57 protein-coding genes, 1 tRNA gene, 2 rRNA genes and 1 pseudogene (2 of these 61 running past the window's edge) are annotated in these 55,785 nt (G+C 64.8%); 50 read left to right on the forward strand and 11 right to left on the reverse strand.

Translation table 11 applies throughout. From position 1 onward, the window contains the following. The 3 genes from IT40_RS00120 to IT40_RS00130 all read left to right on the forward strand — a co-directional run. A 23S ribosomal RNA gene (locus tag IT40_RS00120) occupies positions 1-1,087 on the forward strand (it extends 1,760 nt beyond the left edge of the window). A gap of 139 nt (positions 1,088-1,226) precedes the next feature. Continuing rightward, a 5S ribosomal RNA gene (rrf, locus tag IT40_RS00125) occupies positions 1,227-1,341 on the forward strand. Positions 1,342-1,402: 61 nt separating this feature from the next. Next, positions 1,403-1,479 (forward strand) — tRNA-Met (locus IT40_RS00130). Here the strand turns inward: IT40_RS00130 and IT40_RS27120 are convergent. Continuing rightward, positions 1,436-3,088, reverse strand: coding sequence for a recombinase family protein (locus IT40_RS27120; RefSeq protein WP_084196769.1), 1,653 nt, complete (start codon positions 3,086-3,088; stop codon positions 1,436-1,438). The two genes, IT40_RS00130 and IT40_RS27120, sit on opposite strands and share 44 nt — an antisense overlap. 513 nt (positions 3,089-3,601) lie before the next feature. On the opposite strand from IT40_RS27120, the gene IT40_RS00145 reads away from it, so the two are divergent. The 6 genes from IT40_RS00145 to IT40_RS00170 all read left to right on the forward strand — a co-directional run bounded on the left by IT40_RS00145 (position 3,602) and on the right by IT40_RS00170 (position 11,019). Beyond that, a complete protein-coding gene (locus tag IT40_RS00145) occupies positions 3,602-3,901 on the forward strand; it encodes a type II toxin-antitoxin system TacA family antitoxin (RefSeq protein ID WP_012092580.1) in 300 nt (99 codons plus the stop codon). 46 nt (positions 3,902-3,947) lie between these two features. Beyond that, complete coding sequence (locus IT40_RS00150; protein WP_223850374.1) at positions 3,948-4,415, forward strand: GNAT family N-acetyltransferase; 468 nt, start codon at positions 3,948-3,950, stop codon at positions 4,413-4,415. A 68-nt stretch (positions 4,416-4,483) separates the two neighbouring features. Next, positions 4,484-4,960: a thermonuclease family protein gene (locus IT40_RS00155; protein WP_012092582.1), complete on the forward strand. Its 477-nt coding sequence runs from the start codon at positions 4,484-4,486 to the stop codon at positions 4,958-4,960. Between the two features lie 228 nt (positions 4,961-5,188). Next, positions 5,189-7,234 (forward strand): ATP-dependent nuclease, encoded by a 2,046-nt coding sequence (locus tag IT40_RS00160; RefSeq protein WP_036749043.1) that lies wholly within the window; start codon positions 5,189-5,191, stop codon positions 7,232-7,234. A 33-nt stretch (positions 7,235-7,267) separates the two neighbouring features. Continuing rightward, positions 7,268-8,395: a metallophosphoesterase family protein gene (locus tag IT40_RS00165; RefSeq protein WP_012092584.1), complete on the forward strand. Its 1,128-nt coding sequence runs from the start codon at positions 7,268-7,270 to the stop codon at positions 8,393-8,395. Further along, complete coding sequence (locus IT40_RS00170; protein WP_012092585.1) at positions 8,392-11,019, forward strand: AAA family ATPase; 2,628 nt, start codon at positions 8,392-8,394, stop codon at positions 11,017-11,019. Before IT40_RS00165 ends, IT40_RS00170 begins: the two co-directional genes overlap by 4 nt. Before the next feature lie 283 nt (positions 11,020-11,302). Here IT40_RS00170 and IT40_RS00175 read toward each other — a convergent pair whose 3' ends face one another. Then, the gene (locus tag IT40_RS00175; RefSeq protein WP_012092586.1) at positions 11,303-11,665 is read right to left on the reverse strand and encodes a hypothetical protein; all 363 of its coding nucleotides are present in this window, start codon (positions 11,663-11,665) and stop codon (positions 11,303-11,305) included. Positions 11,666-11,685: 20 nt separating this feature from the next. Continuing rightward, entirely contained in the window at positions 11,686-12,375 is a 690-nt protein-coding gene (locus IT40_RS00180) for an SOS response-associated peptidase (protein WP_028034378.1), read from the reverse strand. Positions 12,376-12,538: 163 nt separating this feature from the next. Between IT40_RS00180 and IT40_RS00185 the strand changes: the two genes are divergently transcribed. Genes IT40_RS00185 through IT40_RS00195 form a run of 3 tightly spaced genes read left to right on the forward strand, consistent with a single transcriptional unit; the run spans position 12,539 to position 17,914 of the window. Continuing rightward, positions 12,539-13,300, forward strand: coding sequence for an ImuA family protein (locus IT40_RS00185; protein ID WP_012092588.1), 762 nt, complete (start codon positions 12,539-12,541; stop codon positions 13,298-13,300). Continuing rightward, positions 13,215-14,738 (forward strand): Y-family DNA polymerase, encoded by a 1,524-nt coding sequence (locus IT40_RS00190; RefSeq protein ID WP_012092589.1) that lies wholly within the window; start codon positions 13,215-13,217, stop codon positions 14,736-14,738. The genes IT40_RS00185 and IT40_RS00190 overlap by 86 nt, the downstream gene beginning before the upstream one ends. Further along, positions 14,735-17,914: an error-prone DNA polymerase gene (locus tag IT40_RS00195; RefSeq protein WP_012092590.1), complete on the forward strand. Its 3,180-nt coding sequence runs from the start codon at positions 14,735-14,737 to the stop codon at positions 17,912-17,914. The genes IT40_RS00190 and IT40_RS00195 overlap by 4 nt, the downstream gene beginning before the upstream one ends. A 64-nt stretch (positions 17,915-17,978) precedes the next feature. Here the strand turns inward: IT40_RS00195 and IT40_RS27125 are convergent, their stop codons facing one another. After that, positions 17,979-18,953, reverse strand: coding sequence for an AbiU2 domain-containing protein (locus IT40_RS27125; RefSeq protein WP_012092591.1), 975 nt, complete (start codon positions 18,951-18,953; stop codon positions 17,979-17,981). A 221-nt stretch (positions 18,954-19,174) separates the two neighbouring features. Between IT40_RS27125 and IT40_RS00210 the strand changes: the two genes are divergently transcribed. The 7 genes from IT40_RS00210 to IT40_RS29115 all read left to right on the forward strand — a co-directional run bounded on the left by IT40_RS00210 (position 19,175) and on the right by IT40_RS29115 (position 24,565). Continuing rightward, entirely contained in the window at positions 19,175-20,131 is a 957-nt protein-coding gene (locus IT40_RS00210) for an ArdC family protein (RefSeq protein WP_036749324.1), read from the forward strand. Further along, entirely contained in the window at positions 20,128-20,523 is a 396-nt protein-coding gene (locus IT40_RS00215) for a DUF2958 domain-containing protein (RefSeq protein ID WP_012092593.1), read from the forward strand. The genes IT40_RS00210 and IT40_RS00215 overlap by 4 nt, the downstream gene beginning before the upstream one ends. A gap of 123 nt (positions 20,524-20,646) precedes the next feature. Then, the gene (locus tag IT40_RS00220) at positions 20,647-22,797 is read left to right on the forward strand and encodes a ParB/RepB/Spo0J family partition protein (protein ID WP_012092594.1); all 2,151 of its coding nucleotides are present in this window, start codon (positions 20,647-20,649) and stop codon (positions 22,795-22,797) included. A gap of 98 nt (positions 22,798-22,895) precedes the next feature. Beyond that, positions 22,896-23,372 carry a hypothetical protein gene (locus IT40_RS00225; RefSeq protein WP_036749051.1) on the forward strand — a complete coding sequence of 159 codons (477 nt, stop codon included), beginning with the start codon at positions 22,896-22,898 and terminating at the stop codon, positions 23,370-23,372. A gap of 71 nt (positions 23,373-23,443) precedes the next feature. Continuing rightward, positions 23,444-23,710 (forward strand): DUF6117 family protein, encoded by a 267-nt coding sequence (locus tag IT40_RS00230; RefSeq protein ID WP_012092596.1) that lies wholly within the window; start codon positions 23,444-23,446, stop codon positions 23,708-23,710. Then, complete coding sequence (locus IT40_RS00235; RefSeq protein WP_012092597.1) at positions 23,707-24,003, forward strand: hypothetical protein; 297 nt, start codon at positions 23,707-23,709, stop codon at positions 24,001-24,003. Before IT40_RS00230 ends, IT40_RS00235 begins: the two co-directional genes overlap by 4 nt. 424 nt (positions 24,004-24,427) lie before the next feature. Beyond that, complete coding sequence (locus tag IT40_RS29115) at positions 24,428-24,565, forward strand: hypothetical protein (RefSeq protein WP_166436082.1); 138 nt, start codon at positions 24,428-24,430, stop codon at positions 24,563-24,565. Here the strand turns inward: IT40_RS29115 and IT40_RS00240 are convergent. Continuing rightward, on the reverse strand, positions 24,548-24,988 hold the full coding sequence (locus tag IT40_RS00240; RefSeq protein WP_012092599.1) for a MerR family transcriptional regulator: 441 nt from the start codon (positions 24,986-24,988) through the stop codon (positions 24,548-24,550). The two genes, IT40_RS29115 and IT40_RS00240, sit on opposite strands and share 18 nt — an antisense overlap. A gap of 85 nt (positions 24,989-25,073) precedes the next feature. On the opposite strand from IT40_RS00240, the gene IT40_RS00245 reads away from it, so the two are divergent. The 5 genes and pseudogenes from IT40_RS00245 (at position 25,074) to merA (ending at position 28,296) form a co-directional block, all read left to right on the forward strand. Further along, positions 25,074-25,499 (forward strand): mercuric transporter MerT family protein, encoded by a 426-nt coding sequence (locus tag IT40_RS00245; RefSeq protein ID WP_012092600.1) that lies wholly within the window; start codon positions 25,074-25,076, stop codon positions 25,497-25,499. Positions 25,500-25,519: 20 nt separating this feature from the next. Then, positions 25,520-25,813 (forward strand): heavy-metal-associated domain-containing protein, encoded by a 294-nt coding sequence (locus tag IT40_RS00250; protein ID WP_012092601.1) that lies wholly within the window; start codon positions 25,520-25,522, stop codon positions 25,811-25,813. Next, positions 25,814-26,062, forward strand: a complete 249-nt coding sequence (locus tag IT40_RS00255) for a hypothetical protein (protein ID WP_012092602.1) — start codon at positions 25,814-25,816, stop codon at positions 26,060-26,062. A 290-nt stretch (positions 26,063-26,352) separates the two neighbouring features. Beyond that, a pseudogene (locus IT40_RS30395) lies at positions 26,353-26,808 on the forward strand (alkylmercury lyase family protein); the annotation flags it as partial. A 69-nt stretch (positions 26,809-26,877) separates the two neighbouring features. Further along, the gene (merA, locus tag IT40_RS30400) at positions 26,878-28,296 is read left to right on the forward strand and encodes a mercury(II) reductase (RefSeq protein WP_269451129.1); all 1,419 of its coding nucleotides are present in this window, start codon (positions 26,878-26,880) and stop codon (positions 28,294-28,296) included. A gap of 12 nt (positions 28,297-28,308) precedes the next feature. Here the strand turns inward: merA and IT40_RS00265 are convergent, their stop codons facing one another. The 4 genes from IT40_RS00265 to IT40_RS00280 are packed head-to-tail and all read right to left on the reverse strand — an operon-like array spanning position 28,309 to position 34,068. After that, positions 28,309-28,683 (reverse strand): hypothetical protein, encoded by a 375-nt coding sequence (locus IT40_RS00265; RefSeq protein WP_012092604.1) that lies wholly within the window; start codon positions 28,681-28,683, stop codon positions 28,309-28,311. Beyond that, on the reverse strand, positions 28,680-30,824 hold the full coding sequence (locus IT40_RS29830) for a hypothetical protein (protein ID WP_015647726.1): 2,145 nt from the start codon (positions 30,822-30,824) through the stop codon (positions 28,680-28,682). Before IT40_RS29830 ends, IT40_RS00265 begins: the two co-directional genes overlap by 4 nt. Continuing rightward, on the reverse strand, positions 30,821-32,629 hold the full coding sequence (locus IT40_RS00275) for a hypothetical protein (RefSeq protein WP_036749055.1): 1,809 nt from the start codon (positions 32,627-32,629) through the stop codon (positions 30,821-30,823). The genes IT40_RS29830 and IT40_RS00275 overlap by 4 nt, the downstream gene beginning before the upstream one ends. Further along, on the reverse strand, positions 32,629-34,068 hold the full coding sequence (locus IT40_RS00280) for a tyrosine-type recombinase/integrase (RefSeq protein ID WP_012092607.1): 1,440 nt from the start codon (positions 34,066-34,068) through the stop codon (positions 32,629-32,631). The genes IT40_RS00275 and IT40_RS00280 overlap by 1 nt, the downstream gene beginning before the upstream one ends. A 441-nt stretch (positions 34,069-34,509) precedes the next feature. Here IT40_RS00280 and IT40_RS00290 point away from each other — a divergent pair, with 441 nt between their 5' ends. From IT40_RS00290 to IT40_RS00315, 6 genes are all read left to right on the forward strand, one after another. Further along, positions 34,510-34,998 (forward strand): DUF6878 family protein, encoded by a 489-nt coding sequence (locus IT40_RS00290; RefSeq protein ID WP_012092608.1) that lies wholly within the window; start codon positions 34,510-34,512, stop codon positions 34,996-34,998. 10 nt (positions 34,999-35,008) lie between these two features. After that, the gene (locus tag IT40_RS00295) at positions 35,009-35,389 is read left to right on the forward strand and encodes a DUF6915 family protein (protein ID WP_012092609.1); all 381 of its coding nucleotides are present in this window, start codon (positions 35,009-35,011) and stop codon (positions 35,387-35,389) included. Positions 35,390-35,428: 39 nt separating this feature from the next. After that, positions 35,429-35,797: a thermonuclease family protein gene (locus IT40_RS00300; protein WP_012092610.1), complete on the forward strand. Its 369-nt coding sequence runs from the start codon at positions 35,429-35,431 to the stop codon at positions 35,795-35,797. Between the two features lie 131 nt (positions 35,798-35,928). Further along, on the forward strand, positions 35,929-36,486 hold the full coding sequence (locus tag IT40_RS00305) for a hypothetical protein (protein WP_012092611.1): 558 nt from the start codon (positions 35,929-35,931) through the stop codon (positions 36,484-36,486). 66 nt (positions 36,487-36,552) lie between these two features. Beyond that, on the forward strand, positions 36,553-36,969 hold the full coding sequence (locus IT40_RS00310) for a hypothetical protein (RefSeq protein WP_012092612.1): 417 nt from the start codon (positions 36,553-36,555) through the stop codon (positions 36,967-36,969). Continuing rightward, entirely contained in the window at positions 36,962-37,606 is a 645-nt protein-coding gene (locus IT40_RS00315) for a hypothetical protein (protein ID WP_012092613.1), read from the forward strand. Before IT40_RS00310 ends, IT40_RS00315 begins: the two co-directional genes overlap by 8 nt. Positions 37,607-37,623: 17 nt before the next feature. On the opposite strand, the gene IT40_RS00320 is transcribed toward IT40_RS00315, so the two are convergent. Together IT40_RS00320 and IT40_RS00325 are read right to left on the reverse strand one after the other, a co-directional pair. Continuing rightward, positions 37,624-38,007 carry a type II toxin-antitoxin system VapC family toxin gene (locus IT40_RS00320; RefSeq protein WP_012092614.1) on the reverse strand — a complete coding sequence of 128 codons (384 nt, stop codon included), beginning with the start codon at positions 38,005-38,007 and terminating at the stop codon, positions 37,624-37,626. Further along, on the reverse strand, positions 38,004-38,261 hold the full coding sequence (locus IT40_RS00325; RefSeq protein ID WP_028034381.1) for a type II toxin-antitoxin system Phd/YefM family antitoxin: 258 nt from the start codon (positions 38,259-38,261) through the stop codon (positions 38,004-38,006). Before IT40_RS00325 ends, IT40_RS00320 begins: the two co-directional genes overlap by 4 nt. Before the next feature lie 161 nt (positions 38,262-38,422). On the opposite strand from IT40_RS00325, the gene IT40_RS00330 reads away from it, so the two are divergent. The 20 genes from IT40_RS00330 to IT40_RS00420 all read left to right on the forward strand — a co-directional run. Next, positions 38,423-38,845 (forward strand): antirestriction protein, encoded by a 423-nt coding sequence (locus IT40_RS00330; RefSeq protein WP_012092616.1) that lies wholly within the window; start codon positions 38,423-38,425, stop codon positions 38,843-38,845. Positions 38,846-39,003: 158 nt separating this feature from the next. Further along, positions 39,004-43,359 (forward strand): strawberry notch-like NTP hydrolase domain-containing protein, encoded by a 4,356-nt coding sequence (locus IT40_RS00335; protein WP_012092617.1) that lies wholly within the window; start codon positions 39,004-39,006, stop codon positions 43,357-43,359. Then, positions 43,359-44,402: a DUF7146 domain-containing protein gene (locus tag IT40_RS00340; protein WP_036749060.1), complete on the forward strand. Its 1,044-nt coding sequence runs from the start codon at positions 43,359-43,361 to the stop codon at positions 44,400-44,402. Before IT40_RS00335 ends, IT40_RS00340 begins: the two co-directional genes overlap by 1 nt. 338 nt (positions 44,403-44,740) lie before the next feature. Then, complete coding sequence (locus IT40_RS00345; protein ID WP_012092619.1) at positions 44,741-45,676, forward strand: DUF2493 domain-containing protein; 936 nt, start codon at positions 44,741-44,743, stop codon at positions 45,674-45,676. Positions 45,677-45,836: 160 nt separating this feature from the next. Continuing rightward, positions 45,837-46,253, forward strand: a complete 417-nt coding sequence (locus tag IT40_RS00350; protein WP_012092620.1) for a hypothetical protein — start codon at positions 45,837-45,839, stop codon at positions 46,251-46,253. Positions 46,254-46,956: 703 nt separating this feature from the next. Next, complete coding sequence (locus tag IT40_RS00355; protein ID WP_012092621.1) at positions 46,957-47,358, forward strand: single-stranded DNA-binding protein; 402 nt, start codon at positions 46,957-46,959, stop codon at positions 47,356-47,358. 232 nt (positions 47,359-47,590) lie between these two features. Next, positions 47,591-47,842 carry a helix-turn-helix domain-containing protein gene (locus IT40_RS00360; protein ID WP_012092622.1) on the forward strand — a complete coding sequence of 84 codons (252 nt, stop codon included), beginning with the start codon at positions 47,591-47,593 and terminating at the stop codon, positions 47,840-47,842. A 93-nt stretch (positions 47,843-47,935) separates the two neighbouring features. Further along, positions 47,936-48,214, forward strand: a complete 279-nt coding sequence (locus IT40_RS27130; protein ID WP_012092623.1) for a DNA -binding domain-containing protein — start codon at positions 47,936-47,938, stop codon at positions 48,212-48,214. A 112-nt stretch (positions 48,215-48,326) separates the two neighbouring features. Then, positions 48,327-48,623: a transcriptional regulator domain-containing protein gene (locus tag IT40_RS29835; protein ID WP_012092624.1), complete on the forward strand. Its 297-nt coding sequence runs from the start codon at positions 48,327-48,329 to the stop codon at positions 48,621-48,623. After that, positions 48,589-49,098 (forward strand): DUF2285 domain-containing protein, encoded by a 510-nt coding sequence (locus tag IT40_RS27140; protein WP_036749067.1) that lies wholly within the window; start codon positions 48,589-48,591, stop codon positions 49,096-49,098. Before IT40_RS29835 ends, IT40_RS27140 begins: the two co-directional genes overlap by 35 nt. A 139-nt stretch (positions 49,099-49,237) precedes the next feature. After that, entirely contained in the window at positions 49,238-49,519 is a 282-nt protein-coding gene (locus IT40_RS00375) for a helix-turn-helix transcriptional regulator (RefSeq protein WP_012092626.1), read from the forward strand. An 18-nt stretch (positions 49,520-49,537) separates the two neighbouring features. Beyond that, entirely contained in the window at positions 49,538-50,713 is a 1,176-nt protein-coding gene (locus IT40_RS00380; protein WP_012092627.1) for a replication initiator protein A, read from the forward strand. Beyond that, complete coding sequence (gene parA / locus IT40_RS00385; protein ID WP_012092628.1) at positions 50,710-51,363, forward strand: ParA family partition ATPase; 654 nt, start codon at positions 50,710-50,712, stop codon at positions 51,361-51,363. Before IT40_RS00380 ends, parA begins: the two co-directional genes overlap by 4 nt. Beyond that, complete coding sequence (locus IT40_RS00390) at positions 51,360-52,103, forward strand: DNA-methyltransferase (protein WP_012092629.1); 744 nt, start codon at positions 51,360-51,362, stop codon at positions 52,101-52,103. The genes parA and IT40_RS00390 overlap by 4 nt, the downstream gene beginning before the upstream one ends. Then, positions 52,100-52,354: a hypothetical protein gene (locus IT40_RS00395; RefSeq protein ID WP_012092630.1), complete on the forward strand. Its 255-nt coding sequence runs from the start codon at positions 52,100-52,102 to the stop codon at positions 52,352-52,354. Before IT40_RS00390 ends, IT40_RS00395 begins: the two co-directional genes overlap by 4 nt. After that, the gene (locus IT40_RS00400; RefSeq protein ID WP_012092631.1) at positions 52,351-52,836 is read left to right on the forward strand and encodes a DUF2840 domain-containing protein; all 486 of its coding nucleotides are present in this window, start codon (positions 52,351-52,353) and stop codon (positions 52,834-52,836) included. Before IT40_RS00395 ends, IT40_RS00400 begins: the two co-directional genes overlap by 4 nt. Continuing rightward, positions 52,833-53,378: a S26 family signal peptidase gene (locus tag IT40_RS00405; protein WP_012092632.1), complete on the forward strand. Its 546-nt coding sequence runs from the start codon at positions 52,833-52,835 to the stop codon at positions 53,376-53,378. Before IT40_RS00400 ends, IT40_RS00405 begins: the two co-directional genes overlap by 4 nt. Before the next feature lie 68 nt (positions 53,379-53,446). Next, the gene (locus IT40_RS00410) at positions 53,447-53,782 is read left to right on the forward strand and encodes a DUF736 domain-containing protein (protein WP_012092633.1); all 336 of its coding nucleotides are present in this window, start codon (positions 53,447-53,449) and stop codon (positions 53,780-53,782) included. A 2-nt stretch (positions 53,783-53,784) separates the two neighbouring features. Continuing rightward, complete coding sequence (locus tag IT40_RS00415) at positions 53,785-54,549, forward strand: lytic transglycosylase domain-containing protein (protein ID WP_012092634.1); 765 nt, start codon at positions 53,785-53,787, stop codon at positions 54,547-54,549. A gap of 243 nt (positions 54,550-54,792) precedes the next feature. Further along, on the forward strand, positions 54,793-55,785 hold the 5' portion of the coding sequence (locus IT40_RS00420) for a relaxase/mobilization nuclease domain-containing protein (protein ID WP_012092635.1). It continues 747 nt past the right edge of the window; 993 of the gene's 1,740 nt are visible here — the first part of the coding sequence; its start codon is at positions 54,793-54,795; its stop codon lies off the right edge, out of view.

The raw sequence follows: 55,785 nt of genomic DNA on the forward strand, positions 1-55,785 counted from the left end.
GGGCTCTGCGAAGCCGTAAGGCGACGTATAGGGTCTGACGCCTGCCCGGTGCCGGAAGGTTAAAAGGAGAGGTGCAAGCCTTGAATTGAAGCCCCGGTAAACGGCGGCCGTAACTATAACGGTCCTAAGGTAGCGAAATTCCTTGTCGGGTAAGTTCCGACCTGCACGAATGGCGTAACGACTTCCCCGCTGTCTCAAATGTGGACTCAGCGAAATTGAATTGTCTGTGAAGATGCAGACTTCCCGCGGTTAGACGGAAAGACCCCATGCACCTTTACTATAGCTTCGCACTGGCATCAGGATTGCGATGTGCAGGATAGGTGGTAGGCATTGAGCCCGGGACGCCAGTTCCGGTGGAGCCATCCTTGAGATACCACCCTTCGCACTCTTGATGTCTAACCGCGGCCCGTTATCCGGGTCCGGGACCCTGCGTGGTGGGTAGTTTGACTGGGGCGGTCGCCTCCCAAAGAGTAACGGAGGCGCGCGAAGGTTGGCTCAGAGCGGTCGGAAATCGCTCGTCGAGTGCAATGGCAGAAGCCAGCCTGACTGCAAGACTGACAAGTCGAGCAGAGACGAAAGTCGGCCATAGTGATCCGGTGGTCCCGAGTGGAAGGGCCATCGCTCAACGGATAAAAGGTACGCTGGGGATAACAGGCTGATGATGCCCAAGAGTCCATATCGACGGCATCGTTTGGCACCTCGATGTCGGCTCATCTCATCCTGGGGCTGGAGCAGGTCCCAAGGGTATGGCTGTTCGCCATTTAAAGAGGTACGTGAGCTGGGTTTAGAACGTCGTGAGACAGTTCGGTCCCTATCTGCCGTGGGTGTAGGATACTTGAGAGGAGTTGCCCCTAGTACGAGAGGACCGGGGTGAACGTTCCACTGGTGGACCAGTTATCGTGCCAACGGTAGTGCTGGGTAGCTATGAACGGACAGGATAAACGCTGAAGGCATCTAAGCGTGAAGCCCCCCTCAAAACAAGGTATCCCTTGAGAGCCGTGGAAGACCACCACGTCGATAGGCCGGAGATGTAAGCGCAGCAATGCGTTCAGTTGACCGGTACTAATCGCTCGATAGGCTTGATTTGATCCGGAAGAAGACAGACCAGCTTGTCAAGGACAAGCAGCCCGCCTTCTTCCAAAAGCATCCTTGGACAATGTCTTCCCGATCCTGAAGCGGCGAAAGCCAAGAAGGAAACGGAAACGCCGATCTCGCTTCTTTTCCGGTCTGGTGGCTTTAGCACGAGCAAAACACCCGATCCCATCCCGAACTCGGCCGTTAAGTGCCGTCGCGCCAATGGTACTGCGTCAAAAGACGTGGGAGAGTAGGTCACCGCCAGACCTGAAAAGAAGCGAAAATCTCTCGGAACGAAAAAGCACCGCAAACCACGCGATGCAAATGGCGCGGGGTAGAGCAGCCCGGTAGCTCGTCAGGCTCATAACCTGAAGGTCGCAGGTTCAAATCCTGCCCCCGCAACCATCTTTACTTGCGACCCCGTAGCGCCCGCTGCGGGGTTTTTGCTTTGCGTGGAAATCGTAAGGATTCCAGCAAGATCGCCCTGAACGTCGATCTCCACCTTGCCCTCGACCGGCGTCAGCACGATCTGATCCACGAGCGAGCGCAGCGTGTCGGCGACCTCGATCCGCTTCCCCTCGTCTTCGTCCTGCAGGGCGTCGTAGAGCTGTTGGACCCGCTTGCGGTATTGCAGTGCCATGCTCGGGTGCAGCAGGGGTGGAGGCTCGTCGGCTTCGGCCAGGAACAGTTCAAGTTCCTTCTTGCGTTTCTCAATCGTTACCATCTTCGCGTTGAGCGCGTCAGCGGCCCCACCCTTCAGAATCAGATTGAGAAGGGTCTCGAGTTCCCGATCGATCTTCGCAATCTCTGCCTCGGCCGACGCGATCTCGGCGCGGCCTTCCATGCGCAGCCGGTTCATCTCCTGCGTGAAGACCTCGCAGAAATGGGCGAAGAGCTTCGGATCGACGAGTTTGGTACGCAGTGCGTTCAGCACACGCGATTCCAGCTCGTCGCGGCGGATGTTGATCCGGTTGTCGCAGGTTCCCTTGTTGCGGGCCGTTGCACATCCGATCAGCGTCGCCGAGATCGCGGAATAGCCGCCACCACAGCAGGAACATTTGGTCAGCCCCGAGAAGAGGTATTTGGGGCGGCGGCGGGTATTGATCCGGGAGAGATCGGCCTCGCCGTTCTCCTTCCGGGCGATCTTGTTCTTCTCCTGCCGCGCCTTCACCGCGTTCCAGAGATCGTCATCGAGGATGCGCAGCTCCGGCGTTTCCTGGATGACCCAGTCCTCTTCCGGGTTGGGGCGGGCCTGCCGCTTGCCGGTCTCCGGATCCTTGACGAAGCGCTGGCGGTTCCAGACAATCTTGCCGACATACATCTCGTTGTTGAGGATGCCGTTGCCGCGCTTCGGGTTGCCGTTGATCGTGCTGAACCCCCAGTCGCCGCCTGACGGAGCGGGAATGCCTTCCTTGTTCAGGGCGAAAGCAATGGTCTTGGCCGATTTGCCGGCGGCGTAGTCGCGGAAGATGCGGCGGACCACCTCGGCCTGGAACTCGTTGATGGTGCGATCGCCGCGGATCGGCTCGCCGTTCGCATCGAACTTCTTGACCACATCGTAGCCATAGGCATTGCCGCCGCCCGATTTGCCGGCCTCGACGCGGCCGCGCTGTCCGCGGCGGGTCTTGTCGGCCAGATCCTTCAGGAACAGCGCATTCATCGTACCCTTGAGGCCGACATGCAGGTGCGTCACCTCGCCTTCCGACAGGGTGAACATCTTCACGTCGGCATAGGACATGCGCTTGAAGATGCCCGCGATGTCTTCCTGGTCGCGGGAGAGGCGGTCCATCGCTTCGGCCAGGATCAGATCGAAGCGGCCGCCCATAGCGTCGGCCATGAGCGCCTGAATGCCCGGCCGGATCAGCGAGGCGCCGGAGATCGCGTGGTCCGAATACTCCTCGACGATGTGCCAGCCCTGTTTCTCGGCATGGAGGCGGCACATACGAAACTGGTCGGCGATGGAAGCGTCGCGTTGATTGTCGGAAGAATAGCGGGCGTAGATTGCGACTTTCAAACCATGGCTCCCATCCGTATCAGGAGGAGCGCTTCCTCCTTTGCCGTGACATCTTCACTTCCTCTGCATAGCACTCCTGCGCCGCCTGCCTCGCCAGGATGCCGACCAGACGCAGAAGGCGAGGGTCGGGATTGCCACGCGGCGTAAACGTCAGCTCCGGCGCGTCCAGCAGCAAGGATTCGATCAGCGCTTCGCGCTCTCCTCCTGTCATCTTTGCCGGGTTTCCTGGGGCTCGCAAGGTCATAACTTGCAGCATTCGCCCCGAGGGAAGCATAAGCAACGGAAATTGAAGGCGAATATTCGGCGGCAATTGGCGCGGGTGAGCGTGCTATCGCGTAGCTCAGCGTGTCCTGGCGAGCCATGGCGTAGCAAAATAACCTATCGGAATCCCTCGCTGGCCCGGTCATCATTGGCCTCGTCGCCTCTCCTCATGAGGTCATTGACTGTAGGCGCAACCTTATCGTATTGTAATTCGCGATACAAGGCGCTATATGCCGACCAAGGAGATTCGCCATGGCCACGACCGCCGAACGCAAGGAATACCCGATCTCGATGCGCTTGCCCGAGGCGGATGTCGCAATGATCGATCGCGCCGCCAGCTTGCGCGGCCGCTCGCGCACCGATTTCGTGCGCGACGCCGCTGTGCGCGCGGCCGAGGAGGTCGTCATGGAGCAGGGCCTGATCCGGATGAGCCCGGAGGGCTTCGCCGAGTTCATGGATGTGCTGGCGCGTCCGGCCGCTCCCGTTCCGGAGATGGTAGACGTTCTGAAGCGGCCCGCGCCATGGGAGCCCGGCTACGTGGCGAAGCGGTAAGCTCTTGCACCTTTCGGGTCCTGAACCGCTCTCTGCCGAACACGATGTGTCCGAGTTCACCTGTGGCAAGCCCACGCTTGACCACTGGCTGAAATCACGCGCCCTCTCCAATCAGCAGAAGGGCTTCACCGCCGTCCTCGTCGTGCATGAGGCTGGGCGCGTGGTCGGCTTCTACGGCCTCGCGCCTACCGGTGTGGTGCCTTCGGTTCTGCCGCGTTCGATCAGGACGGGGCAGCCGCCCAACCCGGTCCCCTGTATGCTGCTCGGCCAACTCGCAACCGACACCGGATGGGCAGGGCTGGGCATCGGGACCGGTCTTGTGAAGCATGCTCTCCAGCGCTGCGTTCAGGCCGCATCGCTGATCGGCGGGCGGGCCTTGCTGGTCAACGCCGTCGACGGGGAGGCGGCCAAGTTCTGGAGGCGGCGTGGCTTCGAGCCTTCCAGGGATGATCCCCTGGTTCTGCTCCGCTCGATCAGCGACATCGCTGCCTCGCTCGGCGAGGGCGGTGGGTGAAAGCTTGGCTGGCCTCCAACCGTAGCGATCCGCCCCTTCAGTCAGATTGAAGTAGATCAGATCCGCCCATGCAAATTCGTCCTCCCCCATTGCCCACATTCCACTGGCAGATGTTCGTGCTTTCCTTCGCGCTATTCTGGGCGGTCGGCGGCATGCCCGAACCTGCCAAGGCTCAGCCTCGGCCGCAGATTGCGAAGTGCGTTCCCGGCCAGGCCCGTACCGCCGACGAATATTGCCTCGTTGATGGCGACACGATCTGGATCGACGGGGAAAAGCTGCGCATGGAAGGCTACGACACCCCGGAACCGCAAACCCACATCTGTGGTGGCGACGCCGAAATCGCGCTGGCACACCGAGCCAGTGATCGGGTGATCGAGCTGCTGAACTCGCACGACTGGACCGTCGAATATGGAGAGCCGGACAACACCGGCACGCGGACGCTCGTGACGATCAGAATCGGTGGTCGCGACATCGGTGACATCCTGATTGCCGAAAGGCTGGCCAGACCCTGGCCCGATGGCGAAGAATGGTGGTGCAACCCGTAGACGTTAGTTCCACGCCGTCGACCGCCTGGCGAGATCAAACTAACTCACTGTGCGCCCCTTCTCTGTCGTTTCGACGATGATCCGCTGATCCTGGAAGCAGCTTTTCAGCGCCCAGTGTGACCAAGGCTTTGCCGTGCGAGGTAGGCGCGACTTGATGGAGTAGCTGTTCATCGCACTTGCATTCCCGCCGCTCGGATTCGACAACTGGTGTACTCGGGGGAAAATGCCATGCAGCTTGAGCGTGCTCGCATCAGAAATTTCCGTTCACTTCGCGATGTCGAAGTCGTTTTTGGCGCACACACCGCATTGATCGGCGGCAATGGCGCAGGAAAGTCTTCAATCTTGAAGGCTATCGAGAAGTTCTACTCGACTACGAAAAACTGCGACGCTGACGATTTCTTTGGACGCGATCAAGGGCAGCCGATCGAGATTGAACTAACCTTTCACCAGCTTAGCGAGCAAGAAGCCGCAGCGTTCGAGGATCGGGTGCGGGATGGTAGGTTGGTCGTCACCCGCATTTTTGACGGAGGTCCATCAAGTGGACGCTATCATGGTGTCGTTCCACAGATTCCCGACTTCGTCGCTGTTCGGGCTCATTCCGCAGCCACACCCAAGCGCGCTGCTTATAATGCCCTGCGCGAGAATAACCCACTCTACGCCGACCTTCCCACTGCTGGCAGTGCGGCAGCGGTCGACCAGGCGATGCTAACCTGGGAGGCTGAGCATCCCGATCAGTTGGTGCTGCTGCCCGACGATGGTCAGTTTTTCGGATTCCAGAACAACAGCCGAGGCAAGCTCCAGCAGCACACGAGCTTCGTGTTCATTCCGGCGGTTCGCGACGCATCAGCGGACGCGGCGGACGGCAAGACGAGCGTCATCGGCAAACTACTCGAACTGCTAGTGCGCAGTCAGATCCTTCAGCGGCCGGACGTTCAAGCGTTCAAGGCGCAGTTGACCGAGGCCTACCAGGCCTTGGTATCCGCCGAAAATATGCCTGAACTCTGTGCGCTCGCTGGGACCCTCACCGCCGACCTGCGGGGTTTGTATCAAGATGCTGAAGTTTCGTTGGCCTGGCGCGAGGTCGGCGAGATGCCAGTCCCGTTGCCAATGGCGGATGTGTTTCTCAAGGACGAAGGCTTCGGTGGACCGGTGGACAGGCAAGGTCACGGCCTCCAGCGTGCCTTCATCTTTACACTTCTCCAGCATCTTGCGCGAACTGCCGTGCCGGAGGGCGACGAGGCACCCCCTGATAGTGACGTTGACGGCAGTGATGACGCGCCCGCTGCGGCTGCGGCTGCGGTCATGGCGCAGGCACCGACGCTTATCCTCGCAATTGAAGAACCCGAACTGTATCAGCATCCGACCAAACAGCGGCACTTCGCGGAAGTGCTGCGGGGCTTGAGTAGCGGTACGCTCCCTGGCGCGCAGGGCCACACACAGGTTATCTTCGGTTCGCACTCGCCAATGTTCATTTCGATGGGGAAGGCCGACGAGATCAGGCTTACCCGGCGCTCGCATTGTGACGACAGTGAATTCAAGCAATGCAGCCTGCAAGCGCTGGATCTCGGCACCGTTGCGCAGAAGCTCGAACGCGGCTGGAATAAGCCCGCTGGCACTTTCAGTGCACAGACTTTGATGCCGCGGTTGCACATTCTCGGTGCTGAATTGGCCGAAGGCTTTTTCGCCACCGGTGTGATTCTGGTTGAGGGCCGAAGCGATAAAGCGGCGCTCACCGCGACGGCGCGGATGCTCGGCGTGAATTTCGAGGCGGCCGGCATCGCCATCCTGTCAACCGAAGGCAAAGCCAATCTCGATCGTCCCTATGTGATTTTTCGCGAGCTGGGTATTCCAACCTTCATGCTATGGGATTGCGACCAGCAGTTACCCGAGGCTAAACGAACGCCGGCAACCGATCTTGCTTTGAGCAAGCTCGCTAAGCCGAACGATCAGATCGACGCCGCGCCCACTAGCGACCTCATCAGCGATTGTTACGCGCATTTCGAAAAGACATTGGAGCACAAGCTCAAGGAGGATCTCACGCCTGAAGTACACACGGCGTGCCTTGCTGCTGCCTGCGAACCCTTTGGTGTGCATCCGAGCAACGATGCGCAGAAGATACCGGAAATCGTCTATCAGACACTTCTCCGTGCTAAAGAACAGGGCCACGAGAGCGAGATGCTGAAGAGCCTCGTCCGTGCCATGTGGCGTTTCTTCCGCGATGAGGAAATCCCGGACCCGACGGAGGCGCAAGCTCCGGTAGCAGTGGGTGCGTGATCCATGTGTGGCACTGTAACGAGGAACTGATTCGTGGCGACGCTCAAGATCATCCATACGGCTGACTGGCAGCTCGGAAAGCCGTTCGGGCGCTTTCCGCAGGAGGTGCGTAGTGCGTTGGCTGAGGCTCGCCTCGATGCCATCGATCGCCTCGGTGCTGCGGCAATATCCAGCGGTGCCACGCACATCGTCGTCGCCGGTGATGTGTTCGACAACGTCGAACCCGGCGACCGCATCGTCACGCAGATGCTGTCACGTATGCAGCGGGCGTCGGTCACCTGGTGGCTGATGCCGGGCAACCACGATCATGCGCGAGCCGGTGGACTCTGGAGCAGGCTGCGCGGGCGTGCGCCTGCCTCAGTCCGGATCGTGGACACTCCCGAGCCTATTGAGATGGAGCAGGGTGCTTGGCTTCTGCCGGCGCCCCTGGAGCACCGGAAGACGGTGTCCGATCCTTCCGCGGCGATGGTCGATATGACGACGCCGCCGGGGGCACTCCGCATCGGTCTCGCACATGGCTCCATCACAGAGTTTGGCGCCACCGGAGAGAGCTCCAATCTGATCCCGCCGGATCGCGCCAAGTCCGCGGGCCTTGACTACCTCGCGCTCGGGGACTGGCATGGCTTTTTGACGGTTGGCGACCGGACCGCTTACAGCGGGACCCCTGAAATTGACCGGTTCGGGCGCGATGAGCCGGGCGGCTGCATCGGCGTGAGCCTGCGATCCAACGAAACGCCCGAGCTGCAGCGGATCGAGACCGGTCGATATCGCTGGATGTCGCGCCGCTGGAGTATGGAGAACATGGAAGACTTGGACCGTGAACTCGCCGCGCTCCGCAGCGAGGCGCGTTTGTCGGACGTGCTCCTTTCGCTCCATCTCGTCGGTGTGGTGAGTCTCGCCGACCGCGTCACGATGACGTCGGCCGTCCAGGACTGTCTGGCGCACGAACTGCGGCATTTGGAACTCGACGCGGATGGCCTGACCGCGCGTCCGACGGCAGAGGACGTCGCCCAAATCGATGTCCAAGGTGCGCTCGCCGGGGCGACTGCTACCCTACAGGCCAGGGCTACCGGATCGGGTTCCGATGCCCAGATCGCCGCCGCGGCGCTGGAGCGTCTCTATGTCGAGGCGATGCGATTCGATGCGGAGGTTGCGCGATGATCCTCAAATCCCTGGAGGTCGAGAACTTCCGCAAGTTCCGCGAACCGCTACGCATCGACGGCTTCACCGACGGTTTGAACATCGTAGTCGAGCCGAACGAGACGGGCAAATCTACCCTATTGGAGGCCCTGCGTGCGGCCTTCTTCATCCGCTACTCCGCCAAGACCGAACTCGTCCGTTCCTATGTCCCGACTGGTGATGACGTGGCGCCCCGTGTCACTGTCGGCTTCGGCCTCAACGGGCAGACTTGGAGGCTCGAGAAGCAGTTCATGAAGTCTCCCTCCGTGCGACTTACCGGCGCGAGCGGGCGACGAGAGAGCGATGCGGCCGAAGAAGCGCTGCAGGAGCTGCTCGGATTCGAGCGGGGCAACAACCGGGGCAGCGATCCCGAAACGCGCGGGCCCCTTGGCATGCTCTGGGTCGAGCAGGCGACGGCACTCTCCGTGGAGAGTCCAAACCGCATCGTGCGCGATACCGTTCGGGGAGTGCTCGAGGCGGAAGTCGGCGCGGTGACGGGTGGTCGACGCTTTGACGCGATCCGGGCCAGCATCGAAGCGGCATATTCAGCGCTGCGCACATCGGCGACGGGCAAGTCGCGCGGCGACTTAGCGGTGGCAGAGGCTCGCGTGTCCACGGCGACGGCTGCCCGCCAGGCGGCCGAGACCAACTTCCATGAATACGAGAACACTCTCACCGAGTTGGACGCGGCGAGGTCACGGCTTAGGATTATCGAGCGTGATCTCGTCGACCCAGAGGCGGCGGAGCAGCGAAAAAAGCTCGAGGCGGACCAGAAGGTCGCGGAGACCGCCTCTCTGCGGTCGACTGCGGCGGAGGCGCAATTCGGACGCGCCGACGAGGTCGCGAAGACGGCTTCGTCGAGGATCGAGCGATTGGACGCAGCCGAGGCTCGCGTCGGATCCGCCGGCACATACCTCGAAGAGAAGGCTCGTCTGCGGGACGAAGCCAAGGCTGAGGCTGCTCGTGCCGGTGAGGAGGAAAAATCACTCCGCGCCGCGCTCGACGAGGCTCGCGCGGAAAGGGAGAAACACGAGGAGGCACTGTCCTCCGCACGCGCGCGATTGCGCGGGTTCGCTAATGCCGCGGGCGCTCGTCGCGCGATCGATGCGCGAAAAGCTCTAGCCGAGCTAGAGGAGCGTGAGCGTGCGCTGGTTGATGACTCCGCCGGGGCCGTCGATAGTGACGACCTTGAGGAGATTACCGAACTCGAGCTTGCCGCCATCCAGGCACGCGCCCGGTTCGAAGCAGGCGCTGTGAAGGTAGAAGTCGAACTCGGGGCGGGCGCATCTTTGAGGATTGACGGGTTGACGACCGACGTCACCAGCGTTGACGTCCTCAAGACCACCAAGTTCGAGTTGGGTGATGCGGGCAGCCTAGTCGTGCGCCCGCCGCAGGGTTCGGGTCAGTCCATTGAGGCCGATCTTGCAGCGGCGACGGAAGAACTCGCTTCCGCCTTGCGGTCGCTCGGCATCAAGTCGCATGCGGAGGGCGTGGCCCGGAACGAACGGGCCTCCGCTGCCAAGCGCGAGTTGAAGGCGCTCCGGACACAGATCGCCTCGGCATGTCCTGGAGATCCGACAATCGGGTTGGCGCCCGGGGCAGATGCCCTGCGCGCCTTCGTGGCCGAGCTGGGCGACATCGCCGACGTTGTCGCCCCAACCGACAATGTCGACACGCTGGAGAAGGCGGTGGTCGACGCCAAGCTCGCCGAGGCTGCCGCATCCGGAAAGCGCGAAGACGGGAGGACGGCTCTGTCGAAGGCGGAGAGTACGCTCGCAACGGCCGAAGCCGATTATTCCGCAGCCATCCGCGAATCCGAGGCTGCGGCTGAAGATCTCCGGAACCTCCTAGAGATCGGGGATCGGGAAACGCTCGAAGCGGCGCGCGGTGAGGCTCAGCGGGAGCGTGCCGCGAAGTTCGAAGCTCTCGAGAAGGCGCGCGAAAGCGCCACGTCTTTCGACGCCGACGCTATCCGACGCCGCATTGTGAACCTCGATCGTGCCGCCAGCCGGGCCGGCGAGGAACGACTTGAACTGACCGCCCGGATCGCGTCGCTCGAATCCACGATCGTTAGGGAAGGGACAAACGGGCCTGCCGGTCGCCTTGCCGAAACGCGGGAGGAAGAGGAGGCCGCGATCGCCGCTTGCGATCGTTTGCGGCATGAGGCCGACATGCTTGAGGTGCTCCGCGAGGCGCTGTCGGATGCCGCGAATGAAGCGTCGAGGACATTCCTCGCACCCGTCACGGCTCGGGCTAGTCGATACATCCAGCAGCTTCTTCCCGGATGTGATCTGTCATTCAACGAGGAGCTCGGGCTGACCGGCCTCACGAGGGCGGGGATCGATGAATCCTGTGGTGATCTCAGTCGAGGCACGCAGGAGCAGTTGGCGATATTGACTCGGCTCGCGTTTGCGGACCTCCTGCTCGAGGATGGAGCGCCGATCTCTCTGATCCTCGACGACCCTCTCGTCTATTCCGATGATGCCCGCTTGGAGACGATGACCGACATCCTGCAGGACGCTTCGAAGCGGATGCAGGTGATACTTCTCACGTGCCGGTCGAAGGCTTTTCGTCACGTCGAAGCCAATAGGATCACGCTGAGATGAGCAAACGGATGGATGCGGCGAACCGCTACAGGCTCGCCTTCACTGAAGCGGAGGAGGCGCTGGTCGCACGGATCGATTTGCGTTGATCGCATGCCAACCATGCCGAGGCCCGTGCTGCCTACCTCGCGAACCAAGCCGATCTTGGATATGTTGAGATCGCTGAGAGAGCGGGACGCCGTGCCTGCTCAACGGATCAGCTATTGGACCCAGATTATCAGCCTGGACGCTTGAAGGGCTCATATGAGCAGCCGTTCGAGCGCAATGATTGCCGGAGCGAGGAAATCTATACTGGCCTTCCCGCGAGGCGCTCGTCGAGAACCGGCTCGTCCCAGGTGCGCGTCACCCCGAGCCACTTGTCGATCACCGCCTGAAACTGGGGCTCTGCGAAACAGGTCTGGAACGTGTAGAGGCGATTGACCACTTGCCGCATCAGGTCGCGCATCTCCTCATCGTCGAACCGCGACACGCTTCCCCAGGGGATGTGGTTGCCGTCGGCGTCGATGACGAAGACATCGGAATAGTCACCGGTCTTCGTGACCGGGACCGGCCCCGCATGCAGGTCCTCCAGCATGCTGTTGCGGACGCAGATCATCGCCATCGCCTTGGCGAGCGTCGCCGCTAACTGTTCTTCTTCCTTCCGGCCCATTTTCGTCCTCCGGATCATTGTCAGAGGCCCGGCAACATGCCATCGGCGGCTGCGCTCGCTGGCGTCTCCGCGATCACCAGCCGCTCGTCGGGCAGCGGCCGTTGCAGGTCCTTCGCTTCCTTCCAGTCGGCGGTTAGCCAGGTCTCGACTTCGTCACGGCCCGTCAGGATGACGGGCATGGCCTTCGGATGGATCGGTTTCACCACGCCATTGGCCTCGGTCGTCAGGAAGGCGAACAGCTGATGATCGCCCGGACGCGGGGTCCGGTTCGATCCGCGGGTTCCGCGCCATGGCGTCCAGATTCCCGCGAAGAAGAACAGGGGCTGGGTCTCATCGAGGGCGAACCAGTGCAGCGGTTTGCGCTTCGTGACCGGATCGGGCTTTTGCCCATATTCGGAAAAGGCGGTGGCCGGGACCACGCTGCGATGCTCAACTCCGAGCCATTTGCGCCAATGGGGGCTGGCCGTGTTGCGGATATTGGTGACGCCGGTGTCCGGTGCATCGCGGGACTTCAGATATTCGATGGGCGTCGGCATGCCCCAGGTCAGCGAAGCCAGTTCCCGTCCGCCATCGGTGTTGCGCACCACCGGAGCCGGCCGGTCGGGATAGACGTCGATCGAAGGTTCGAGATTGCCGATGCTGTCATGGGTGGCGGCCACGAAATCCCTGATCGCCTGCTGATTGGTCGTAATGCGATACAGGTTGCACATCGCCCCACTACTCTCCTTGCGAATACTTTACGCCACCATAGGGCATCGCGCGCCGTCGATCACTTCCGGGATGGCCGAGATTGACTCTCGACCCACAAGAGAACAAATAAAGAACATAGCAACAGAATCGACCAGTGCAAAGCCCCGGAGACGCCATCCTCATATGCCCAGCCGTGCCGACAGCCCAGCCATTGCCGAACTTCGGGCGCGCATCGCGCGGCTCGAAGGCGATGGCGTGCGTCCGCACGAGGTGCTGCCCTTCGGGATCGCGCCGCTGGATCGCAAGCTGCCCGGTGGCGGACTGGCGCTCGGATGCCTCCATGAAGTCGCCGGAGGCGGCAACGGGGCGGTGGATGGCGCGGCTGCCGCCTGTTTCACCGCCGGGATCGCCGCCCGCACCGCCGGCCAGGTGCTCTGGTGCGTGGCGCTCCAGGATCTCTTCGCACCGGGGCTGGAGCAGGCCGGATTGCCGCCCGGCCGGGTGATCTTCGTCGAAGCCGGGGACGACAAGGCGACTCTCGCCTGTATGGAGGAAGGGCTGCGGCATGGCGGGCTGGGGGCGGTCGTCGGTGACGTCGCGCGCCTGCCGATGCCCGCCTCGCGGCGGCTGCATCTGGCCGCGAAAGGTTCGGCGACGATCTGCATCGCGTTGCGCCGCTGGCGGCGGCAGGCGGAGGCGAGCGATTTCGGGCAGCCGACGGCGGCGATGACCCGCTGGCGGATCTCGGCGCTGCCGTCCGCGCCCCTTCCGGTTCCCGGTGTTGGACGGCCGCGCTGGCTCGTTGAGTTGATCCGGGCGCGGGCGGGCGAATGTCTCGATATCGAACTGGAGGCGTGCGATGGCTCGGGTCATCTCTGTCTTCCTGCCGAACTGGCCGACAGACCGGTTGCGGCGGAAGGCGGGCGACGCAGCGCCGCCCGGTGAGGCGCCGCTGGTCATCGCCGGAAAGGAGAAGAACCGCCGGGTGGTGACGGCGGCCGATCCGGCCGCGCAGGCGCTCGGCCTGCGCGCCGGAATGCCTGTCACCAAGGCCCAGGCGATGGTGCCCGGCCTCCACATCGAGCCCGCCGACCCGCGGGCCGACCTGGACAGCCTCGAACGCCTCGCGCTCTGGGTGCTGCAACGCTTCTCACCTATCGTCGCCGCCGACGCGCCGGACGGGATCGTCATCGACGCGACCGGCGCCGACCATCTGCATGGCGGTGAGGCGGCCATGCTGGAGGTGCTGACCGGTCGGCTTGTCATGTCCGGCGTCACCGCCCGTGCCGCCATTGCCGATAGCTGGGGCGCGGCCCATGCGCTGGCGCGCTACGCGGCCGATCCGCTGTTTGTCGCCCCTCCCGGCGAAACCGTCCCGGTCCTCGCGCCGCTGCCGCTGCAAGCACTGCGCCTGCCGCCCGCGATCGCGGTGGGGTTGAATGACCTGGGCTTTGTCCGCATCGGCGACCTGATCGGGCAGCCCCGTGCGCCCCTGACCCGGCGCTTCGGCCCGGAGCTCTGCCGGCGTCTCGATCAGGCCCTGGGTGCGGTCGCCGAACCCATCGAGCCGATCCGACTGGAGGAGCTGGTCTCCGTCCGCCGCGTCTTCGCCGAACCCATAGGCGCCGCCGAGACCATCGCGCGCTATATTCGCAAGCTGGTCATGGCGCTCTGCGAGGCGCTCGAAGGGCGGGGTCTTGGCGCGCGCCGTCTCGACCTGCTCTGCTACCGCGTCGACAACCGGGTCGAGACGGTGCGCATCGGTCTGGCCATGCCGGTGCGGAATCCCGCGCGCCTGACCCGGCTTCTCTGCGACAAGATCGAGACGATCGCGCCAGGCTTCGGCGTCGAGATCATGTCGCTGACCGCCACCCTGGCCGAACCGCTGGCCCTGAAACAGGCGGCCAGCAGCCTGATCGAAGAGGGGGCGCCGGATCTCTCCGGCCTGATCGACACGCTGGCGAACCGGGTCGGCGCGCGGGCGGTCTATCGCTTCGCCCCGGTGGCGAGCGATGTGCCCGAACGCTCGGTCCGCCGCCTGCCGGCGCTTGCCGAGGATACGGGCGCAGGCTGGCCGGACCATTGGCCGCGCCCCTCGCGGCTGCTCTCCCAGCCGGAGCCGATCGAGACCATGGCGCTGCTGCCGGACCATCCTCCGAACTGGTTCTCCTGGAAGGGCGTGCGCCGCCGTGTTCGCCGGGCCGACGGCCCCGAGCGCATCTTCGGGGAATGGTGGAAACGCGATGCCGAGCTCATCGCTGTGCGGGACTATTTCCGGGTCGAGGACGATGCCGGCGAACGCTTCTGGATCTTCCGCTCCGGCGATGGCGAGGATGCGGCCACCGGCTCGCATCGCTGGTTCCTGCACGGGATATTCGGATGAGCGCGCCCGCTTACGCCGAATTGCAGGTGACGTCGCATTTCTCCTTCCTGCGCGGCGCGTCCTCGGCCGAGGAGCTGTTCGCCGCGGCGGCCGCGATGGGGATCGAGGCGCTCGCCGTGACCGATCGCAACACGCTGGCCGGCATCGTGCGCGCCCATGAGGCGGCGAAGGAGGCGGGGGTGCGGCTGATCGTCGGCTGCCGCCTCGATCTTGCCTGCGGCATGTCGGTGCTGGTCTATCCGACCGACCGGGCGGCCTATTCACGGCTTTGCCGATTGCTGTCGCTGGGCAAGGGGAGGGCGGGCAAGGCGCGCTGTCATCTCGAATGGGACGATCTGGTCGCCTATGGCGAGGGGTTGATCGTGGTCCTGGCGCCGGACCTCGCCGACGAGACCTGCGGTCTGCGGCTGCGGCGCCTGCGCGATGCCTTTGGCGATCGCGCCTATCTCGGCCTGACGCTGCGCCGGCGGCCCAATGACCAGATGCGCCTCTGGGAGCTGTCGACGCTCGCTGCGGGCCTAGGTGTGCCCACCGTCGTGACCAATGACGTGCTCTTCCATGAGCCCGGACGCCGCATCCTGCAGGATGTCGTCACCGCGATCCGGCACAATCTCACCGTCGATGCGCTCGGCACCCGGCGCGATCGCCATGCCGACCGCTATCTGAAGCCGCCTGCCGAAATGCACCGGCTCTTCGCGCGCTGGCCCGAGGCTTTGGCCCGGACGCGTGAGATCGCGGATCGCTGCCGCTTCTCGCTCGACGAGCTGCGCTATCAATATCCCGAAGAGCGCGACGATCCGGCGCTGACCCCGCAGGAGACCCTGGAGCGGCTGACCTGGGAGGGCGCGGCGAGCCGCTATCCCGAGGGTGTCCCCGACGAGGTGACAGCGGCGCTGAAGCATGAGCTGGCCCTGATCGGCAAGCTCGACTACGCGCCCTACTTCCTGACGGTGAACAGCATTGTCCGCTTCGCCCGGTCGCGCGGCATCCTCTGCCAGGGGCGCGGATCGGCCGCGAACTCGGCCGTCTGCTATGTGCTCGGTATCACCGCGATCGATCCCGGCCGCAACGATCTCCTCTTCGAGCGTTTCGTCTCCGAGGAGCGCCGGGAGCCGCCGGACATCGACGTGGATTTCGAGCATGAGCGGCGCGAGGAGGTGATCCAGTGGGTCTATGAGCATTACGGCCGCGAGCGCGCCGCGCTAACCGCCACCGTCATCCGCTACCGCTCCAAGGGCGCGCTGCGGGACGTCGGCAAGGCCCTGGGGCTTCCCGAAGACCTGATCCAGACGCTGTCCGGCCAGCTCTGGGGCTGGTCCGAGGCCGGTGTGACCGAGCAGCAGCTCCGCGATCTCAATCTCAACCCGCAAGATCGCCGATTGCGCCTGACGCTCGAACTGGCCGCCCAGCTTCGCGGCGCGCCGCGGCATCTGTCGCAGCATCCGGGCGGTTTCGTGCTGACCCACGACCGGCTCGACGATCTCGTCCCCATCGAGCCCGCGGCGATGGAGGGGCGCCAGATCATCGAATGGGACAAGGACGATATCGACGCGCTGCGCTTCATGAAGGTCGATGTCCTGGCGCTCGGCATGCTGAGCTGCATGCGCCGGGGGCTGGACCTGCTGGCCGAGCACAAGGATATCCGCCTCGATCTGGCGTCGATCCCGGCCGAGGATCCGCGCACCTATGCGATGATCCGCAAGGCCGACACACTCGGCACCTTCCAGATCGAGAGCCGGGCGCAGATGTCCATGCTGCCGCGCCTGAAGCCCCGGACCTATTACGACCTGGTGGTGCAGGTCGCGATCGTGCGGCCGGGGCCGATCCAGGGCGATATGGTTCATCCCTATCTGCGCCGGCGCGAGGGTCTGGAAGAGGTCGACTATCCCCGGCCCGAGCTGGAGAAGGTGCTGGGCAAGACGCTCGGCGTGCCGCTGTTCCAGGAACAGGCGATGCGCGTTGCCATCGAATGCGCGGGCTTCACCGCTGGCGAGGCCGATCTCCTGCGCAAGAGCATGGCGACCTTCAAGCATACCGGCGGGGTCTCGAAGTTCCGCGACCGGCTGATCTCGGGGATGATCGAGCGTGGCTACGAGCAGGACTTCGCGGAGCGGACCTTCCAGCAGCTCGAAGGCTTCGGCTCCTATGGTTTTCCGGAAAGCCATGCGGCGAGCTTTGCGCTGATCGCCTATGCCTCGGCCTGGCTCAAATGCTGGCACCCGGATGTCTTCTGCGCTGCGCTCCTCAACGCCCAGCCCATGGGCTTTTATGCGCCGGCCCAGATTGTGCGCGACGCGCGCGAGCATGAAGTGGAGGTCCGCCCGGTCTGCATCAATGCCTCCCGCTGGGACTGCACGCTGGAGCCGACCGGAGACGAAAGCCGATTCGCCGTCCGCCTCGGGCTGCGGATGGTCAAGGGTCTCGCCAATGCCCATGCCGCCGCCATCGTCGCGGCCCAGGGCGATGAGATGTTCACCTCGGTCGACGATCTCTGGCGGCGGGCGGGTGTACCCGTGGCGGCGCTCGATCAGATCGCGGCGGCCGACGGATTCCGCCCGGCGTTCGGTCTGGCCCGGCGCGAGGCGCAATGGGCCATCAAGGGGCTGCGCGACGAGGAACTGCCGCTCTTCGCCGCCGCCTCGGAGCGCGAGGGACGGACCGTTCCGGAACTCGACGAGCCGGCGATCGCGCTCAGAGCGATGCCTGCTGGCCGCGAGGTGGTCGAGGATTATGGGCATATCGGCCTGTCGCTGCGTCGCCATCCGGTCTCCTTCCTGCGCGAGGACCTGGCGAGGCGCCGGATCGTCACCTGCGCCGAGGCGATGGCGGCCCGTGATCAGCGCTGGCTGGAGGCTGCCGGGATCGTGCTGGTGCGCCAACGCCCCGGTTCGGCCAATGGCGTCATGTTCATCACGCTCGAGGACGAGACCGGCATCGCCAATCTCGTCGTCTGGCAGAAGATTTTCGAGCGCTATCGCCGGGTCATTCTCTCATCGAGCATGATCGCCGTGCGGGGCCGCGTTCAGCGCGAGGGCGAGGTCGTGCATCTCGTCGCCCATCGGATCGTCGATCTGTCGCGGGATCTGGCGACTGTCGTGCAGCGCGAGGTGGCGACGGACGGGCAGCAGGGGCCGGGGGCCGGCGGTATCAGGGTGAAGGCGCGGGATTTTCGGTAAAGCCGGTGGCTTTGACAGAAGGCGGTATCGGTTCGAACCAACGAATCGGCCTGCCTCTCGGGGGTCACAAATCTTCTGGCCGGATCGACCATTCTGCGATTTCTCTATCGATCAATCGCCATTGCTCTAAAAGGTCGGCAAGGTCGGCGCTGTCTACGACCGCATGATCGAGGCCCTCGAATTGGTCACCGAGATATGTGGCGAGGCCCGCACCGCCTTCGTTGGCGAACCACACTCCGACCAGATCCGCGATTTCCTTCAACTGCCTGAGAGTCTTTTCGGCATCGCGAATGTCGAAATCACCAAGCTCCCTGTCCTGCCGACTTTGCTTGTTCCCGGCATGAGCAACATGCGAGTTAACGTGCTCGGCAATTCGATCAAGGCTGGCGAGCCGAGTTTCGATCTTCTCCAATACCGTGGCTGAGATCAGATCGCTCGGGTTACGCCCTGATGGAGACACGCCGCTCAAAACATCGAAATGCCGATGCGCGGCCTGACTTTTCATGAGCTCTGGATCACCCCACACCGGACGCCCATTCGCGGCGACGAGGTGGTCATGTTGTTCTTGATGCAGGCGATCGAGATCGTATTGCGCGTCAAGCACTTTCTCGACGTAGATTCTCCTGGTCAACCAGTTTTGGCTCGCTTTCACGTCGTTGACGACAGATCGGATCGAGTAAACTCCCTTGGGGCCATTGATCGGGGCCTTATCGAGAAGTCGGCGAGTGCCGAGAAGCAGGCTTGACCAGTATCCCTCGGAAACGAGATTGAACATCATCTGGTTAAGCGGGGGTCTCGAGCCTCTCTTCTCATTTGCAAGACGGACGATCCGAACCGTCGTGCGAAAGGCGGCGTAGTTCCAGAGCAGATCCTGAATGGTTCTGTGGATGCCCGTTGTCTCGTCGCGAAAAGCATCCCGCCACGTGGCGATGTGCTGGTCATGCTGCGTCATTAGTTTTCCAAGCCTGAGCGCCAAACTCACCTCATCATACCGGCAGACGCCAACACCGGCGACGGCTATTCGCTTCTGATTCTTCATTCGCGCGGGCTCTTTTTATTGTTCCCGCGAATAAACGCGCATCTTGCCGTGGGCCTGACGGGGGAAGGCCTTCCCCCTGGCCGGCACTATCGTTGCCGGCGCACCCCCTTCAGCGGGGAGACCCCGCAACGCCCCCTGAGAGGGAGAGTGCGGACGGGTTTTCCGTGACGGGTTGAGTGCTGGAGGAGTGGCCTCCGGCGCCCGTCGCGGAGATCATCCCGATGGCCAGACAGGACCGCGCTCGCCCAGGCGGCGCCCGCAGCAATCTCTATGACGACATCACCGACAAGATCATCGCCGAGCTGGAGGAAGGACGGCTTCCCTGGGTCCAGCCTTGGGGGACTGCGGCGAAAGCGCCGCTTGCCATGCCGCGAAACGCCGCGACCTCGCGGCAGTATTCCGGGATCAATGTGCTGATCCTCTGGGGTGCCGTGGTCCAGAACGGCTATCCGACCCAGCATTGGCTCACCTATCGCCAGGCGGCAGCCCTCGGCGGCAATGTCCGTAAGGGCGAGCACGGCACGACGGTCGTCTATGCCGACCGCTTCACCCCGGAAGACGAGAAGCGCCGAGCCCGCGAGACCGGTGAAGAACCGGGACGCGTCCCGTTCCTGAAGCGTTTCACCGTGTTCAACGCGGCGCAATGCGAAGGCTTGCCCGAGGACATCGCTGTCGAGGCACCACCACCACCGCCAGGCATGATCGAGCCGAGGGTCGAGGCGCTGATCTGTGCCACTGGTATCGATTTCCGCATCGGCGGGGATCGCGCCTTCTATGTTCCGGCGCTCGACTATGTCCAGGTGCCGCCACCGGCCGCCTATTTCGAACCGATCAACTGGCACAGGACGGCGCTCCACGAGATGGGTCACGCCACAGGCCATGCCTCGCGCCTGGGGCGGGATTTTTCGGGCAGTTTCGGCACGAAGAAATACGCCTTCGAGGAGCTGGTGGCTGAGATGAACGCGGCCTTCTGCTGCGCCTCGCTCGGCATCGTGCCGACCGTGCGCCATGCCGACTACATCGGCTCCTGGCTGGAGGTGCTGCGCGAGGATAACCGCGCCATTGTCCGCGCGGCCTCACAGGCCAGTAAGGCGGCCGACTGGCTGCTGGCGCATCTGCCGGCCGAAGATGCCGGGGAACCGGATCCGGCTGCAATCGACGGGAGGGTCGCGGCATGATCCTCCTGACCGGAACACAGCGTGACCGGCTTCTGGCCAATGGATGCCAGCGCGGCGGGGATCACATCCCCGTCGTGAAATTCTTCAACCCCTTCGGCGCGGGCGTCTGGCTCGCCACCGAGCTGGATCAGGGCGGCGACATCATGTTCGGCCTGGCCGATATCGGCTACCCCGAACTCGGCTCGTGGAGCCTGGAAGAGCTGCGTGGGGTCCGGTTGCCCTTCGGCATGGGGATCGAGCGGGATCTGCTCTTCACCGGGGATTTCCCGATCTCGGTCTGGGCGGAGGCTGCGTGGGAAACCGGCAGCATCCAGGCGGCGGAACGAGCCCTCTACCGCGCCGGTGCGGCATTCACCCGCACATCCACAGATACGGAAAGCCGGGAATCCTGATTTCCGGTTGCCGGCTTTGTGGCCTGGCGTCGCACTCTTCAGAGGAAGAGGGCGGCGCTTCGCTTCGTGACGGGTTGGAGGTCGAGAGAGTGGCTCCCGGCCGCCCGTCGCGGAGAAATCACCATGGCCAAAGCTGCCAGGAAGAAGCCCGTCGCCCCGATGATCGTCTTTTCACGGGCGCGCGACATTCCGTTCAACCGGATCAGGCTGTCGGACAGCAATGTTCGCGAGGCTGACGTCGAGGCGGGTCTGGACGAACTTACCCATGACATCGACCGGCGCGAGGATCTCGTGCAGGGCCTCAACGTTCGCGCCATCCTCGACGCGGACGGCGTTGAGACCGGCGATTTCGAGACCCCGGCCGGCGGCCGCCGCTACAGGTCCATCGCGCGCCTCGTCGAAGCCGGTCGCTTCCCGGCCGATGGCCTCGTCCCCTGCATCGTCAAGAAGGCCGATGCCAAGACCTCGGCAGTCGACGACTCGCTGGCCGAGAACCTGCTGCGCCTCGCCCTGCATCCGCTCGACCAGTTCAAGGCGTTCAAGCGGATGTTCGACATGGGCATGTCGAAGGAGGAGATCGCCGACGCCTGGCGGACCACGCCGCGCTACATCATGCAGCGCCTTCGTCTCGCGACGGTCGCGCCGGCGCTGCACGACGCCTATGCGCGGAATGAGATGACGCTGGCGATGCTGGAAGCCTTCACCGTCAATCCCGACCACGAGCGCCAGCAGCAGGTCTGGGAGCGGATCAGCACGTCGTGGCAGAAAGAGCCCTGGCACATCCGCAGCCTGCTGACCGAGACCACGGTTCCGGCTGCCGACAAGCGCGCCCGCTTCATCGGCATCGACGCCTATGAGGCGGCGGGCGGCCCGGTGCTGCGCGATCTCTTCTCCGACGAGAACGGCGGTTGGTTGCAGGACGTCACGCTGCTCGACCGCCTGGTTGACGATAAGCTGCGCACTGTCGCCGACGAGATCGCCGGACAGGGCTGGAAGTGGATCGACGCGGCAGTCGAACTTCCCTACGGCTACGCCAACGGCCTGCGCAGGCTGGTCGGTGTGACCCAGGAGCTGACCGACGAGGAGCGCACCGCCCGCGAGGCGCTGCGCGACGAGTATGACGAACTCGAAGCGCAGTATGCAGAAGCCGACGACCTGCCCGATGAGATCGACCAGCGGCTCGGGGAGATCGAAGCCGAGTTGGAAGGCTTCGAGAACCGGCCCGTCACCTTCGCGCCGGAAGACATCGCCCGTGCCGGTGTTTTCGTCAGCATCGACCGCGATGGCGAGTTGATCGTCAGTCCCGGTTATGTCCGCCCCGAGGACGAACAACCCGAGAGCGTCGATGGTGAGGATGCGGGCGAAGGTGCCGACCCGTCCGATCCCGATGCGGTGCAGCGCGCGGTTATCACCGTCGGCGGCGAGCCGGTCCCGGACGGCGATGAAGAGGAGGACGATGCCGTCAAGCCGCTGCCCGAGCGGCTGGTGACCGACCTGACCGCCTGGCGGACGCTGGCGTTGCGCAATGCGCTTGCCGAGAATCCGCGCGTCGCCATGACGGCGCTGCTGCACAAGCTGGTTCTCGATACTTTCGAGCGCACCGCCACCTCGGGAACCAGCCTCTATGCCGCCGTGCGTCACATCTATCTTCCCACGGATGCGACCGGGCTCGCTGACAGCGCCGCCGCGAAGATGATCGACGAGCGCGCGGACGCCTGGCGGGGCGACATCCCCGCTGGCGATGACGACCGGCTCTGGGACTGGATCGACGGTCTCGACGATGCCAGCCGCCTGGCGCTGCTCGCCCATTGCGTCAGTTTCGGGGTCAACGCGCTTTACGAGCGGCCCAACCCCTATTCGGGGAATGGCATCTCGCAGCACGGTCTCGACCGCCGCATGGCCGAGGCCGAACGGCTGGCACAGGCCACCGGCCTCGATCTCGTCGAAGCGGGCTGGAGGCCCACGGTCGAGAACTACCTGGGTCGCGTGACCAAGACCCGCATCATCGAGGCGGTGCGCGAGGGCGCCGGCGATCGCGCGGCCGATCTCATCGCGCATCTCAAGAAGGGCGATATGGCGAAGGAGGCCGAACGGCTCCTGGCCGATACCGGCTGGCTGCCGGAGCCGCTGCGCCCCGCCATCGAGGCGCAGGCCGTGGATGGCGCGACCGATCAGGACGAGGACAGCGTGGCGCTGCCCGACTTCCTCGCCGGTGGCCATGAGGACACGGCCGAGGCCGCCGACGATCCAGAGGCCCTCGTCGCCGCCGAGTGACGCGCAGCAGCGGGGCGGCCTCCGCCGCCCCGCATTCCATCCCTTCCATCTGAAGGCCCGGCATCTCGCCGGGCCGCTTTCGTTTCAGGAGCAAGATCATGTCCGCTTCCCTCATTTTCGACATTGCGCCTCTCGGCTCGCTCGTGGCCTATAGCGACGGCCAGCCGAAACCGCCCGCACGTTTCACCAAGAAGCTCGCCGCGTGGAAATCCCGCAACGGGGCCGGTCGCCTCGTGCGCAAGGAACCGGGCCGCGAGCGCCCGACCTACACGACGCCGCCGTCCTTCACCCTGCATGAGGGTGATTTCGGCGAAGGCGGCATCATCCTCATCACCATCATGCGCAGCTACGGCATCGACAGCGATCTGAGCTTCCGGGTTGTCGAACGCCCGAAGATCGGTCAGGTCCGTGTTGTGCAGGATGTCGGAGAGAACGTCGAATTGCTGCACCTCGCGGAGACCCACGAGGCGGCCGAACTCTGGCTAGCCAGGAACGGCTACAGCCGCGCGCGCCTCGAGGAGATCACCGCCGACGAGGCAGGCGCCGATGCCGTCGAGGGTCGAGCTGCCGCGTGACCATCGCCGATCCCGTTCATCCGGCCCGCTTGTCCCGTGACGGCGGGCCTTCTTCGTTTCAGGAGAACACAATGGCCATTCCCGATCCCGTTCGAACGAACTTCGACACTCTGCTTCGTGCTGCCGATGACGGCAATCTCGCCCTTATGGAATGCCTCGACGCCGCGACCCGTGAGACACGCTATGTCCTGTGCGCGGTCGGCCGCGACGGGGGTGATTACGTCTTCACGCCGTTCGGCCATCTCGCAAGCGGCAACCCCTATGACGCCTATCTGCCGCCGGATCCCGACGATCCTGCCGGCTTTGTCGAGAAGGCCGAAGATGGGGGCGCATCATGATGACGGTCGATGAAATCTTCGCCGATGACCGCCGCAATCCGCCATCGGAGCGCTCGCTTCCCTGGGAGGAAACCCGCAACGGCGTCACCGTCATCGTGGAACCGAAACCGCATTGGGCCGAGGACATGCGCGCCTTCCGGCTCGATGCCCGCGAATACTGCCGCTATGCCGACTGGACGGCCCATGGCGCCCGGACGCGCTTTTTCGGTCATATCGACACCTCCGGCGACGATGTGATGATGAAGGCCCGCGCCATGATCGCCCGCGAAATCGCCGATGGGTTCTGGGACTGACCGGCCCTGAAAGCCGAACCTTGCACACGGGGCTATCGGGTATCGCTGCACAAGCAGCGATGGATCGAGTTCGAGCTTCACCATTGCGCCAACTCCTTGGTGTTGTGGGGGCAACGGGTTCCGTCCCCGGCCTGAAACACACCCTGAATATCCGCCGGCAACGAGGCTGGCGCAGCAAAGCATCTGCGACGGGTTTCCGGCACCGGCTCGACGCAAAGCACCATCCCCCGCTTCCATTCGCTAACCTTGGTCCGACCGTCTCTTTGCATTCAACCCCGGTGGGGTCGGCTTACGCGCGCGTGCCGCCCTCGGGGATTCGGAAAGAATCCGAACGCCCGAGGGTGATTGCAGATCCGGTCAGACACTTCGGGCGCCTGTCGCGCGGGGGATGGTCCCCCGCCTCCAAAGACAGGAGCCGGAACCCATGTCCTACGCAGATGCCACCGCTTTCGCCGCCAGCCTCGCCACCACGCTGATGGTCGTGATCGTCGTGTTCCAGGCCGGGGACGGCACCCACGGCGTTTATCTGAACAGTCAAGCTGTCTCACTGGCATTTCGCTGAGCTCGCCGGCTCCCGGAACAGCGTCTCGATCAGCGGACATTCCCGCCGATTGCCTTCTGTGCATTGGGCCACCACGTCCTTCAGCACTCGCTCCATGCGTTTCAGGTCGGCGATCTTTTCACGCACGTCGTCGAGATGCGCGGCGGCAACGGCGCTTGCCTCGGCGCAGGGCTGGTCGCGCTCGTCGACGAGGCGCAGCAGTTCACGGACTTCATCGAGGGAGAAGCCGAGCTCGCGCGCCCGCAAGACGAAGCGAAGCCGTCGCTCGTGGGTGCTGTCGTAGCTGCGATAGCCGCTCGCCGTGCGCGGCGGCTCCGGCAGGAGGCCGACCTTCTCGTAATAGCGGACCGTCTCCAGATTGCACCCTGTGCGCTGTGCGAGTTCGGCGCGCTTGAGGCCTTTCACGCCAGCGTGATCGCGCATCCAAAAATACCCCTTGACCCTGTAGTTGCTACAGACCGCACATTAGCGCCTGGATAGGTTTTCGACAAGAAGAGCGAGGTCGAACATGAATGCATCCCGACACGGACCAGCAGACGTTGCACCGACTGCGGCAAACCTGACGACGCCAGAGCGAAGCGAGGCCGGGCGACAGCGCCTGGTCGCCGTCGGCGGCATACTCGGCGCCATCGCCGCCTCGTCCTGTTGCATCATTCCGCTCGTCCTGTTCAGCCTCGGCATCGGCGGCGCCTGGATCGGCAATCTGACGGCGCTTGCGCCCTACAAGCCACTGTTTGTCGCCGCAACGGCGGGCATGCTCGGCTACGGCTTCTACCTTGTCTACTGGAAGCCGCGACAGGCCTGTGCCGATGGGGCTGCCTGCACGCGCGCCGTCCCCAGCCGCCTCGTTCAGATCGCGCTCTGGTTCGCGACCGTACTCGTCGCCGCTGCTTTCGCCTTCGACTACGTCGCGCCGCTGCTGCTTTCCGCCTGACACCAAGAGGAGACTACCCCATGAGGAAGAGTTTGAGCGCTTTCACTTTGATCGCGTCGGTGATGACTGCGCCTGCCGCCTTCGCCGCCGAACGCACTGTGACGTTTGCCGTCGACAACATGACCTGCGCCTCGTGCCCCTACATCGTGAAGACCACGATGGCGGCAATCCCCGGTGTCGCGAAGGTGACCGTCTCCTTCGAGGCGAAGTCCGCGACCGTGACCTTCGACGACGCTAAGACGAGCACCGATGCCATCGCAGCCGCCAGCATGAATGCTGGTTATCCGGCCCACCCGACGCAGCAAGGCAGCTAGATGACTGATCGCGCCGTAATCCGCGCAGGTGCCGTTGGCGCCGTCCTCGCCGCGATCTGCTGCGCGGCGCCGCTCCTCGCCGTCGGCCTGTCTCTGGCGGGTCTTGGCACGTGGCTGACAGGTGTGGGTGCAGTGGTGCTTCCCCTGATCGTCGCGGGCTTCGGCTTCGGCGCGTGGGGGCCCCATCATCGCCGGGCAAGAGCCACGGCCTATGAGACGAAGATTCGCAAGGAAGGCGTGAAGCCATGAACGATTGCTGTGCAACCTCCTCCCGGGACAACCCGGCCGTTTCTCAGCCCGCGACACTGGCGAGCTTTGCCGTTCGACCGGGCGTAACGTTTCCGGATTGGTCGGCGGTCACGTCGCCTGTGGTCAAGAACGCTCTGCAGGCGATGGTCGGGTCCGACCACGTGCTCAATCGCTGGAGCGGTTACGATCCCGCCACCGACAGGGTGCGTGTTGCGTTGCTCCGACTCTACGCCGACCACGGGGGTGCCCCGACCATAAGCGCGCTTGCGGAGCGTACAAAACTCAGTGAGATGGTCATCCGGCCACTGCTCGACGAGCTCCGCCGGCGCGACCTCGTCGTTCTCGATGGCGAGCTGATCGTCGGCGCCTATCCGTTCAGCGATCATAACACCGGCCATCGGGTCACTCTGGACGGACGCACGCTGAATGCAATGTGCGCGGTCGACGCGCTGGGCATCGGTGCCATGACCGATCGCGACACCGCGATCGCCTCGCCCTGCGGCCATTGCGGCGCACTGATCCGGATCACCACGCAGGACCGAGGGCGGGCACTCGCCGACGTCGAGCCACAGTCGGCCGTCATGTGGCAGAGCGTCCGTTATGAAGGCGGCTGCGCCGCGAGCTCGCTCTGCGCGACGACCGCTTTTTTCTGCTCGGACGAGCATCTTTCCGCCTGGCGCGACGAACGTTCCACCGACGAGCCAGGTTTCCGGCTGTCGATCGAGGAAGGACTGGAAGCCGGCCGTGCTCTGTTCGGGCCGAGCCTCGCTGGTCTCGATGTGGCGTCGAAGAGCCTGGTGGTCGCCAACCGACCCTTGCGCACAAACGGTCGCAATGGAGGCGCTTACGATCTCGTCGTCATCGGCGCCGGCTCGGCCGGCTTCTCGGCCTCGATCACGGCCGCCGATCAGGGCGCACAGGTGGCGCTCATCGGCAGTGGCACCATCGGCGGCACCTGCGTCAATGTCGGCTGCGTGCCGTCGAAGACCCTGATCCGCGCGGCCGAGACGCTTCATAACGCTCGCGTGGCGGCACGTTTTGCCGGCATTACTGCTGAAGCCGAACTGACAGACTGGCGCGGAACCGTTCGTCAGAAGGACACGCTCGTGTCTGGGCTGCGCCAGGCCAAATACGCGGACCTGCTCCCCGCGTACAATGGTATCGCCTATCGCGACGGGCCGGCTCGCCTCCTCGACGGCGGTGTCGAAGTTGACGGCGCGCGTATTGCCGCTGGCAAGATCATTATCGCAACCGGCGCGCGGCCGGCAGTTCCTGCTATTCCTGGCCTCGAGACCGTACCGTATCTCACCAGTACGACGGCGCTCGACCTCGAGGAACTGCCGCGATCGCTGCTGGTGATCGGCGGCGGTTATATCGGCGCGGAGCTCGCCCAGATGTTCGCCCGTGCCGGCGTCAAGGTGACCCTCGTCTGCCGGTCCCGACTGCTCCCCGAGGCCGAGCCCGAGATCGGCGCGGCGCTCACGGGGTATTTCGAGGATGAAGGCATCACCGTTATCTCCGGCATCGCTTACCGCGCGATCCGCAAAACCGAGGGCCGAGCGTCACTGACCGTCACGCGTGACGGTCACGATGTCCAGATCGACGCCGATCAGGTGCTGATCACCACGGGCCGCACGCCCAACATCGAAGGCCTTGGGCTGGCCGAGCACGGGATCACCGTCTCGGCGAAGGGCGGCATCGTGGTCGACGACCGCATGCGCACGACCAAGGCTGGCGTCTATGCCGCCGGCGACGTCACCGGCCGCGACCAGTTCGTCTACATGGCCGCCTATGGCGCCAAGCTCGCCGCCAAGAACGCCCTCAATGGCGACAGCCTGCGCTACGATAACAGCGCCATGCCCGCTATCGTCTTCACCGATCCGCAGGTCGCAAGCGTAGGTCTCACCGAGGCGGCGGCGCGTGCGGCCGGGCATGAGATCCGCGTTTCGACGATCGGTCTCGATCAGGTGCCGCGCGCACTCGCCGCCCGCGACACTCGTGGGCTTATCAAGCTCGTGGCCGATGCTGCTGGCGGTCGTTTGCTCGGCGCCCACATCCTCGCGCCGGAAGGTGCCGACAGCATTCAGACCGCGGCTCTCGCGATCCGCCAGGGTCTCACCGTCGATGACCTCGCGGACACGATCTTTCCTTACCTCACCACGGTCGAGGGGCTGAAGCTCGCAGCACTTTCGTTCGGCAAGGACATCGCCAAACTCTCCTGCTGCGCCGGGTGAGCACAATCGGCGTCAAGGGCGTTTCCTGCCGATGATCGGTATGACGTCGGCGGTGCGGTTATCGCGCCGCCGTTCCATAAGCTGGCACAGCGCGCGGACTTGACGATGCTGGGCGAGCACGGTTTCGACGGCGCGCCGCTCCTGTTCGGCCCGGGCCGTCCCCGCCGGCCGATCCGTCGCGTTGCGCCGGGCTCTCGACTCGGCAACTGCATGGCGGAAGGCTTCCAGCACCTCGGAAGCGCGGTTCGCGGTCGCGCGACTGACACCTGCCTCGATGGCCAGATTCACAACCGTCAGCCTGCCATCAGCCACGCGGGGGCACCCATAAAGGAGGCGCGCCATCGCCTCACGAAGCGCCTGTTCCGTGGCTGCACTGACCGGCTTCATGATGTGCGTTCCTTCAACGGCGCGATGAGCCTGCGTTTTCTGTCGTTGTCCAGGCGCAGCGCTTCGCGTTGCAGCGGGGAGAGACGCTTGTCGGCGAGAAGATCCTCCGCCTGTGCAATGGAGGCTTCCCATGGCGGGAGATGTCGCTCGACGAGGCAGGCGTTGGGACATCGGTCGGGCGCGCATCGCGACAGGACCGGCACCGAGGCTGAAGGTTTCTCAGACTCCCGCAGGCAGAGCGCCGTCAATGGGTCGAAGAAGCAGTCGTTCAGATATCCGACATGCAGCGTGCGCGCCAGATGCGCCAGCATCGCCTTCAGGCGCTTGCGATCGGCCAGTTGCCCCGGAAGCGGGCCGAGTTCGCGGCCGACCCGCTCCAGTTCCACGCCGACGCGCTTACCGGCGGGTCCGCCTGGACCGTGACCGCGTCGATGGTTTTCGAAGTAGTCGATGATGTCGTCGAGTTGTCCGAGCGCCAGTTCCTGTTCGACCTCCTGCCTGAAGCCGGATGCGGACGAGCCGGCATAGCCGTTGAACATGGCCACGGAGGCGTGCTTGTACTGGATTTTGCCGGCGACAACCCCGAAGGGCCGGTTCGCGATGTACCAGGCCAGCGTTCGCCTGAACTGACGGGTGTTGAAGCGCCAGACGTCTTCTCCCACTCGGGGGATCACAGGACTATCGTCCGCGCCATATCGCTCATCGAGATGTTCTCGGAATTGGTTGATCTTCTTGGCGATGAGTATCGGCGTCTCGGCATTGTTCGTCTCGCGGTCGTCAAGGGCAAGCCATAGCCGCTCTGTCCCCGCATTCCGGCGGAATCGTTCCGAAAGACGCTCGGCAACCCGGATCGCCTGGACGGCGGCCTCGATGGTGATCCATTCGACCTGTTCGCCGCGAGCGCCGCGATCCTTCCAGGTCACGCCCTCGATCGCCAGCCTTTCTGTTCGCCCGTCCCGGTCGAGATTCCGTTTCAGGCAGCCGGATCGCAGCGACTGCACCTCACCGTCGCGCATGCCCGTCAGATAGCAACACACGATATAGGCGGCCGTCTGCAGGTGCCGTTCTTCCCGCGCCAGGCTGATGGCATCGAAGCGCTCCCGCCACGGTCGCCCCGTGTCGGGATCCGGGGAGATCGGCGTGTCCATCCCGCCCACCTCGAACCCAAGCTCGTCGACAGCATCATGAACCATCGACAACAGGGCCGGATCTTTGTGGACGGTGGTGAGATGCAGCCCGCATTGCATCGTCAGGAGCTTCAGATTGATGACCTCGCCATCAAACCTGCCGCCCCGCGACAATCTGCCGGTCAGCCCCCCGATCGAAAGAGGTCTTTCCCAGACAGGAATGCCTCTTCCTTCCTCGCGACGCTTGTCGATCCAGGAGGCCAGCATTACCGCGGGCCGCGTGTGGCGGGCGCGCGAGCGTGCTGCGAACCGGCTGTTCAGTGCATCGGCTTCAGCCCGGGCAGTGAAGATGTCGTCGCAGAGGTGCTCGACATATTTCAAGGCCCATCGCAGCATTGCGCCGATGACCGGCTCCGGGATGCGCGCGGTCCGGTTTTCCGAACAGCGCGTTCCCTGGCCGGTTGCCCGATAGACCGGTCGGCCGCGCCACGGGGTGAAGGTGATGCCACCGCACGTCAGATAGGGCGCCAGGCGATGAAGCTGGACGATGGGCCTGAGGCACACACCCACGCGCCCCGGCGTGATCGGCCGCGCCCGGTGATGGGTCGCGTATGCATCGATCAAATCCTGATCGACGTTTGCCAGATCGAGCTTGCCGATCCGCGAGCGCACGAAGTCCAGGAACCGGCGCAGCGTCGCAAGCGCAGTATGGCCGGAGACTGGCCGCAACCGCGGCTCACCGTCGGCGCGCCGTTCATTCATCCAGGCATAGATGTATTCCTTCGCAAGCAACCGCTCTGCCGCGCAGGGGATCACGCCGAAGTCGACCGTTCGAAAGGCCTTTCTGGCCATGTTGAACATCGCCGGCGCCATATCCCAGACATCATCGCCGAACCGCGAGAGCGCCGCTCGGTCGGTACCATCCCTGAGAGGCATCGAAGCCAAAACGATGTCGTCATCGACCCTGAGGCGTGAGACGGCACGCTCATCGTTCAAAGGAGAGGTAGTGGTCATGAGCCGTAAGCCTCCGGCGGAAGATAGAGCAACCGCGCCGAGGATTCTGCCGCCTCAACCCGTGCGCCTCCGACGACGGAGGACGGGAACATCGGCAGAATTTGCTCCGTGATCCTGCGGTATGGCCGATCGAATTTCTCGTTCCAGTCGCCAGAAGGCAACGCCTCCCGCAACTCGTCCATGAACGCCTGGAACGCGATCAGCGCCGGTAGTTTCCGTGCGGTAATGACCGCGTTGGAGCATTCCAGGCACCCCCAGAACTGCGTCGGACAGGCTTCGCCTTCCCGACCGAAAGGGCTGACGCGGAAGTTGCTGCACGCCGCCAGCCAAAGATCCTGCTCTCCGTCCAGGAGCGGGCCGATCTTTTCCGACGGCACCGGCAGCCCGGTCGCGTCGGCTGAGGTTCGCAGCCGGGCTTCATCCGCGGGCACAACGATCCAAGGTCGCAGAGCCGGCGCCATCGCGTCGGTCAGTGCCTCGACTATCGTCTGCTCATGCAGATGCCGAAGGGCGGGGATGTCGGCATAATGGTTGGCCGCCACCGCTACCGTGTGGCCGACGGCAAAGTTCTCCAACTGCCCTCCGGTCCGCTTATACCAGTCAGCCTTCTGGGTCTTGCGCAGCCTGGAGAGATTGAGCGCCAGCGATTTTCCGGCGTCATCGACGATTCCGTACTTCTCGACAAACGCGGCCACGCAGGTCCCCAGCTTTTTCGGCGACGACAGGCGCCCCGGCTTCCAGGTGATCCAGAGCTTGCTCGATCCAGTGTGCTGCCGAGCCTTTTCCGTCAGCTTGATCGCCAGCCGCAGGACGGCTCCGGGCGTCTCCCGTCCGCCATCGCGGACACGCAAGCGCTTCCACTGGGCATGATGCGCGCGCCGCTTTCGATACTCGATCTCGACATAACCCCGGTTGGGATTGCGCAAGCAGTCAGCCTCAAGCCCACGCAGCGCTTCGATCTCCATGCCGGTCGTCAAGGACAGCCAGACGAGGAAGCCGACGACATCGTACCGGGTCAGATGGAAGCCGGCATGCAGTTCCTCGACCGGAGGCGGCTCGAGCCCGCATCTATGAGCGTGGTAGCGCAGATTGTCGAACAGCGCGCCTTCCCCGGCGACTACTCCCGCCGTCACAATCTGTTCGACCACTAGGTCATAGCGACGGCGCAATTCTGGATCACGGCCTACATCCAGAAGTGGGGGAGGCAGAGCCTCGCCCGTCGCTATCCGGTCGCGAGCCTCGATGATCTGGCGCATCGCTGCCTGCAGCAACGTCGAGGCAATCCTCCCACTGTAGGCATCGCGCGGCTTTGAGACGCCGTGCTCGCCGTGACCGATGTATTTCAGGCGCAACAGTGTTTCGGGCGGAAGCCTTTCAGGATTGAGCTCGGCGGCGACGCGCAGCACCCCGATCAGAGCACCGAGCACATTGCGCTGATTGGGTCGCTCGCCGCCGTTCTGCTCCAGCCAGTCCTCATAGGCATTGATTACCGCCGGAGTTAAGTCGTCGAGACGACGAGGTTTTACCGACGCCCCTTCCAGGAACAGCCAGAACCGCCGCAGACGGCGGATAAAGGTGCCTGCGGTTTTCCAGAGTGGTGCCGGCCCCATCCGGTGGAGATACTCCTGCAGGAATGGCGCAACCTCATGGGTCAGCGCCGTCAGCGGCCAGGAAGACAGATTGACGTCGATCCTCCTGGCATCTTCCGTCCGAAGGACGAAGACGAGCGGATTTTGCGGATTTTCCTCTTGAGTGTCGAACAATTCGATTCCAACTGGGAAGGTGGCACGACGACCGCGTTTCATCACAGGGGTCCACCAGCATTAACGCGCAGTTCCCAGGCCTCGACCGCAGCGTCGATCATTTCCTGGCTTTCTTCCATGCAATCCAGGTAGATGTGAGTGCTTTCGATGCGGCTATGGCCCAGCAAACGCTGCAACTTCAGAAGAGGATCGCCAATCAAGCGGCGGTACGCCGCGCCGATATGGGATCGGCGTTCGTCGAGTACCCATCCGATCTGTTCACGCACGAGCAGCGACAGCATATGAACCGCAAAGGTGTGGCGCATCATGTGCGGAGTGACGTCGAGGTCGATCCCGAACCGCCTGCACCGTACGCTTGCCCTCCGGAAGACCACCTCCCAAGCGGCCGGGGGCATGGGCCGCGCCCCTTCCGCCAGCCAAAGACACAATGGTTCGGATGTTTCCGCCCATACCAAGCGGCTGCGTTCGCGCGGCGCCAGCACGTCGACACTGGCTCGAACTGTGTCCTTTTCCAGAAGGAGCCTTCCCCGATCGTGGCTGACGACACGGATCGGATGTTCGATTGACCTATTGCGCGGTTGCGAAAGGCGCATGAGGACATTGGTCCGTTCCAACGCCGCGTATTCATGCAGACGCTTCAGCACGCGCTCGGGCAAGCGGATCTCGCGCCCCTTGCTACCCTTGGCAATGGCCGGCGCCAGTCGGAAAGATCGGCTCCTCAATGCACCGACCGGCTCCGTCCTCGGGAACTCGATCCAGAGCAGACTTGCCGCTTCCTGGAGCCGCAGGCCCGTCGTGACGAGCAATTCGGCGAACAACGCATTGCGCTCGCTGTTGCGGCCCTGCCAGGTGGGATCCTCGCTCCCGTCTGGAAGACGACCACGCAAGCCGATCTCGCGAAACAGGAGATACCGATCCAGGGAAAGGAACCGGATATCGCGTGTCCGTGCGCCGCGCTCGGTGGCAACATTGGCAGCGACCGCTATGGCCCCGCCGCCGTTCGTCCGTCGCCATGATTGCCGATAGGTGAAAGGCGATTTGGCGATCATTCCCTCTTCAAGAGCCCATCGGTAAAGCTTGTCGAGCGCTGCTACCGACCGGTTCCAGCTCGCGGCCGAGATGCGCGCCGGAGGAAGCGCCAGACGTCGCGCCGCATGGAAGGCTGCGACATCGTGCCGATCAGCCGCCCAGAGGGCTCTGTTGTCTCGGCGCTCGGCAAGAAAGCGCATCCAGATCAGGATATCCCAACCATAGGCGCGCAAGCTGTTGGGCGAACGAACCCCCAACGTGGGGCAAGCTCGAAAGAACCGGTTCAGGTCGTGATCGTAGCTGTCGTCATCGCCAAGAATGAACGGCATGCCGTCCACGAGGTTCAGCTTCTCGGCGGCTGCGACTTCATCCACCGACAGCCTGTGGACGACGCCATCAACCGTAACAGACTGCCGCAGCGTCGAAAGATCCGTGAAGAAGAGCTGGGGCATCCTGTTCTCCTCGGCCGCGATTTTCCCGCCGGGACGGGCTCGAGCCCGTCCCGGCGGGAAAATCGCATCGCCTCACCTCAAGCGAAGGGGAATGTCGTCAACGTTGATCGTGTGCTGCGAACGTCACAGCGGTAAGACAGAACACAGAGTCAGGATAACGGCGCCATGCCCGCCGACGAGTTCGACGGCGACGAAGAGATGGTGAAGCTCGAACTCGATCCCTTCGGCTGAGGCGCGAAAGCGCCTCCGCCCGACGGCCCGGCCCGCGTCAGGCGCAGCCGGGCCTTGTGCCATGCGCAGGCTGCGCATCGCCAGCGGCGGTGCCGAGGCCTCGCCTCGGCTCTGGAAAGGGAGAGTTGGGCCGGGATCGGGGCGAGCCTGGCGGAAGGAGAGGAGAGCGCCGCCGGGCCATATCATCCCGCTCTCCTGGAGGATCATCCAATGACCGATACCGACAAACCAGCCACGCCGGAATTCGACATGGCCGCCAGCGTCGCGCGCTTCTTCGCCGAGCGCGATGAGCGCAACCGTCGCGCTGAAGCGGTCCGTCCCGACAACAAGACGGCGCTGTTCGATGCGCTGGCCGCCGCAGGCATCACTCTCGTGACCGTCACCTTCGACGGTTCTGGCGACAGCGGCCAGATCGAGGACATCACCGCGCAATCGGACGACCGGACCGTGGACCTGCCGCAGGGCGAGATCACCATTGCCACGGTGGCATGGGGAACCGACAAGGTGACCGCAATCTCAATGGGCGTTGAGGCGGCCATCGAACAGCTCGCCTATGACTTCCTCTCGGAAACCCATGGCGGCTGGGAGAACAATGATGGCGCCTATGGCGAGTTCAGCTTCGATGTGGCGGCGCGCACCATCACGCTCGACTACAACGAGCGCTACACCGCCACCGAATTCTACAGTCACGAGTTCTGAGGGGGTGGAAATGGCACATCCCTATCATCATGCGCTCTCGTCGGTGAAGAAATGGGGCGGCACGGTCGAGGATTACTTGCCCATCCATAGCTGGTTCGATGCCAGCAAGGAGATCCTGGCCGATTTTCGTCATCGCGCGCTTCGCCACCATGCCGAGGGCATCTTCATGGCCGAGACCATTTTCGGGGCGACGATCACCCTGTCCACCGGCAGGGTGATCCCGGCCCGATGGGTCGGGGAGCAGCATGTCCGCGAGGATCTGGGCCGTATCCCGTCCTTCGCCGATTGGGCGCGGGCAATCCACCCGGCGCCTTGGATGGGGCGGACGCAGCGGATCGAGGCGGAGGTCGATCCGCATTGCGTCAATGGCCGACTTCAGGAAGAAGTCTGAGCAGTCGCGTCAGCCTCCCCCTTATGAAAGCCTCTTGCCATGCTCAGCCATATCGTCATCTCCGTCCTGCTCTGCACGGCTTCCTGCGAACCGGCGGAAATCCGCGTCTGGGACGGTGACTCGATCCGGCTGGGTATGGGACAGCAGTCCGAAGCTGTTCGGATATTCAACATCGACGCTCCCGAAATGGAGGGCCGCTGCATCCATGAAACCGACCTTGCCCGGCAAGCGAAGATCAGGCTGGCGGAAATCCTGCAAGGTCGGCGGGTCGAAATCCTGCGTCAGGGGACCGACCGCTATGGCCGGACCCTGGCGGCGATACGCGTCGAAGGCCGCGATGTCGGCGATATTCTCGTCGATGAAGGGCTGGCGAGAACCTGGGCCGGGCGGCGTGAGCCCTGGTGCTGATCGCCGGATCGTCCCGCCGAGGTGCGGGACGATCCACCGTCGGGACGGGAGAGTAAGAGTGCGGGCCGGTTGGCCGTGACGGATTGTGAGGCGGGAGAGGGGCTTCCGCCGTCCGTCGCGGAGCATTCCCCATGAGCCTTTCCCACCACACCACTTTCGCCTCGATCGGCGAAATTGTCGCGCGACAGATCCTGCCCCGGCTGCGTCATGCCCAGAAGCTGCCGCTGCGCATCTCCTGCATCGGTATCGCCAGCGATGACGAAAGCGATGACGTCGGCGGCTTCGAGCGCACGCTCGTCATCGGCCAGTGCCAATCCCCCGAAGAGGCGTTGATCATCGCCAGCCAGCGCGTTGCGCGCGGTGATTTCCGCGTTGGACAGGGCGATGCGCTGCGCTTTCGCCCCCGCGTCATGGTCATTCAGGACAACGAACTGGGCCTTGTCCTTGCCGGTGAGGTCCGGGCCGGGATCGTGCTCTGGCAGCATCCGGTCGCCTCCGACGCCGAGGCTCGCCGCACCGTCACGGAGGCCAGCCGTCTGCGGGGCATGGCCTTCACGGCATCCGGGCGCGGCGATGCGGTATCGGCTCGTGATCTCCGCCACCGCGCCAGCCTGCTCGAGGCGCGGCTGGTCGATCCCTTCTGGCGCGAGACGACTGCCGATCTGCTGCGGCTGCCACAAGCTGCCTGACCTGTCGCCCCTTTCCATCCACTAGGCCCGGCCCCGCGCCGGGCCTTCTCGTTTCAGGAGCCTGACATGGCCGACTACTTCACCCATTTCTCCTGCCTGCTCGACGTGGGCAGCCCCGAGAACGCCGCCCGCGCGCTTGATCTCTACAACGCGCTGGCGCGCGAAAACGCCGCCGAAGATCCGCCCTCGGACGGCTTCATGCTTTCGATCCAGCCCGAACATGGCGGCACCCAGCTCTGGATGCGCGATGACGGCACCGGCGATCCCGAGCATGTCATCCAGTTCGTCAAACGCTGTGCCGCCGCGTTCGGCCTGACCGGGCTATGGGGGATGCAATACGCCAATACCTGCTCACGTCCGAGAATCGACGGGTTCGGGGGCGGCGCGCATGTCCTCGACCTCGCCACCGGCGAGACGGTGGACTGGATCTACACCGACGGTTGGCTTTCCACCGTTCTGGACGGGGGCGACCCCAATGCCTGACGTCATCGAAACCACGGTCTATCGGCTCGACGAGCTTTCCGAAGCCGCGAAAGACAATGCCCGCGCCTGGTATCGCGAGGGCGGCTTCGACTACGATTGGTACGATGCCGTCTATGAGGATTTCCGGCGGATCGCGGACATCCTCGGCATCCGCATCAAGAGCCGCACCGTCCGCCTCATGGGCGGCGGCGTGCGACAAGAGCCTTGCATCTGGTTTACGGGTTTCTGGTCGCAGGGCGATGGCGCCGCGTTCGAAGGCCACTATTCCTATCGCAAAGGCACGGCGGCGGAAATCCGTACCTATGCGCCGAAGGATGTGGAGCTGCACCGCATCGCGGATGCCCTGCACCAGGCGCAACGCCGCAACTTCTACCAGTTGACCGCCGAGGCGACCCATCGGGGGCGATACTATCACGAATACTGCATGGCGATCTCGGTCACCCGCGACAGCCCGACCTGGCAGGACATGACCGCCGATGCCGAGGAGACCGTCATGGAGGCATTGCGCGATCTCGCCCGTTGGCTTTATCGCCAGCTTGAGCGCGAATACGACTACCTGACTTCGGATGAGGCGGTCGATGAGGCCATCGTTGCCAACGAATACAGCTTCACAGTTGATGGAAAGCGCTTCGGCTGAAACCCTTCTGCGCTGCCTCACAGAACCGACAGCAGGTCCGTCCGTGAGAAGTCGTCGCCGACGAAGAGCAACGGGCAGCCGCGTTCGCTGGCGACCTCATAGGCGAAGCAATCCCCGTAGTTGAGTCCGGCGGGATGAACGCCCTTGCCCCAGCGGGCATAGGCTTCGGCGATCCTGCGTGCCGAGGCTTCAGTGACGGAGACCACCTCGAACCCAAGGCCCTCGACCAGGGCGGCGATCTCTTCACCGACATTGCGCCGCCCGGCGACGATCAGCGCCTCGGCCACTGTTCCGGCCGAGATCAGCAGGCCGTCTGCCGCCTCGATCGCCACCATGCAGGTCTCGGCCTGCGGCTCGTCCAGCACGATGGCCATCAGCGCCGAGGTATCGACGGCGATCATGCCGGCATCCCGTCATCCCCGTAGAGGAAATCCTGGCTGCGCGCGGCAGCCGCGCCGGGCAATGCCTTGCCCCGCGCCGTGGCCCGGACCCGCTCCATCAGCGCGCGCCGGCCTTTCGGGGTCGCCACCACGGCAACCGGCACGAGGCGGGCGACCTCGTGGCCCCGCCGCGTCAGGATCACCTCGTCGCCGGCTTCGGCCCGCTTCACCAGTTCGGTGAGCTGCCCCTTCGCCTCGGTGACAGAAACCCTCATCGCATATCACTCCAGATGTTCTCCGCTATTCTGCACAAGATGGTCCAGATAATGGTCCACTTCAAGCCCCCAGAGCGAAAGGAGGGCCGGGAACAGGTGCCCCCGGACGGGTTGAGAGAGGGTCGTCCGGCAGGTGCCCCTTTCCCTCTCGGAGACCGATCATGGCTTTGCCCGAACTTGCTTCCCAATCCGCAATCCGCGTCCCCGACGAGCGCCGCATGGACTTCCTGCCGCGCCTTTTTGGCCGGCGCCTGCTCATCATCGGCGAGCATACCGTCTTTCGCTTCATGGAGATACTCAGCCCCGGCGATTACGGCGGCGGGCTCTGGGATTTCTACGAACGCGCCGGCCAGCCGCTCTATCTCGCGCCGACCTCAAAGCCCCGTTGCCGCCTGTTCTGCGAAGGCAACGGCTTCGAGGGCGAGGTCTCAAGCGATGCCGCCGGGATCATCGCCACGCTCTTCGCCTTCTCGCATCTTTCCTTCCGCTACGATGACGACGAACTCGCCGAGGGCTATGGTCGCCTCTACGAGCATGCCGCCGATCACGCGGAGGCGGCGGCGATTTTCCAGGCCATCGACTGAAACCCACAAGCGCCCAGCCTGACGGTCGGGCGCTTGTTTCATGCCTGCTTTCGCCACGGCTTCAGAGCGAGAGATGGGCCGGAAGGGGTTTGAGCCGGTGCGGTCGAGAGAGAGCGCTGCCCGGCTTGATCCTGACTTGCTCTCCCGAGGAATCCCCGATGAACATGATTTCCGCATCCGCGGCGGCATCCGCCACCGCGCCGCTTCCGTTCGACCATGACGCTGAGACCGCGGCCTGCGTTTTCACCGCTGCCGGTCTGCTGCTGCCGCATCTGGAACGCGGTCAGCGTGTCGACGCCGCCACGCTGCGCGGCGCCATGGAGGCCGCCTTCGGCACGTCCGATGCCGCCGGCGCTTGGGACTGGAAGACCGCCTATGATGCCTGCGAGGCGGCGACCGTCCTCTTCCTGCGCAAATACGGCAATGCACTTTTCCGCAAAGCCGGGTCTCCGTCGGCAATCCTGCCGCAGCTTACGAAAATTGCCGGGCTCCTGCCGACCCACACCCGGCGTTCCGAGGAAGCGCAGACCTTCCAGCAGTTCTCCACCCCGATCCCTCTCGGCTTCGCTGCGGTGACGGCGGCGGCGATCACGCACGCCGACCGCGTGCTGGAGCCCTCGGCCGGCACCGGGCTCCTCGCCATCCTGGCCGAGATCGCCGGCGGTGCGCTGCTCGTCAACGAACTGGCCGAGGTCCGCGCCGGCCTGCTTTCCTCCCTCTTTCCGGCCCTGTCCATCACCCGCTTCGACGCCGCCCAGATCGACGATCATCTCGATCCCGGCCTGATCCCGACAGTGGTGCTGATGAACCCGCCGTTCTCGGTCATGGCCCATGTCGAGGGCCGCGTGGCTGATGCCGCCTTCCGCCATGTCGCCTCGACGCTGGCGCGCCTTGCGCCCGGCGGGCGGCTCGTCACCATCACCGGCGCGAGCTTCGCCCCCGACAATCCGGCCTGGACGGCTAACTGGAAACGGCTGCAGGAGCGCGGCCGCGTGGTCTTCTCGGCCGTCATCGATGGATCGGTCTATGCCAAGCACGGCACCACCATCGACACGCGGCTGACCGTCATCGACAAGCTGCCCGCCGAAGACCCGGCGGTGTTCCCGGCAGCGCCCGGTGTGGCGTCGGATGTTGCCACCCTGATGGGCTGGCTGGCGGAGCAACTTCCGGCCAGGCTTCCCGTCGATCCCGGCCTGGCCGTGCCGGTGGCACGACCGACCGCGCCGCGCACCGTGCGCGGCTATGTCAACCGCGCCGCGCGATCCGCGCCCGACGCGCCCCTTGCGGAACCGGAGGCCGTGCCGGTCGCCTACGAGATCGTGGATTGGGAACCGGCCGAGGGCGGCCGCCTCTCCGACGCGATCTACGAGGAATACGGTCTTCAGACCATCCGCATCGCCGGGGCGCAGGCGCATCCGACCCAGCTCGTGCAGTCGGCCTCGATGGCGAGCATCGCGCCGCCGAAGCCGAGCTATCGTCCGGTGCTGCCCAAAGACATTCTCGGCAGGCTGTCCGAGGCGCAGTTGGAGACGGTGATCTATGCCGGCGAGGCCCATATGGGATTCCTCGCCGGGGCTTGGACGGTGGACGACACGCTCGACAATCTTGCTGCCACGCCGGAGGACGCCAAGGGCGCCGTCCGCTTCCGCCAAGGGTTCATGGTCGGCGATGGCACCGGCGTCGGCAAGGGCCGGGAATCCGCAGCGATCATCCTCGACAACTGGATGCAGGGGCGGCGCAAGGCGGTCTGGATCTCGAAGTCCGACAAGCTGCTGGAGGATGCGCAGCGCGACTGGTCGGCGCTTGGCATGGAGCGGCTGCTGGTCACGCCGCTGTCGCGATTCCCGCAAGGCGCAAAGATCACCCTGAACGAAGGCATCCTATTTCTAACCTATGCCACGCTGCGCTCCGACGACCGCGGAGAAAGGATTTCCAGGGTCAGGCAGATCGTCGAATGGTTGGGTTCCGACTTCGATGGAGTGGTGATTTTCGACGAGGCGCACGCAATGGCCAATGCCGCAGGAGGCAAGGGAGAACGCGGCGATGTCGCCGCCAGCCAGCAGGGCCGTGCCGGGCTGCGCCTCCAGCACGCCCTGCCGCAGGCCCGCGTGGTCTATGTCTCGGCCACCGGCGCCACCACCGTCCACAATCTCGCCTATGCGCAGCGGCTCGGTCTCTGGGGCGGCGAGGATTTCCCATTCTCGACCAGGGCGGAGTTCGTCGAGGCGATCGAGGCCGGCGGCGTCGCGGCGATGGAGGTGCTGGCGCGCGACCTGCGGGCGCTTGGCCTCTACACCGCCCGCTCGCTGTCCTTCAAAGGCGTGGAATACGAGTTGCTCGACCACGAACTGACCCCTGAACAGGTCCGCATCTACGACAGCTATGCCGATGCCTTCGCCATCATCCATAACAATCTCGATGCGGCGATGCAGGCCGCCAACATCACCGGCGGCGAGGGCGGGTCCGGCACGCTGAACCGGCAGGCCAAGTCCGCCGCCCGCTCGGCCTTTGAGAGCGCCAAGCAGAGGTTCTTCGGGCACCTGTTGACGTCGATGAAAACCCCGACGCTGATCCGGTCCATCACGGCCGATCTGGAAGCGGGACATTCTTCCGTCATCCAGATCGTCTCGACCGGCGAGGCGCTGATGGAACGGCGGCTGGCAGAGATCCCCACCGAGGAATGGGGCGATCTGAAAATGGACCTGTCGCCGCGCGAGTATGTCCTAGACTACCTCGCTCATTCCTTCCCGGTGCAGCTTTATGAGCCGTTCACGGATTCGGAGGGCAACCTGTCGTCGCGCCCGGTCTATCGTGATGGCCAGCCGGTCGAGAGCCGCGAGGCCGCGGCCCGGCGCGACGAGATGATCGCCAACCTCGCCAGCTTGCCGCCGGTTCCCGGCGCGCTCGACCAGATCATCCAGCATTTCGGCACCGACACGGTGGCGGAGGTCACGGGCCGCTCGCGTCGTATCGTCCGCAAGCGCGGCGGCGGCGTTACCATCGACCGGCTCGTCGTGGAAAGTCGCGCCGGTTCGGCCAACCTGGCCGAGACGCAAGCCTTCATGGACGATCAGAAGCGGGTGCTGGTGTTCTCCGATGCCGGCGGCACCGGGCGCAGCTATCACGCCGAACTGTCAGCGAAGAACACCCGGCTGCGCGTCCATTACCTGCTCGAAGCCGGCTGGAAGGCGGACGCCGCCATCCAGGGCCTTGGCCGGACGCATCGCACCAATCAGGCGCAGCCGCCGCTGTTCCGGCCGATCTCGACCAATGTGAAAGCCGAGAAGCGCTTCCTCAGCACGATTGCCCGCCGCCTCGACACTTTGGGCGCGATCACGCGCGGCCAGCGCCAGACCGGCGGCCAGGGCCTGTTCCGGCCCGAGGACAATCTGGAAAGTCCCTACGCCCGCGACGCGCTGCGCCAGCTCTATCTCCTGCTGGTGCGCGGCAAGGTCGAGGGATGTTCGCTCGAACGCTTCGAATCCGCCACCGGGTTGAAACTGATGGACGCGAACGGCATCAAGGACGAGCTGCCCGCCATCACGACTTTCTTGAACCGGCTGCTGGCGCTGACCGTCGAGCTTCAGGGCGTTCTCTTCAGCGCTTTCGAGCAGCTTCTGACCGCGCGGATCGAGGGCGCCATCGCGTCCGGCATCTATGACGCTGGGCTGGAGACGCTGCGCGCCGAGAGCTTCACCGTCACCGACCGTCAGGTGATCTACACCCATCCCCGCACCGGGGCCGAGACCAGCCTGCTGACGATCACCGAACGCAAGCGCAACCGGCCCGTCATGCTCGATGCCGCCCTAGCGGAACTCGACGATCCGCGCGCGAAGCTCCTGATCAACGGGCGCTCAGGCCGCGCGGCGGTGCAAATCCCCACCACCAGCGTCATGCTGGACGATGGCGAGATCGAGCGCCGCGTCAGGCTGATCCGGCCGATGGAAGCACACAATATCCCCATCAGGATGATGGGCGAGACCCATTGGGTCGAGGCCGACCGGGACGCATTCGCTGCGGCCTGGAATGCGGAACTTGCGGAGGTGCCGGAGTTCGCAGACAGCACCCTGCATATGGTGACGGGCTTGCTGCTGCCGATCTGGAAACGGCTGCCGAACGAGTCCACCCGCGTCTATCGCCTCCAGTCTGACGCGGGCGAGCGCATCATCGGCCGCAAGGTCTCCCCGGCCTGGGCCGCGAACGCGACCACGACCGGCATCGCGAAGGTCACGCCGAAGGATGCTTTCGCGGCGCTGATGGAAGGCCGGACGATCCTCGATCTCTCCGAGGGCCTCCAGCTTCGCCGGGTCCGCGTCATGGGGGTGAACCGCATCGAGCTTTCCGGCTTCACCGACACCATGCGCCAGCGTCTCACGGCATACGGCCTCTTCCACGAGATCATCTCCTGGAAGCTGCGCATGTTCGTGCCAGTCGATGCCAGCGGACCCGCCGTGCTGGCCAAGCTCTTCGACCGCTGGCCGGTCGAGCGCATCGGTGAACGGGAGGCAGCCTGATGCCGCGTCACGACGCCTTCGAACTGGCGACCCGTCTCGGCCGAGAGGCCGAGGCGGTCTGCCGCCACTATCTCTCGTCCGGCCACCGCGCCGGGCGATATTGGCTGGTCGGCGATGTGCAGAACACTCCTGGCCGCTCGATGTTCGTGCGCCTGACCGGCCCGGGTTCCGGCAAGGGCGCGGCGGGGAAATGGACCGACATGGCCACCGGGGAGCATGGCGATCTGCTCGACGTCATCCGCGAGGCGCTTGGCCTTGTCGACTTCAAGGACGTGGCCGAGGAAGCGCGCCGTTTCCTTGCCCTCCCGCATCCTGAACCGGAGAAGACGAGGACGCCGACCGGCAGCACATCCAGCAGCGTGCCCGGTTCGCCTGAAGCGTCGCGCCGCCTCTTCGCCATGGCGCAGCCGATCCACGGCACCCTTGCGGCGATCTACCTCAACGGGCGGGCGATCACCTCCCTCTCGGACACCACCGCGCTGCGCTACCATCCGAGGTGCTACTATAGACCCGACGAGTCTTCACCCACCGAGATCCGGCCGGCACTCGTTGCCGCCGTCACCGATCTTGCGGGCCAGCAGACCGGCGCGCATCGCACCTGGCTCGCCCCGGACGGTTCCGGCAAGGCGGCTGTCGAAACACCGCGGCGGGCGATGGGCGTCCTTCTCGGGCACGCTGTCCGCTTCGGAACCGCCGCTGAGGTTCTCGCCGCCGGCGAGGGCATCGAGACCGTGCTGTCGCCCCGTCAGGTTCTGCCCCGCATGCCGATGCTGGCGGCGCTTTCGGCCGCTCACCTCGCTGCCATCCTGTTCCCGCCGTCGCTGCGCCGGCTCTATGTCGTCAGGGATCGCGACCCGGCCGGGGACGGTGCAAGAGACGGCCTGGCCGCCAGAGCAGAGAGCCTCGGGATCGAGGCGATGTCGCTCACGCCGCTCAACGGCGATTTCAACGATGATCTGCGACGCCACGGCGCCGATGCCCTCCGGGCGCGTCTGAAGGATCAGCTTCATCCTGAAGACGTCCGCCGGTTCATGGAGAGGTGAGGTCGTGATCGGTCCCGGAGGCGCGGCCCAGCGTCATCCTCTGCCGGTTTCAGTCTTTCGCCATCGGCAGGTGCATCCATCGTCGGAGAGTCCCGCGCCCACGGCCTTCGGAGAGGGCGATCGGCGCACAAACGGGCCGGGCAGGCAATGGCCGGGTTTGGACTATTTTCCGCCGGCGGGGACGAACCCCGCCTTTGCATCGCGAAAGTCAAAATAGCCCACCCCCGGCCATCAAGGCCCTCGCGGAGCGGGCGAGGGCTGCCAACCCGTCCCGCCCGTGCGCTTCGACGCCTGCGAAGGCCGCGATGGGCGCGGTCTCCAGACGAAGGACGCTCCCGATGACGAACGAAACCTATTCCGCAGGCGACGAGCCGGTCCACACCTCCTCCCAGACCGATCACACCCTCACCGAACTCCAGCTCTACGGCTGGCGCCCGTTCCAGGACGAACCCGATCCGAGGCCGCTGCCCGAGGGCAACACCGTCGCCGCCGCCGTCACCGACATCTTCGACGCCCTCGTCGCGACGCTCGGCGACACCCGCTTAGAGCCCGACCTCGAAGAGCTGCTCTGGGGGACCGTCAATCTCTTCCACCGCGCCACCGGCCGGGTGGAGCGCGATCTCGACGACAACGAGCAGGCGCAGCGCCGGCTTCAGCGGGAACAGGACGGCAGCGAGGTCAAGTCGGTCGAACTCGAACGCCTCACGGCCGAGGGGCAGACCCTGATCGAACGGCGCGCCAGCATGGAACTCTTCCGCGACCTCGCGGCCGAGGCTTTCGAGCACCACACCGGCAGTGCCTGGCGGCCGCGCAGCGGCTCGATGGTCAACCATCGCAACCTGACCGCCGCGATGATCGACAGCCGCGACTTCCTTGCCGCGAAGCGCCGGGCCGAGACCGAGGTGATGCTGCCCGCCGGCCCGAAGGTTGCCGTGACTGGCGGCGCGGACTTCAACGATCACCGCCTGATCTGGGCGAAGCTCGATCAGGTCCATGCCAAGCACCCCGAGATGGTGCTGCTGCACGGCGGGTCGCCGAAGGGAGCCGAACTGATCGCTTCCCGTTGGGCAGATCACCGCAAGGTGCCCCAGGTCGCCTTCCGGCCCGACTGGACCAAGCACGCCAAGGCGGCGCCGTTCAAGCGAAACGATGCCATGCTGGACGTGCTGCCGGTCGGCGTCCTCGTCTTCCCCGGCACCGGGATTCAGGAGAATCTCGCCGACAAGGCCCGCAAGCTCGGCATCCCGGTCATGAAGTTCGACGGCGGCGCGTAAGCGCCGCCGCCTGGCGGCTTTCGGCCGCCGATACTTGACAAGATGCAAGGCCGCGCCTTTGATGGAACATCCTTGCAGAACCGGCGAAGCAGCATAGTCGCAGGCGGAGCGCATCTCCCGGCAGCCTGTCGTGATCCCCAACCGTTCTCTGGAGGTTTCCATGACGCTGATCCTGCTCGCCATCTCGCTCACCATCGCGGCCTGCGTGATCGCCTGGAATCTCGCGATCTATGCCTTGCCCGTCATGGCAGCCATCACGGCCGCGCAATATGCCTGGGGCGCGGGCGCCGGGGTCGTGATGTCCGGCCTCATGGCCATCGGCGCCGCCGTGCTCTCGATCGCGCTTGTGATCGTGACTCTTGGCTTCGCGAAGAACCCGGCCCTGCGGCTCATTGCGCTCGCTCTCTTCGCCGTGCCCGCCGTCATCGCCGGCTATGCCCTTGTCTATGGCATCACCAAGAACGCCATCGACTCGGGGCTGGTTCTCAACCTGTTCGGCGGCATGGGCGGTCTCGTCCTCGGCATCTCGGCCATCGTCAATCTGAACGCCCTCGGCGAGTCGGTGTTCTCGCGCTGAAACGGCAGACGCGATCAGCCACTTCTGAGGAAGGCCGGCAGCTTGCGCCGCCGAGCCCCGGTCGTTTCGCCCAAGACGGAAAAGCAGTTCGTCGCAGCATGTCACCATCGCACCCGGTCTGCTTCTCGCGGCGCTTGAAATGGTCTGCGGTGCGAACCGTGGTCCCGTGCGGTCGATGCCCCGCTGCATCGGTCCACGTCGTTTCGTGGGGCCTTCGCGAACACCTTCCTTGTCCCTTCACGATGCTGAGGGACCGAGCCTTTGGCCGATGAAGCAGGGCGGCGCCATACCGGACCTGAGAACCCGATAGCCTGTCCGATCACATCGCGGATGACATGGCCTTCCGGCGGCGGACACGACGGTGACCGGCAAAGACGGTTGAAGGAGTGCCATGCCGGTGGTCTCGGTTCGCATGGGGGCCTGCCTGGTCGCTGTCGCCAGCAAGGACGATGGTTCTGCTGTGCGTCCCCGATCTGCTTTCGAAAGCACCATCCCTCCGCCTGACTGATCCCCTAAGTCCGTTCGGCTTCCACCAGCAACCCCCGCGGCTCCCAGCCGTGTTGCCGCGCAAACGCGGCTGCCCGCCCCACCTGGGGCCTTGGGGGCAAGCTGCAGCAAGGGCGGCAGTTGCAGGAGTCTTCCGACGGCCTTGGCCGGGTCTCGTCGGAGGGACGGTCCCTCCGAGGAGCAACGGAGACCTACAATGCAGAACATCGTCATCCTCGCCGGCAACATCGGCCAGGCCCCCGAAACCCGCACCACCCAGGGCGGCACCGGCATCACCCACTTCACCCTGGCCACCTCGCGCCCCCGCTATTCGGAAGGCCGCGTCCTGCGCGACGAGAACGGCTATCGGGTCCAGGACACCGAATGGCACCGCATCACCTGCTTCAACGGCCTCGGCAAGACGGTCCAGCAGCATTGCGACAAGGGCATGAAGGTTCTGGTTCGCGGCCGCATCCACTACACGAAATGGACCGATGCCGCCGGGGTCGATCGCTACGGCTGCGAGATCATCGCCGAGACGGTCGATTTCCTGAGCCGGGCGAAGCAGACCCAGAACGACGACGGCAAGTTCATCGACGACGATGACATTCCGTTCTGATCGGGAACCCGAGGCCCGGCGGCGCAAGCCGCCGGGTTTCCCTCCTGCTTCACCGGATCGCGCCCGCCGCTTCTGGCAAGGTCCGGCGACCGAATCAGACGGGCATGGACGGGAGCGTCGTCTCTCTATCCTTGATAATTGCACCTGAATTTCGGCTGGTGCTCACAGCGAGAACGACTATTATAGTCGTAGTTCTGGAGTGCGTGCGTATCCCGGTGGGAGGTGATCATGTATGATCACCGCTCGCCAATCTCGGGCTGCGCGCGCGTTACTGGGATGGACACAGGAGACGCTCGCCGACAAGGCCCAGGTCGCATTGACCGCACTCAAACGCCTCGAATCCCAAAGCGGGCTCGAGGTGTTCGAGTCCACCCGCGACCAGGTGCGCCGCGCTCTCGAAGCGGCCGGGATCGTTTTCTTGTCGACGGATAAGGGCGAGGGCGTGTTGCTGCAACACGATACGGTCAACACCGACAAACGGTGAAACAGCGGCCAGCGTGATGTCAGGTTCTCGTCAAAAGGAATGGCTATCTTCCGCCGAAGATGGTTAACAAATACGTTACCCGAACGTGAGCGAATGATGGGCCGCGCGACACAGACATATCTCGACACACCACCGTCCAGCCAGACGCTGACGTCTTATGATCGCGAGCATATGAAACTCTACATGCGCCTTCTCGATGCCGAGCGTGATGGCGCCGATTGGCGCGAAGCTGTGCAGGTTCTCTTTGGCCTCGATCCAGAGTGCGATCCCGACCGCTGCCGCTCCATCCATGATACTCATCTCGCTCGCGCGCATTGGATGACCGAACACGGCTACCGCGAACTGGTCCGCGAAAGCCAGCGCAATTCCTGACGCGTGATGCGTGCCGCGCATCACCTGTTGACCATCGCCTGACTTCCTCAATTCAACGCGTGCGGGAATCCTGACCCTTCTCAATTCGTTTGAGTAGACCCGGGAGGCCGCGATGACCCCTGACGCATCGACTTGGCGTTCGTCGGCGCAATACGACCATCTGGATGAACTGACGGCATCCGATCTGGCCTGGGAATGGCTGCGCCGCAATGACGATTATGACGCAGATTTTGAAGCCTCAATTGCCGACCATGGAGACCCCCAACCGCTGACCGAACGGATCCGGCAGCGCTGGGGGTTGCGATTTCCCTGTCGATCCGCTGGTCCCGCCACCCGATGCGCCGGTCTTCTGGCTCCCAGCGGAGGACACAAGTGTGGTGGTGCTGACCGAAGCCCCTTCGGAACTTGACGACAGCACTGACGGCGCTCCGCCGAACTGGCGCCTCGACTTCTCGGTCGAGAACGCTGGCGCGGAGTTCCATGTCCCGCTTGGCAATGGGCGGAAGCTCCAGATCTTCGACGGCGCCATTATGGGGGACGCGATCGCGGTCGCCGTCGTCCCTCTCAGCCTCGCCGGTTTCGACCGGATCGAGGCCATTCAACGCTTCCTTTCGGCCCTGCATGGTCGCGCGATCCCGCCGGATACGCGCCTGACACGCCAGCAACGCGCGCGCCTCCGACGGATGCTGCGGGCCTTCGATGGCCATCGGGCCGGCGCGACGCAGCAGGAGATCGCGCGGGTTCTTCTGAACACCGGCCGGCTTGAGCGGGACGAATGGCAGGCGTCCTCGGCCCGTCATGCCATCAAGGCACTCCTGCGCGACGCCCGTTCCATGGTCGCCGGCGGTTATCGGAAACTCCTGCGTCATCGCCGCCCACGATAACGCGATCCTTTGCCCTGATGGTGGGCGATTTCGATACCCCCCAACTTCGCCCTGCAACTCGCCGCTCTTCCTGCGCCACCGTGGTCATTGCCCGCCGCTGATCCGCAGCGGCCGCTTGCAACCCCACGGAGGCCCGATCATGCCACATGAACCCGTCGTCCTGCCGCCGCGTTTTCTACGGACCAAGGAGGCCGCGACCTTTCTCAGCCTCTCGGCCCGGACCCTCGAAAAGCACCGCACCTACGGAACCGGGCCAGCCTATCGCAAGCTTGGCGGCCGTGTGGTCTATGCCATCGACGATCTTGAGGCCTGGACCGAGCGCGGCGCGGTGACCTCCACCTCCGATCCGCGCGGCTCCGTGCTGCCCGCCAAGCGTCATGCGTTTCCGTCCGGCCCGCAGGCCGGTCGTTACGCCCGCTGATCGCAGCCGGTTCCCTTCATGACGGTGCGACGCCGATCCCTTTCTGAGCGCGGGCAGCTCGACCTGTTCCGGGCGCTCCCCGGCGATTTCGCGCCACGAGACGCGCAGGATCTCATGGCCTATCCCTTCTTCTCCCTCGCCAAGTCGAAGCGCATCGCGCCCATCGACTTCGCCGCCGGCAATGTCTCCATCCGGGTCGAGGCTGTTCCCGATCACGGCATGGCCACGATCTGGGACGCCGATATTCTGATCTGGGCGGCGAGCCAGATCGTCGAAGCCCGCGACAGCGGCCTTCGCACCTCCCGGCTGATGGCCGCCACGCCCTACGAGATTCTCACCTATGTCGGGCGCGGCACCGGCTTGCGCGACTATCAGCGCCTGAAGGCGGCGCTCGACCGGCTGCAATCGACCACGATTTCCACCTCGATCCGCCAGCCGGTCGAAGGGCGCCGGCATCGCTTCTCCTGGATCAACGAATGGCAGGAACGCACCGACCATAGCGGCAGACCCGATGGCATCGAGATGATCGTGCCGGACTGGTTCTACCAGGCCGTCCTCGACGATGCGCTCGTGCTGACCATCGACCGGACCTATTTCGATCTCACCGGCGGCCTCGACCGCTGGCTCTACCGCCTGGTGCGCAAGCACGGCGGCCGCCAGCGCGATGGCTGGCGGTTCGATTTCCGTCACCTTCACCAGAAATCCGGCAGCCTGTCGCCGTTCAAGCGCTTCGCCTTCGAGTTGCGCGACATCATCCGGCGCCAGCCGCTGCCGGGCTATTCGCTGTTTCTCGAGGCCGAGGTCGGCGGGCGAATGCTGCTGGCCTTCGAGCCGCTCGCGCCCTGTGGAAAACCTGTGGATGGCCTCGTGCTATCGGGAACCCGGACTATCGTGCTATCGGGAACCGGAGGCTCGTGCTATCAGGAACCGAAACCGGGCTTAACACCCGGAACCCATTCAGGAAATCGCGCCCTTAACTTAGAGTCTAACAAAGAGTCTAACTTTGAAGAGCGCGCGCGCGATGTGGAAAACCTCATCCGCGACACCGCCAGAAGCCTTGGTAGAGCCGCTAAGAAGAGGGCATCCGACGCCCCGGCATCGCCTCGACCGGCATCTGATCGAGGCGCAACCGAGGCTCCTGAATCTGCAGAAAGACCCCGCCTGCCTCTCGATCTGCCGGGGGGGTGCAAATGATCATCGCGCTCCTCAACCAGAAGGGCGGTGTCGGCAAGACGACGCTGGCGCTGCATCTTGCCGGTGAACTGGCTCAGGGTGGCAAGCGCGTCACCCTGATCGACGCCGATCCGCAAGGCTCCGCCCTCGACTGGTCGCAACAACGCGCGCGTGAGGGCCTGCCACGCGCCTTCGGCACCGTTGGCCTGGCCCGCGACACGCTGCATCGCGAAGCGCCCGAACTCGCCCGCGATGTCGATCGCATCGTCATCGACGGGCCACCGCGCGTCGCCGGCCTCATGCGCTCCGCGCTGCTCGCCGCCGATCTCGTGCTGATCCCGGTGCAGCCATCGCCGTTCGACGGCTGGGCTTCGGCGGAGATGCTCGCCCTCCTGGCGGAGGCGCGCATCTACCGGCCCCAGCTCGTTGCCCGCTTCGTGCTCAACCGCTGCGGTGCCCGCACCGTCATCGCCCGCGAGACCGCCGAGACGCTGGCGGACCACGATCCTCCCGTGCTCACCAGCGCCATCGGCCAGCGCGTCGTCTTCGCCGACGCCGCGCAGACCGGGCGGCTCGTCCGCGAGATCGGGCGCCGATCACCCGCCGCGCGCGAGATTGCCGCCCTGGCCGCCGAGATCGGCCTGCTGGGGATCGGGAGGGTATCGGCATGACGATCCTTACCGGCGACTGCCGCGAAGAAATGCCCTGGCACGCACCCTACGACATGATCATCGCCGATCCGCCCTATGGCGACACTTCGCTCGCCTGGGATCGGCGCGTCGAGGGCTGGGTCGTGCTGGCGCGCGCCGCCCTCAGGCCGACCGGCTCGCTCTGGGTCTTCGGCTCGCTGCGCAGCTTCATGGCGACCGCCGACCGCTTCACTGACGCCGGCTTGCGGATCGCGCAGGAGATCGTCTGGGAAAAGCAGAACGGCACCGGCTTTCATGCCGACCGCTTCAAGCGGGTGCATGAACTGGCCGTCCAGTTCTATCCCGCCGAGACCGCTTGGCGTGACATCTACAACGACGTCCAGACCACGCCCGACGCGACGGCCCGCACGGTGCGGCGCAAGCAGCGCCCGCCCCATACCGGCCAGATCGACGCCGGCCATTATGTCAGCCATGACGGCGGGCCGCGCCTCATGCGCTCGGTCATCTACCTGCGCAACTGCCACGGCCGCGCCATCCATCCGACCGAAAAGCCGTCGGCGCTCCTGGAGATCCTGATCCGCACGAGCTGCCCCGAAGGCGGCCTGGTCGGCGACTGGTTCGCCGGTTCCGGCGCGGCCGGGGAAGCCTGCCGGCTTTCCGGCCGGCGCTATCTCGGCTGCGAGATCGACCCCGACATGGCCGAGTGCGCGCGGGCGCGCATCGCCACCGTGCTGCCATTCCATGACGGAATTTCGTCATGACGGCGCGCACCGAGAAGCGCTGCTTCGCTACGCGCCCGGCCGATCCCGATAGCTGGATCAAGGCCGGCGACGCGCCGCCAAAGCGCACGGATACCGCCGACGCCTATTCGGCGCGGCTGACCGTGGACATCACGCCGGCGCTGCGCGGCCGCATCAAGATCGCGGCCTTCCAGCGCGGCATCACCGTCGCCGACATGCTGCGCGACCTGCTGGCGCGCGAGTTTCCCGACATAGGGGGAGACCGCCCATGATCGGCATCGACGCCCATGACGGCGATCTGACCCGCGCGGAACTGACCTGGGTGGAAGGCAAGACCGAATACTGGATCAGATTCGGCCATGCGACTGGTGAGCAGATCCTCGATCGCAACCGGCGTGTTGTATTCTTCCATCCCGGCACGGTGTTTGCGTTCGTCCGCTGGGCGGCGAACGACCACGGCACGATCATTTCGCGCCTCGACATCCTGCGCGCGGTTGCGCCGGGCCAGTCCTATCAGACGCTGCCCTTCGTCCGTCCAGGCGGCGAAATCCTGCTGAAGATCGAAGGCTGGCCGAAGGTCGAGGCTGTCCTTCGCCATGTCGACGGGATCGAGGCCATAGGTGTCGATCCGGCCCAAGTCGATCCCGATCATTGGCGGCACGTCTCCCACTGGATAAACGCAGGCGAAGCGCCGCGTCCCTACACCGCGGAGCGTCATCAGGCATGGCTCTGGCGGCGGGAGATCGCCCCATGACGCGCTTTCGCTATGTCATGGTGACGACGGTTGCCACGCTCGGGATCGCCTTTGCCGGATTCGTTCCGACTGCGCCAAGGCTGGTCTGGAACGCATCGGCCAGCGTGCCGATCGGGTTCTATACTGTCGCACCCGACGACCGGATCGCGGTGCCCGATCTGGTCGCCGTCATCCCACCCGAACCCTTCGCCTCGTTTATGGTCGAGCGCGGCTACGTCGCACGCGACGTGCCGCTTCTGAAGCACGTTCTCGGCCTGCCCGGACAGCGCCTGTGCCGCGATGGCCGCGCCATTATCGTCGACGGCGTTCCGCTCGGCGAGGCGCGCGACCACGACAGCTTCGGCCGAGACCTGCCGGTCTGGCAGGGCTGTCGCGTCATCGCCGAGGGCGAAGTGTTCCTGATGAACCCGGACGTCGGCGACAGCCTCGACGGCCGCTATTTCGGCCCGTTCCCCGCCTCGGCGGTGATCGGCCACGCGATCCCGCTTTTCACCGACGAAGACGGCGAGGGCCGCTTTGTCTGGCGCGCGCCGATGCGGTGACAGCGCGTCCAGAGCGGGGCCGTTGAGCCGTCCCGCGTCTTCTCCACCGCATAGGAAAGGAGCCTTCCATGGCACAGATCGGCCAGTTTACCCGCACCCCGTCCGGCTATTCCGGGCGACTCCGCACGCTCTCGCTGGACGTCGAGCTGACCTTTACGCCGTCGGAAAATGCGGACGCCGACAAGGCGCCTGCCTATCGCATCCATCTCGGCGATGAGTATGGGCCGGAAGTCGGCGCAGGCTGGAAACATTCCGGCGAGCGCGCGGGACCGTTCGTCTCCGTGCTTCTCGACGATCCAGTTTTCCAGCAGCCGATCCGCGCCCGCCTGTTCCAGTCGGACGAAGACGGCCGCGACTGGGGCTTGCACTGGACCCGCCAAAAGAAGCGCGACGAGCAGGAGTGATCATGGTCACGTCCTGCATCCGTCCCGCCTCGGGGAGATGTGGCGCCCGCCGCCGCATCCTCCTCCTTCTTCTTTCCGGCCTGTTCGTCACAGCCATTGCCCCGCTGCCCGGCCTGGCGCAGATCGCCGTGATGGGTCGTGCCGTCGCCGTGCATCCGCACGGCGCCCATATCGAAGAGGCTTCGCAGCGGTTCGGCATCCCGGCGGCATGGATCATCGCCGTGATGCAGGTCGAAAGCGCGGGCAATATGCACGCCATATCGTCTGCCGGCGCGATGGGGCTGATGCAGGTCATGCCCTCGACTTGGGCGGAGCTGCGCATCCGCCATGCTCTCGGCCGCGACCCCTTCGAGCCGCGCGACAACATCCTCGCGGGCACCGCCTACCTACGCGAGATGTGGGATCGCTACGGCAATGTTGCCGCGATGCTCGCGGCCTACAATGCCGGTCCCGGTCGCTACGATGAATACCGCGCGACGGCTCGTCCGCTGCCTGCCGAGACGCGCGCCTATGTCGCTGCTTTGACGCCGATCCTGCTCGGCGAGCGGCCTTCCGGCAGCGGCTCGACGGTCGCTCCGCCGCCCGACTGGCGCGAGGCGGCGCTCTTCGTCGCGCGTGAAATCGGCGCTTCCGCTGCCGATCCCGCGTCCCCCGACCGCACGCCGGACGATGCCCCTTCGCTCGTCCCGGCGGCACCGGACGCACTCACCGCCTTGCAGTCGGAGGGGCTGTTCGTCGCCCGCGATGCCGGTGGGGACCGGCCATGAGCAGCGGCACCGCAATTCGCATCCCATCGGGCGCTGGCGTGTCATGGAGGGCGCAGAGGGTGGCGGCAGGCACCACGACCGAAAGATGGCGAGATAAAAGGCCGCACGGTGCGGCTGTGGCGGGCGGTTGTTTTTGTTCAGGTTTCCGGCGCGTCCCGCACCGTGCGGCGCTGGCGCGCACCGTGCGCTGCGCGCTCCTCTTCCTGATTTTCCTTGATGATTTGCACCGTGCGGGGGCGCCCCATGTCCGATGACAACGAGTTCCGCATCCGTCCGGGCCGTATCCGCTCGACCCGCGCGCAACAGGCGAGGCCCTTTGTCGCCCAGGCGCTCGCCGCCGCCCAGAAAGCCGGCGGACGCGTCTCGCGCTCCGGCAAGATCACCTCGGGCAACCGCTCACGCTTCGGGCGCGGTCAGCGCGCCAGCATCCAGGCCAACCGGCTTCTCACCGGACGCTCGCGCATCGCCGTCATCAAGACCCGCGTGGTTCGCCAAACGGCACGCTCGGCTCCGCTCGGCGCACACCTTAATTATCTGCGCCGCGATGGCGTGACCCGCGACGGGGAAAAGGCGCGGATGTTCGGCCCGGAAAGGGACGACATGGATGTCGGCGCTTTCGCGGAAAAGTGCCAGGACGACAGGCATCATTTCCGCTTCATCGTCTCGCCCGAAGACGCGGTGGACATGGCCAATCTGAAGGATCACGCCCGCGAGCTGATGGGGCAGATGGAGAAGGATCTCGGCACGCGCCTCGATTGGGTCGCCGTCGATCACTGGAACACCGACAATCCCCATATCCATATCATCCTGCGCGGCCGCACCGACGATGGCCAGGACCTGGTGATTTCCCGCGACTACCTCAAGGAGGGCATGCGCGCCCGTGCGCAGGATCTGGTCACGCAGGAACTCGGGCCCCGCACCGATCTGGAGATCCACCGCAATCTGGAGCGGCAGGTCGAGGCGGAACGCTGGACGCAGCTCGACCGGCAGCTTGTGCGCGACGCCGGCAAGTCCGGCATCATCGACCTTGCCCCGCTTCCCGACCGCCAGCCGGACGAGTTTCATACTCTGAAGGTGGGGCGGCTGCGAACCCTTGAAATCCGCGGGCTTGCCGAAGAGATCGGCCTCTCGCAATGGTTCATCAAGCCCGAAGCCGAAGCGGTCCTGCGTGAACTGGGCGAGCGCGGCGACATCATCAAGCGCATGCACCGTGCCCTGACCGAACGCGGCATCGAA

Origin of the sequence: Paracoccus versutus (assembly GCF_000763885.1) — a bacterium.
Taxonomy (GTDB): Bacteria; Pseudomonadota; Alphaproteobacteria; order Rhodobacterales; family Rhodobacteraceae; genus Paracoccus; species Paracoccus versutus.

Coding starts and splice junctions, on each gene's coding strand:
- IT40_RS00145 (WP_012092580.1), top strand. CDS start 3,602: ATGGCCACGACCGCCGAACGCAAGGAATACCCGATCTCGATGCGCTTG.
- IT40_RS00155 (WP_012092582.1), top strand. CDS start 4,484: ATGCAAATTCGTCCTCCCCCATTGCCCACATTCCACTGGCAGATGTTC.
- IT40_RS00160 (WP_036749043.1), top strand. CDS start 5,189: ATGCAGCTTGAGCGTGCTCGCATCAGAAATTTCCGTTCACTTCGCGAT.
- IT40_RS00170 (WP_012092585.1), top strand. CDS start 8,392: ATGATCCTCAAATCCCTGGAGGTCGAGAACTTCCGCAAGTTCCGCGAA.
- IT40_RS00175 (WP_012092586.1), bottom strand. CDS start 11,665: ATGGGCCGGAAGGAAGAAGAACAGTTAGCGGCGACGCTCGCCAAGGCG.
- IT40_RS00180 (WP_028034378.1), bottom strand. CDS start 12,375: ATGTGCAACCTGTATCGCATTACGACCAATCAGCAGGCGATCAGGGAT.
- IT40_RS00185 (WP_012092588.1), top strand. CDS start 12,539: ATGCCCAGCCGTGCCGACAGCCCAGCCATTGCCGAACTTCGGGCGCGC.
- IT40_RS00190 (WP_012092589.1), top strand. CDS start 13,215: ATGGCTCGGGTCATCTCTGTCTTCCTGCCGAACTGGCCGACAGACCGG.
- IT40_RS00195 (WP_012092590.1), top strand. CDS start 14,735: ATGAGCGCGCCCGCTTACGCCGAATTGCAGGTGACGTCGCATTTCTCC.
- IT40_RS27125 (WP_012092591.1), bottom strand. CDS start 18,953: ATGAAGAATCAGAAGCGAATAGCCGTCGCCGGTGTTGGCGTCTGCCGG.
- IT40_RS00210 (WP_036749324.1), top strand. CDS start 19,175: ATGGCCAGACAGGACCGCGCTCGCCCAGGCGGCGCCCGCAGCAATCTC.
- IT40_RS00215 (WP_012092593.1), top strand. CDS start 20,128: ATGATCCTCCTGACCGGAACACAGCGTGACCGGCTTCTGGCCAATGGA.
- IT40_RS00220 (WP_012092594.1), top strand. CDS start 20,647: ATGGCCAAAGCTGCCAGGAAGAAGCCCGTCGCCCCGATGATCGTCTTT.
- IT40_RS00225 (WP_036749051.1), top strand. CDS start 22,896: ATGTCCGCTTCCCTCATTTTCGACATTGCGCCTCTCGGCTCGCTCGTG.
- IT40_RS00230 (WP_012092596.1), top strand. CDS start 23,444: ATGGCCATTCCCGATCCCGTTCGAACGAACTTCGACACTCTGCTTCGT.
- IT40_RS00235 (WP_012092597.1), top strand. CDS start 23,707: ATGATGACGGTCGATGAAATCTTCGCCGATGACCGCCGCAATCCGCCA.
- IT40_RS29115 (WP_166436082.1), top strand. CDS start 24,428: ATGTCCTACGCAGATGCCACCGCTTTCGCCGCCAGCCTCGCCACCACG.
- IT40_RS00240 (WP_012092599.1), bottom strand. CDS start 24,988: ATGCGCGATCACGCTGGCGTGAAAGGCCTCAAGCGCGCCGAACTCGCA.
- IT40_RS00245 (WP_012092600.1), top strand. CDS start 25,074: ATGAATGCATCCCGACACGGACCAGCAGACGTTGCACCGACTGCGGCA.
- IT40_RS00250 (WP_012092601.1), top strand. CDS start 25,520: ATGAGGAAGAGTTTGAGCGCTTTCACTTTGATCGCGTCGGTGATGACT.
- IT40_RS00255 (WP_012092602.1), top strand. CDS start 25,814: ATGACTGATCGCGCCGTAATCCGCGCAGGTGCCGTTGGCGCCGTCCTC.
- IT40_RS00265 (WP_012092604.1), bottom strand. CDS start 28,683: ATGAAGCCGGTCAGTGCAGCCACGGAACAGGCGCTTCGTGAGGCGATG.
- IT40_RS29830 (WP_015647726.1), bottom strand. CDS start 30,824: ATGACCACTACCTCTCCTTTGAACGATGAGCGTGCCGTCTCACGCCTC.
- IT40_RS00275 (WP_036749055.1), bottom strand. CDS start 32,629: ATGAAACGCGGTCGTCGTGCCACCTTCCCAGTTGGAATCGAATTGTTC.
- IT40_RS00280 (WP_012092607.1), bottom strand. CDS start 34,068: ATGCCCCAGCTCTTCTTCACGGATCTTTCGACGCTGCGGCAGTCTGTT.
- IT40_RS00290 (WP_012092608.1), top strand. CDS start 34,510: ATGACCGATACCGACAAACCAGCCACGCCGGAATTCGACATGGCCGCC.
- IT40_RS00295 (WP_012092609.1), top strand. CDS start 35,009: ATGGCACATCCCTATCATCATGCGCTCTCGTCGGTGAAGAAATGGGGC.
- IT40_RS00300 (WP_012092610.1), top strand. CDS start 35,429: ATGCTCAGCCATATCGTCATCTCCGTCCTGCTCTGCACGGCTTCCTGC.
- IT40_RS00305 (WP_012092611.1), top strand. CDS start 35,929: ATGAGCCTTTCCCACCACACCACTTTCGCCTCGATCGGCGAAATTGTC.
- IT40_RS00310 (WP_012092612.1), top strand. CDS start 36,553: ATGGCCGACTACTTCACCCATTTCTCCTGCCTGCTCGACGTGGGCAGC.
- IT40_RS00315 (WP_012092613.1), top strand. CDS start 36,962: ATGCCTGACGTCATCGAAACCACGGTCTATCGGCTCGACGAGCTTTCC.
- IT40_RS00320 (WP_012092614.1), bottom strand. CDS start 38,007: ATGATCGCCGTCGATACCTCGGCGCTGATGGCCATCGTGCTGGACGAG.
- IT40_RS00325 (WP_028034381.1), bottom strand. CDS start 38,261: ATGAGGGTTTCTGTCACCGAGGCGAAGGGGCAGCTCACCGAACTGGTG.
- IT40_RS00330 (WP_012092616.1), top strand. CDS start 38,423: ATGGCTTTGCCCGAACTTGCTTCCCAATCCGCAATCCGCGTCCCCGAC.
- IT40_RS00335 (WP_012092617.1), top strand. CDS start 39,004: ATGAACATGATTTCCGCATCCGCGGCGGCATCCGCCACCGCGCCGCTT.
- IT40_RS00340 (WP_036749060.1), top strand. CDS start 43,359: ATGCCGCGTCACGACGCCTTCGAACTGGCGACCCGTCTCGGCCGAGAG.
- IT40_RS00345 (WP_012092619.1), top strand. CDS start 44,741: ATGACGAACGAAACCTATTCCGCAGGCGACGAGCCGGTCCACACCTCC.
- IT40_RS00350 (WP_012092620.1), top strand. CDS start 45,837: ATGACGCTGATCCTGCTCGCCATCTCGCTCACCATCGCGGCCTGCGTG.
- IT40_RS00355 (WP_012092621.1), top strand. CDS start 46,957: ATGCAGAACATCGTCATCCTCGCCGGCAACATCGGCCAGGCCCCCGAA.
- IT40_RS00360 (WP_012092622.1), top strand. CDS start 47,591: ATGATCACCGCTCGCCAATCTCGGGCTGCGCGCGCGTTACTGGGATGG.
- IT40_RS27130 (WP_012092623.1), top strand. CDS start 47,936: ATGATGGGCCGCGCGACACAGACATATCTCGACACACCACCGTCCAGC.
- IT40_RS29835 (WP_012092624.1), top strand. CDS start 48,327: ATGACCCCTGACGCATCGACTTGGCGTTCGTCGGCGCAATACGACCAT.
- IT40_RS00375 (WP_012092626.1), top strand. CDS start 49,238: ATGCCACATGAACCCGTCGTCCTGCCGCCGCGTTTTCTACGGACCAAG.
- IT40_RS00380 (WP_012092627.1), top strand. CDS start 49,538: ATGACGGTGCGACGCCGATCCCTTTCTGAGCGCGGGCAGCTCGACCTG.
- parA (WP_012092628.1), top strand. CDS start 50,710: ATGATCATCGCGCTCCTCAACCAGAAGGGCGGTGTCGGCAAGACGACG.
- IT40_RS00390 (WP_012092629.1), top strand. CDS start 51,360: ATGACGATCCTTACCGGCGACTGCCGCGAAGAAATGCCCTGGCACGCA.
- IT40_RS00395 (WP_012092630.1), top strand. CDS start 52,100: ATGACGGCGCGCACCGAGAAGCGCTGCTTCGCTACGCGCCCGGCCGAT.
- IT40_RS00400 (WP_012092631.1), top strand. CDS start 52,351: ATGATCGGCATCGACGCCCATGACGGCGATCTGACCCGCGCGGAACTG.
- IT40_RS00405 (WP_012092632.1), top strand. CDS start 52,833: ATGACGCGCTTTCGCTATGTCATGGTGACGACGGTTGCCACGCTCGGG.
- IT40_RS00410 (WP_012092633.1), top strand. CDS start 53,447: ATGGCACAGATCGGCCAGTTTACCCGCACCCCGTCCGGCTATTCCGGG.
- IT40_RS00415 (WP_012092634.1), top strand. CDS start 53,785: ATGGTCACGTCCTGCATCCGTCCCGCCTCGGGGAGATGTGGCGCCCGC.